This window comes from Puniceibacterium confluentis (assembly GCF_007923445.1).
Taxonomy (GTDB): domain Bacteria; phylum Pseudomonadota; class Alphaproteobacteria; order Rhodobacterales; family Rhodobacteraceae; genus Puniceibacterium; species Puniceibacterium confluentis.
The window spans coordinates 112,248-157,065 of the sequence record NZ_VOJI01000012.1 but is presented as its reverse complement, the minus strand read 5'-3'; the positions used below and the strand labels follow the sequence as shown (position 1 = coordinate 157,065).

Annotated in this window: 47 protein-coding genes and 2 pseudogenes (1 of these 49 running past the window's edge); 20 read left to right on the top strand and 29 right to left on the bottom strand. The window is 64.1% G+C overall.

Translation table 11 applies throughout. The annotated features are described in order from the left end of the window. Positions 1 to 172 precede the first annotated feature (172 nt). The 7 genes from infC to cysG all read right to left on the bottom strand — a co-directional run bounded on the left by infC (position 173) and on the right by cysG (position 6,535). Entirely contained in the window at positions 173 to 667 is a 495-nt protein-coding gene (gene infC, locus FOY53_RS15000) for a translation initiation factor IF-3 (RefSeq protein ID WP_439332546.1), read from the bottom strand. A 237-nt stretch (positions 668 to 904) separates the two neighbouring features. Further along, entirely contained in the window at positions 905 to 1,765 is an 861-nt protein-coding gene (locus FOY53_RS14995) for a ferredoxin--NADP reductase (RefSeq protein ID WP_146590261.1), read from the bottom strand. 103 nt (positions 1,766 to 1,868) lie between these two features. Beyond that, positions 1,869 to 2,276: a DUF934 domain-containing protein gene (locus FOY53_RS14990; protein WP_146590240.1), complete on the bottom strand. Its 408-nt coding sequence runs from the start codon at positions 2,274 to 2,276 to the stop codon at positions 1,869 to 1,871. Further along, a complete protein-coding gene (locus FOY53_RS14985; protein ID WP_146590238.1) occupies positions 2,273 to 3,100 on the bottom strand; it encodes a phosphoadenylyl-sulfate reductase in 828 nt (275 codons plus the stop codon). Before FOY53_RS14985 ends, FOY53_RS14990 begins: the two co-directional genes overlap by 4 nt. Further along, positions 3,090 to 4,763 (bottom strand): nitrite/sulfite reductase, encoded by a 1,674-nt coding sequence (locus tag FOY53_RS14980; protein WP_146590236.1) that lies wholly within the window; start codon positions 4,761 to 4,763, stop codon positions 3,090 to 3,092. Before FOY53_RS14980 ends, FOY53_RS14985 begins: the two co-directional genes overlap by 11 nt. Positions 4,764 to 4,838: 75 nt before the next feature. Continuing rightward, a complete protein-coding gene (locus tag FOY53_RS14975; protein ID WP_146590234.1) occupies positions 4,839 to 5,141 on the bottom strand; it encodes a DUF2849 domain-containing protein in 303 nt (100 codons plus the stop codon). Further along, positions 5,141 to 6,535: a siroheme synthase CysG gene (gene cysG / locus FOY53_RS14970; RefSeq protein WP_146590232.1), complete on the bottom strand. Its 1,395-nt coding sequence runs from the start codon at positions 6,533 to 6,535 to the stop codon at positions 5,141 to 5,143. Before cysG ends, FOY53_RS14975 begins: the two co-directional genes overlap by 1 nt. Positions 6,536 to 6,687: 152 nt before the next feature. On the opposite strand from cysG, the gene FOY53_RS14965 reads away from it, so the two are divergent. Continuing rightward, positions 6,688 to 7,146, top strand: a complete 459-nt coding sequence (locus tag FOY53_RS14965; protein WP_146590230.1) for an Lrp/AsnC family transcriptional regulator — start codon at positions 6,688 to 6,690, stop codon at positions 7,144 to 7,146. A gap of 44 nt (positions 7,147 to 7,190) precedes the next feature. Continuing rightward, the gene (locus tag FOY53_RS14960; protein WP_246107418.1) at positions 7,191 to 7,745 is read left to right on the top strand and encodes a GFA family protein; all 555 of its coding nucleotides are present in this window, start codon (positions 7,191 to 7,193) and stop codon (positions 7,743 to 7,745) included. A gap of 80 nt (positions 7,746 to 7,825) precedes the next feature. Here the strand turns inward: FOY53_RS14960 and FOY53_RS14955 are convergent, their stop codons facing one another. The 10 genes from FOY53_RS14955 to uxaC form a co-directional block, all read right to left on the bottom strand. Further along, on the bottom strand, positions 7,826 to 9,343 hold the full coding sequence (locus FOY53_RS14955; RefSeq protein ID WP_146590229.1) for a UxaA family hydrolase: 1,518 nt from the start codon (positions 9,341 to 9,343) through the stop codon (positions 7,826 to 7,828). Next, positions 9,336 to 10,520, bottom strand: coding sequence for a mannonate dehydratase (gene uxuA / locus FOY53_RS14950; RefSeq protein WP_146590227.1), 1,185 nt, complete (start codon positions 10,518 to 10,520; stop codon positions 9,336 to 9,338). Before uxuA ends, FOY53_RS14955 begins: the two co-directional genes overlap by 8 nt. Beyond that, positions 10,517 to 11,956, bottom strand: coding sequence for a mannitol dehydrogenase family protein (locus tag FOY53_RS14945; protein ID WP_146590225.1), 1,440 nt, complete (start codon positions 11,954 to 11,956; stop codon positions 10,517 to 10,519). The genes uxuA and FOY53_RS14945 overlap by 4 nt, the downstream gene beginning before the upstream one ends. Continuing rightward, a complete protein-coding gene (gene kduD / locus FOY53_RS14940; RefSeq protein WP_146590223.1) occupies positions 11,934 to 12,659 on the bottom strand; it encodes a 2-dehydro-3-deoxy-D-gluconate 5-dehydrogenase KduD in 726 nt (241 codons plus the stop codon). Before kduD ends, FOY53_RS14945 begins: the two co-directional genes overlap by 23 nt. Continuing rightward, the gene (gene kduI, locus FOY53_RS14935) at positions 12,656 to 13,480 is read right to left on the bottom strand and encodes a 5-dehydro-4-deoxy-D-glucuronate isomerase (RefSeq protein WP_146590221.1); all 825 of its coding nucleotides are present in this window, start codon (positions 13,478 to 13,480) and stop codon (positions 12,656 to 12,658) included. Before kduI ends, kduD begins: the two co-directional genes overlap by 4 nt. 38 nt (positions 13,481 to 13,518) lie before the next feature. Next, positions 13,519 to 13,830: a cupin domain-containing protein gene (locus FOY53_RS14930; RefSeq protein WP_146590219.1), complete on the bottom strand. Its 312-nt coding sequence runs from the start codon at positions 13,828 to 13,830 to the stop codon at positions 13,519 to 13,521. Between the two features lie 11 nt (positions 13,831 to 13,841). Then, complete coding sequence (locus FOY53_RS14925; RefSeq protein WP_146590217.1) at positions 13,842 to 15,122, bottom strand: TRAP transporter large permease; 1,281 nt, start codon at positions 15,120 to 15,122, stop codon at positions 13,842 to 13,844. A 3-nt stretch (positions 15,123 to 15,125) separates the two neighbouring features. Then, complete coding sequence (locus tag FOY53_RS14920; RefSeq protein ID WP_146590215.1) at positions 15,126 to 15,638, bottom strand: TRAP transporter small permease; 513 nt, start codon at positions 15,636 to 15,638, stop codon at positions 15,126 to 15,128. Between the two features lie 75 nt (positions 15,639 to 15,713). Further along, a complete protein-coding gene (locus tag FOY53_RS14915) occupies positions 15,714 to 16,697 on the bottom strand; it encodes a TRAP transporter substrate-binding protein (RefSeq protein WP_146590213.1) in 984 nt (327 codons plus the stop codon). Between the two features lie 28 nt (positions 16,698 to 16,725). Beyond that, the gene (uxaC, locus tag FOY53_RS14910) at positions 16,726 to 18,135 is read right to left on the bottom strand and encodes a glucuronate isomerase (protein ID WP_146590211.1); all 1,410 of its coding nucleotides are present in this window, start codon (positions 18,133 to 18,135) and stop codon (positions 16,726 to 16,728) included. Positions 18,136 to 18,246: 111 nt separating this feature from the next. Between uxaC and FOY53_RS14905 the strand changes: the two genes are divergently transcribed. Both FOY53_RS14905 and FOY53_RS14900 read left to right on the top strand, forming a co-directional pair. Then, positions 18,247 to 18,945 (top strand): GntR family transcriptional regulator, encoded by a 699-nt coding sequence (locus tag FOY53_RS14905; RefSeq protein WP_146590209.1) that lies wholly within the window; start codon positions 18,247 to 18,249, stop codon positions 18,943 to 18,945. A 5-nt stretch (positions 18,946 to 18,950) separates the two neighbouring features. Further along, positions 18,951 to 19,862 (top strand): sugar kinase, encoded by a 912-nt coding sequence (locus tag FOY53_RS14900; RefSeq protein WP_222435265.1) that lies wholly within the window; start codon positions 18,951 to 18,953, stop codon positions 19,860 to 19,862. A 245-nt stretch (positions 19,863 to 20,107) separates the two neighbouring features. On the opposite strand, the gene FOY53_RS14890 is transcribed toward FOY53_RS14900, so the two are convergent. Genes FOY53_RS14890 through FOY53_RS14880 form a run of 3 tightly spaced genes read right to left on the bottom strand, consistent with a single transcriptional unit; the run spans position 20,108 to position 20,855 of the window. Further along, entirely contained in the window at positions 20,108 to 20,326 is a 219-nt protein-coding gene (locus FOY53_RS14890) for an ABC transporter substrate-binding protein (RefSeq protein ID WP_146590206.1), read from the bottom strand. Positions 20,327 to 20,343: 17 nt separating this feature from the next. After that, the gene (locus FOY53_RS14885; protein WP_146590204.1) at positions 20,344 to 20,508 is read right to left on the bottom strand and encodes a hypothetical protein; all 165 of its coding nucleotides are present in this window, start codon (positions 20,506 to 20,508) and stop codon (positions 20,344 to 20,346) included. Next, positions 20,505 to 20,855, bottom strand: a complete 351-nt coding sequence (locus FOY53_RS14880; protein WP_146590202.1) for a hypothetical protein — start codon at positions 20,853 to 20,855, stop codon at positions 20,505 to 20,507. Before FOY53_RS14880 ends, FOY53_RS14885 begins: the two co-directional genes overlap by 4 nt. A gap of 171 nt (positions 20,856 to 21,026) precedes the next feature. Here FOY53_RS14880 and FOY53_RS14875 point away from each other — a divergent pair, with 171 nt between their 5' ends. Beyond that, complete coding sequence (locus FOY53_RS14875; RefSeq protein ID WP_281289575.1) at positions 21,027 to 21,518, top strand: UTRA domain-containing protein; 492 nt, start codon at positions 21,027 to 21,029, stop codon at positions 21,516 to 21,518. 106 nt (positions 21,519 to 21,624) lie between these two features. Then, positions 21,625 to 22,386 (top strand): phosphatase PAP2 family protein, encoded by a 762-nt coding sequence (locus tag FOY53_RS14870; protein ID WP_146590198.1) that lies wholly within the window; start codon positions 21,625 to 21,627, stop codon positions 22,384 to 22,386. Positions 22,387 to 22,422: 36 nt separating this feature from the next. On the opposite strand, the gene FOY53_RS14865 is transcribed toward FOY53_RS14870, so the two are convergent. Further along, positions 22,423 to 23,358, bottom strand: a complete 936-nt coding sequence (locus FOY53_RS14865) for a LysR family transcriptional regulator (RefSeq protein WP_246107417.1) — start codon at positions 23,356 to 23,358, stop codon at positions 22,423 to 22,425. 199 nt (positions 23,359 to 23,557) lie between these two features. Between FOY53_RS14865 and FOY53_RS14860 the strand changes: the two genes are divergently transcribed. The 11 genes from FOY53_RS14860 (at position 23,558) to FOY53_RS23445 (ending at position 33,594) form a co-directional block, all read left to right on the top strand. Continuing rightward, positions 23,558 to 24,622, top strand: coding sequence for an ABC transporter substrate-binding protein (locus FOY53_RS14860; RefSeq protein WP_146590194.1), 1,065 nt, complete (start codon positions 23,558 to 23,560; stop codon positions 24,620 to 24,622). A 58-nt stretch (positions 24,623 to 24,680) separates the two neighbouring features. Further along, positions 24,681 to 25,490, top strand: a complete 810-nt coding sequence (locus FOY53_RS14855) for an ATP-binding cassette domain-containing protein (protein WP_146590192.1) — start codon at positions 24,681 to 24,683, stop codon at positions 25,488 to 25,490. Between the two features lie 32 nt (positions 25,491 to 25,522). Further along, complete coding sequence (locus FOY53_RS14850; RefSeq protein ID WP_146590190.1) at positions 25,523 to 26,725, top strand: sugar ABC transporter permease; 1,203 nt, start codon at positions 25,523 to 25,525, stop codon at positions 26,723 to 26,725. A 96-nt stretch (positions 26,726 to 26,821) separates the two neighbouring features. Further along, the gene (locus tag FOY53_RS14845) at positions 26,822 to 27,700 is read left to right on the top strand and encodes a sugar phosphate isomerase/epimerase family protein (protein ID WP_146590188.1); all 879 of its coding nucleotides are present in this window, start codon (positions 26,822 to 26,824) and stop codon (positions 27,698 to 27,700) included. A gap of 53 nt (positions 27,701 to 27,753) precedes the next feature. Next, positions 27,754 to 28,746 (top strand): inositol 2-dehydrogenase, encoded by a 993-nt coding sequence (gene iolG / locus FOY53_RS14840; RefSeq protein ID WP_146590186.1) that lies wholly within the window; start codon positions 27,754 to 27,756, stop codon positions 28,744 to 28,746. A gap of 29 nt (positions 28,747 to 28,775) precedes the next feature. Continuing rightward, positions 28,776 to 29,861, top strand: a complete 1,086-nt coding sequence (locus FOY53_RS14835; RefSeq protein ID WP_146590184.1) for a Gfo/Idh/MocA family protein — start codon at positions 28,776 to 28,778, stop codon at positions 29,859 to 29,861. A 169-nt stretch (positions 29,862 to 30,030) separates the two neighbouring features. Beyond that, the gene (locus tag FOY53_RS14830; protein WP_146590182.1) at positions 30,031 to 30,330 is read left to right on the top strand and encodes a Dabb family protein; all 300 of its coding nucleotides are present in this window, start codon (positions 30,031 to 30,033) and stop codon (positions 30,328 to 30,330) included. A 39-nt stretch (positions 30,331 to 30,369) separates the two neighbouring features. Next, complete coding sequence (locus FOY53_RS14825) at positions 30,370 to 31,431, top strand: maleylacetate reductase (protein WP_146590180.1); 1,062 nt, start codon at positions 30,370 to 30,372, stop codon at positions 31,429 to 31,431. A 158-nt stretch (positions 31,432 to 31,589) separates the two neighbouring features. Then, a complete protein-coding gene (locus tag FOY53_RS14820; RefSeq protein WP_146590178.1) occupies positions 31,590 to 32,450 on the top strand; it encodes a dioxygenase family protein in 861 nt (286 codons plus the stop codon). Continuing rightward, the gene (locus FOY53_RS14815; RefSeq protein ID WP_146590176.1) at positions 32,447 to 33,280 is read left to right on the top strand and encodes a 3-oxoadipate:acetyl-CoA acetyltransferase; all 834 of its coding nucleotides are present in this window, start codon (positions 32,447 to 32,449) and stop codon (positions 33,278 to 33,280) included. The genes FOY53_RS14820 and FOY53_RS14815 overlap by 4 nt, the downstream gene beginning before the upstream one ends. Before the next feature lie 161 nt (positions 33,281 to 33,441). Then, on the top strand, positions 33,442 to 33,594 hold the full coding sequence (locus tag FOY53_RS23445; RefSeq protein WP_222435263.1) for a hypothetical protein: 153 nt from the start codon (positions 33,442 to 33,444) through the stop codon (positions 33,592 to 33,594). A 215-nt stretch (positions 33,595 to 33,809) separates the two neighbouring features. On the opposite strand, the pseudogene FOY53_RS23750 reads toward FOY53_RS23445, so the two are convergent. Continuing rightward, a pseudogene (locus FOY53_RS23750) lies at positions 33,810 to 33,982 on the bottom strand (transposase); the annotation flags it as partial. Positions 33,983 to 34,761: 779 nt separating this feature from the next. Here FOY53_RS23750 and FOY53_RS14800 point away from each other — a divergent pair. Then, the gene (locus FOY53_RS14800) at positions 34,762 to 35,373 is read left to right on the top strand and encodes a L,D-transpeptidase (protein WP_439332545.1); all 612 of its coding nucleotides are present in this window, start codon (positions 34,762 to 34,764) and stop codon (positions 35,371 to 35,373) included. Positions 35,374 to 35,855: 482 nt separating this feature from the next. Here FOY53_RS14800 and FOY53_RS14795 read toward each other — a convergent pair whose 3' ends face one another. The 6 genes from FOY53_RS14795 to FOY53_RS14770 form a co-directional block, all read right to left on the bottom strand. Next, positions 35,856 to 36,209, bottom strand: coding sequence for a RidA family protein (locus tag FOY53_RS14795; protein WP_146590174.1), 354 nt, complete (start codon positions 36,207 to 36,209; stop codon positions 35,856 to 35,858). Between the two features lie 18 nt (positions 36,210 to 36,227). Continuing rightward, complete coding sequence (locus FOY53_RS14790) at positions 36,228 to 36,962, bottom strand: DUF3726 domain-containing protein (protein ID WP_186766622.1); 735 nt, start codon at positions 36,960 to 36,962, stop codon at positions 36,228 to 36,230. Next, positions 36,959 to 38,614: a hypothetical protein gene (locus FOY53_RS14785; protein WP_246107415.1), complete on the bottom strand. Its 1,656-nt coding sequence runs from the start codon at positions 38,612 to 38,614 to the stop codon at positions 36,959 to 36,961. Before FOY53_RS14785 ends, FOY53_RS14790 begins: the two co-directional genes overlap by 4 nt. 91 nt (positions 38,615 to 38,705) lie before the next feature. Then, positions 38,706 to 40,256 (bottom strand): BCCT family transporter, encoded by a 1,551-nt coding sequence (locus FOY53_RS14780; RefSeq protein ID WP_146590168.1) that lies wholly within the window; start codon positions 40,254 to 40,256, stop codon positions 38,706 to 38,708. Positions 40,257 to 40,301: 45 nt separating this feature from the next. Next, the gene (locus FOY53_RS14775) at positions 40,302 to 41,315 is read right to left on the bottom strand and encodes a membrane dipeptidase (RefSeq protein WP_146590167.1); all 1,014 of its coding nucleotides are present in this window, start codon (positions 41,313 to 41,315) and stop codon (positions 40,302 to 40,304) included. Continuing rightward, positions 41,312 to 42,757, bottom strand: coding sequence for an aldehyde dehydrogenase family protein (locus FOY53_RS14770; protein ID WP_146590165.1), 1,446 nt, complete (start codon positions 42,755 to 42,757; stop codon positions 41,312 to 41,314). The genes FOY53_RS14775 and FOY53_RS14770 overlap by 4 nt, the downstream gene beginning before the upstream one ends. Before the next feature lie 93 nt (positions 42,758 to 42,850). On the opposite strand from FOY53_RS14770, the gene FOY53_RS14765 reads away from it, so the two are divergent. After that, a complete protein-coding gene (locus FOY53_RS14765; protein ID WP_146590163.1) occupies positions 42,851 to 43,711 on the top strand; it encodes a LysR family transcriptional regulator in 861 nt (286 codons plus the stop codon). 7 nt (positions 43,712 to 43,718) lie between these two features. On the opposite strand, the pseudogene FOY53_RS24210 reads toward FOY53_RS14765, so the two are convergent. Beyond that, positions 43,719 to 43,925: pseudogene (locus tag FOY53_RS24210) on the bottom strand (D-Ala-D-Ala carboxypeptidase family metallohydrolase); the annotation flags it as partial. A gap of 430 nt (positions 43,926 to 44,355) precedes the next feature. Here FOY53_RS24210 and FOY53_RS14755 point away from each other — a divergent pair. Continuing rightward, positions 44,356 to 44,818 carry the beginning of a polyheme membrane-associated cytochrome C gene (locus FOY53_RS14755; protein WP_146590161.1) on the top strand. 620 nt of this gene lie beyond the right edge of the window, so only the first 463 of its 1,083 coding nucleotides appear in the window; the start codon lies at positions 44,356 to 44,358; its stop codon lies beyond the right edge, outside the window.

The following is a 44,818-nucleotide window of genomic DNA, read 5'->3' as shown; positions in this document are numbered from 1 at the left end:
GATCTGGACTTCAGAACCGGAAAGATTCATCGTCAACCCGATCCACCAGATGCCGGGACTGAACAGCTAGGCGCAGATCCCGACACCGGGGGCGCGTCCGACGCGTCCCTGAACAGACAAAAGGGGCGCGCCGACGCGCACCCCTGAAGCCGAACTGAAATACAGGGCCAGCTTACTTGGACACCGGTCCGATCATCATGATCATCTGGCGACCTTCCATCTTGGGCATGTTTTCGATCTTGCCCACTTCCTTGACATCCTCGGCCACCCGCTCGAGCAGTTCACGCCCGAGGTTCTGGTGGGCCATCTCGCGGCCCCGGAAGCGCAGGGTGATCTTTACCTTGTCGCCATTTTCAAGAAACTTGAAGACCGACCGCATCTTGACTTCATAGTCATGGATGTCGGTGTTGGGCCGGAACTTGATTTCCTTGACCTCGATGATCTTCTGCTTCTTGCGCGCTTCGGCTTCGCGTTTCTGCGTCTCGTACTTGTACTTGCCGAAATCCATGATCTTGCAGACCGGCGGGGCCGCATTGGGAGAAATCTCGACCAGATCAAGGCCGGCCTCTTCGGCCATTTCCATGGCACGGGCAGGCGTCACAACGCCGACATTTTCGCCGTCCGCGCCAATCAGGCGGACTTCGGGTGAACGGATGCGGTCATTGATGCGGGGGCCGGTTTCGCGCTGTGGGGGCGCGTTGTGGGGTCTGCGGGCTATGGTAAAATTCCTTTTGTGTCCTTCGCGTCAGGGGCGCAAGGTAATGGCCGGACGCGAGCGGTTCAAGCGGCAAATAGCGATGTTTCCAAGGATTCCGCGCCACTGTGCAACAGATCCGCATGTCGGCGCGCTCTGCCCCCGGGACGCCGAGCACAGCATCCCTGTGTCGGGAGCCCCGAGCGGACCTCAGTCGAGAAAGGCCTTTTCCACCACATAGTGCTTGGGGTCGGAGTTCGCGCCTTCTTCAAGCCCGTAGCCTTCGAGCATCTCCTTGATTTCAAGGTTGAAGGCGAGGTTGCCGCAGACCATGGCCCGGTCGGTTCCGGGGGTCGGCTGCGGCACGCCGAGGTCGCGGAACACCGTGCCGTCGCGCATGAGGTCGGTGATGCGACCCATTTTCGGGCTCTGTTCGCGGGTGGTCGTCGGGTAATAGCGCAGCTTGCCCAGGTTTTCGGCGCCGATCAGCTCGACCATCAGTTCGTCGGATTTCAGCGACTCGATCAGCCGGGCGCCATAGGTCAGCTCGCCCACCTCGCGGCAGGTGTGGGTCATGATGACCTCGTCGTAGTCCTCATAGGTCTGCGGGTCGCGCAGAAGCGAGGCGAAGGGCGCGAATCCGGTGCCGGTGGCGAACAGCCACAACCGCTTGCCCGGCAGCAACGCGTCGTGCACCAGGGTGCCGACCGGTTTCGGACGCAGGATCAGCTCGTCCCCCGGCTGGATGTGTTGCAGCCGCGAGGTCAACGGACCGTCCTGCACCTTGATCGAATAGAACTCCAGCTCTTCGTCCCAGGAGGGCGAGGCGATGGAATAGGCGCGCAGCAGCGGTTTCTGCTTGCCGGTCTTCGGATCCGGTTCCCCCATCAGGCCGATCATCACGAATTCGCCCGACCGGAACCGCAGCGACGCGGGGCGCGTGACCCGGAACGAGAACAGCCGGTCGGTCCAGTGAGTCACCTCGGTGATCTTCTGGGCGTCCGGCAGGGTCGGAACCTTTACGGCTTTGGCGTCTGTCACTGTCTGGCTCACGGGGCGTTGCTCGGTCATCTGTTGCATCTGCCGGACGTCTGGGTCCGGCACCTCTGTACATGGGGTCTGGAAGGGGCGGAACGCGGCACTTGGTCCCAAGCGCCGCGGCGTGCCGCGGCTGTCAGCCGCGCAGGCGGGCCTGATAGTTGTGCTCTTGCCAGTCGGCACGGAACAGCCACTGATCCTCGGGCTGGCGGGCGGCGAGGTCTTCGCTGATCTCGACCTCGTCGAACCCCGAGCGGCGGGCCATGGCATACTGATCGGCGATCACATGGCCAAAGGCGCGCAGCCGTCCGCTGTAGCCGCGCAGCCGCAGCAGGCGTGCCAGGGTGAACCCCCGCCCGTCCGCCGCGCTGGGAAACGCGATGCGCAGCATCGGCGCCGTCATCAGCTTCGCGTCCAGCTGGTCCTCGGGGGTGTCGGACGGCAGGTCCAGCGCGACACCGGGCGTGGTCTCTGCGTCGCAGCCGGAAAATCCGCCGGTCCAGTCATCCGGGCCAAAGCCGGTATCGGTCACGATCACGCTCATGCGCTCTCTCCCTCTTGGGTCTGTCTGGCGGCCTTGCCGTCAATGAAATGGATGCCGCATTCATCCTTGTCCTGGCCACGCCAGCGTCCGGCACGCGGGTCTTCACCCGGGGCCACTTTCGAGGTGCAGGGCGCACAACCGATCGACGGATAGCCCTGCGCCACCAGCGGATGCCGCGGCAGGCGGTTTTCGTCCATGTAGGCGCGGATGTCCTCGGGCGCCCAATGCGCCATCGGATTGACCTTGATCCGGCCTGTCGCCTCTTCGAGTTCAAAGAAATCGAGACTGGCCCGGGTGCCCGACTGATACCGCTTGCGACCGGTGATCCAGCCGTCAAAGTCCTGCAGCGCGTTTTCCAGCGGCAGATTCTTGCGCAGGGCGCAGCAGGCGTCGGGATCGGAGAACCGCAGCGCGCCATAGGGATCGCGCTGTTGCAGGCTCGCCGCGTCGGTGGTCAGGATGCGCACGTCCCGCAGGCCCAGCCGTTCGGCCATTTCCGCCTGATAGACCAGCGTTTCGGCAAACAGCAGCCGGGTGTCGATGAACAGCACCGGCGTGGTGCGGTCCACCATCGCCACAAGGTGCAGCAACGCCACCGATTCGGCGCCAAAGCTTGACACCATGGCAATGCGGCCCGCTTCAGGATCCTTCAGCGCACCACGCAGCACATCCGTCGCGCCATGGTGGCGATACCGGGCGTTCAGCGCGGCGACGCGGCTGCGCAGGGCGGCGAGATCGGGCAGCGTCCGGGGCGCGCCCGCGTCGGGCAAGGGCCCGGCGGGGCTGTCTTCGCTCCGCAACAGCGGAGAGATGTCACGCGGCATCGGCCTGTCTTTCTTCTTTCGCCGGATACAGCGCCGCCTTGAACGGGTCCATGCCGGTGCGCCGGAACGTCTCGATAAAGGTCTCGTCGCGGCCGAGCCGGATGTCGAGATAGGTGTTCACGATGGTTTCCACCGCGCCGACGATTTCCTCGGCCGGAAAGCCGGGGCCGGTGCGGGCCCCGAGTGCGGCGGTTTCGGTGTGGTCTCCGCCCAGGGTGATCTGGTAGTTTTCCACCCCCGCGCGGTCCAGACCCAGGATGCCGATATGGCCGACGTGGTGATGGCCGCAGGCGTTGATGCAGCCCGAGATCTTGATCTTGAGATCGCCGATCTCGTGTTCCAGCTTGAGGTCGTCAAACCGCGTGGCGATCTCCTGCGCGATCGGAATCGAGCGGGCGGTGGCCAGGGCGCAGTAATCCATGCCGGGGCAGGCGATGATGTCGGAGATAAGCCCGATGTTGGCGGTGGCCAGACCGTGCTGCCTGAGGATCGCATGGATCTGCGGCAGGTCCGACTTGTGCACATGCGGCAGGACGATGTTCTGCTCGTGGCTGACGCGCAACTCGTTGTGGCCAAAGCGTTCGGCAAGGTCCGCCATCACGCGCATCTGCTCGGCGCTGGCATCCCCCGGGGTCGCGCCATGGGCCTTGAGGCTGATTTCCACGATCACATGCTGCGGGTCGCGGTGCGCGGTCAGGTTGGTGTCGGCCCAGGAGCGGAACACCGGATCGCTGTCATAAGCGGTCTGATACGGGGCAACCGAGGCATCGCGCAATGCGGGCGGGGCAAACTGCGCCTCGATGTCAGCCAGCATCTGCTGGTCGACGCCGCTGAACGCCGGACGCAGTTCGGCGAACCGGGCATCGACCAGGCGACGGATTTCGTCGATGCCATGCTCATGCACGGTGATCTTGATGCGGGCCTTGTACTTGTTGTCGCGACGTCCGATCAGGTTCCAGACCGACACGATCGCCTCGAGATACGGCAGCAGATCAGCTCCCGGCAGGAAATCCGTGATCACCTTGCCGATCATCGGCGTCCGCCCCAGACCGCCGCCGACCAGAACCTCGAAGCCCCGTGCGCCGCCGCGCTCGACGATACGCAACCCGATGTCATGGGCGCGGATCACCGCACGGTCATGGGCGCTGCCGGTGACGGCAATCTTGAACTTGCGCGGCATGGACTGGAATTCCGGGTGATCGGTGGACCACTGGCGGATCAGTTCCGCCACCGGGCGCGGATCGGCAATTTCGTCCGCCGCGGCGCCGGCAAAATGGTCCGCGGTGACATTGCGGATCGTGTTGCCCGAAGTCTGGATGGCGTGCATCTGCACCTCGCCCAGCGCGTCGAGCATGTCCGGGATGTCGCGCAGTTCGGGCCAGTTGTACTGGATGTTCTGGCGGGTGGTGAAGTGGCCGTAGCCCTTGTCCCACTTTTCCGCCAGGTAGGCCAGCTGGCGCATCTGCGGTGCGGAGAGGGTGCCATAAGGCACGGCCACGCGCAGCATGTAGGCGTGCAGTTGCAGATAGAGGCCGTTCATCAGCCGCAGGGGTTTGAATTCATCTTCGGTCAGAGACCCGTCGATGCGGCGTTCGACCTGCTGACGGAACTGGCGGTTGCGCTCGGCCACAAACGCGGCATCAAAGTCGGAATAGCGGTACATGGCTGTCTCCTGTCGGCGGGGCTGGGACAATTTTCTTCGCAAGAAAATTGGCAAAAATCTTTCTCAAGATTTTTCTCAGAGCCCGGATGCCTGTTTTCCGTGGAAATGATTCGATGGACCCTTGCGGCGGAAATCCTCGCGAAAGTGCTTGGGCTGCGGGCCGTCGGATGTCGGGGTGACATCTGCCAGGTAAACGCCCACCGCTTCGGACACCCGCGATGACGCCTCGATCAGACGGATCTGGGCCACGGCCTCATCGGTGAGGACATCGGCATTGCGCAGCTCCCGGGTCCAGCTGTCGTCGGCGGCCAGATAGATCACATCGCCTTCGATCAGGGCATTGGCAGTGACAACCTTGGGTGTGAAGGTGCGGGGCATCAGGCGAACTCCTGGCGGTCTATCTGGGAAAGGACAGTCTGCGCGGCACGCGGCGCCAGACCATAGAGGGTGAGGGCAGGGCCGTTCATATCGGCCGCGGCAAGATCGGCGGGCAGCGTGGACAGGGTGGCGGCGATGATCTTCTGGTCCGGGCGGGATGCATTCTCGATCACCGTGACCGCTGTGGCCGGGTCGGCGCCATGCATCAGCAACCGGCCCTGGATAAAGCGCGCCGCTTTCTTGCCCATGTAAATCGCCGCAACCTCGCCGGAGCGGGCCAGTGCCTTCCAGTCGTGATCGGCAAAGCCCTTCATGTCGTGGCCGGTCAGAAACCGCACGCTGGCGTTGCGCTCGCGACGGGTCAGGCTCTGCCCGATGGCCGCGACCGACGCCGAGGCGGCGGTGATGCCGGGCACGATATGCCAGGTGACCCCGGCTGCGGTGCAGGCGTCGATCTCTTCGTCCAGACGCCCGAAGACAGTCGGATCGCCGGATTTCAGCCGCACGACCTGGGCACCGGCCCGGGCATGTTCCACGATCAGCGCGTCAATGTCCGACTGTGACATCGAGGGGCCAAAGCCTTCCTTGCCGGCGTCGATCATCAGCGCCTCGCGCCGGGCAAGCTCAAGGATTTCGGGGCTGATCAGGCGGTCATGAATCACCACGTCGGCGCTGTCCAGCGCCTTGCGCGCCTTGAGGGTCAGCAGCTCGGGGTCACCCGGGCCCGCGCCGACAAAGGCGACATGTCCGGGGCGGTCCGCAGCGGACATGTAACGGTCCAGCAGGGCATCCAGCGTGTCGCGCACCTGGTCTTCGCCTGCGCTCAGGGCGCGCGGGCCGGCGCCCAGATAGAAGTCGGACCAGAAGTCGCGGCGTCTGCGGCCCATCGGCAGGGCATCGGCCATCTTGCGAAAGCCCTTGCCGATGCGCGCCAGCCTGCCCAGCCCCGAGGGCAGGCGCTCTTCCAGGTCGGCCTTGATCTGGCGGGCCAGGACCGGGGCAGCGCCTTCGGTGCCGATGGCGACGGTGACCGGGTCACGGTCGACGATGGCCGGGGTGATGAACTGGCTGTCGTCCAGATTGTCGACGATGTTCGTCAGCGCGCCGTCCGCCCGCGCAAGCGCCGAGGTGCGCGCATCTTCCGCGGCATCCTCGTCGGCGGCGTAGAAAAGCACGGCGCCGTCGGCATCCCCGGGCTGCATCGCGCGGCGCAGGACGGACAGCCGCCCCGCCGACTCCCATGCCAGGATGTCGGGGGCGGGATTGGCGGATATGACCGTCAGGCGTGCCTCGGTCTTGAGCAGCAGACGCAATTTTGCCAGCGCGGCCTCGCCGCCGCCGGACAGGACCACACGTCGGCCTGCCAGGGCGACGAAGATCGGGAAATGCTGCATCTGCTGGACTCCGTTCGTGTGGTTGCGTCTTGGGCGTAGATATAGAATTTTTTCCCGTATTTTGACTAGGGGATTGCAAAAACAAGGACATGTGTCCTAGGTGTGGGGGCGCTGTAGGCCTTTGGTTTCGCTGCAGCGCAAAAGGAGGGACCATGGTTCGGATCGACGAGACAGACAGGAAAATCCTTATCGAGCTTCAGACCGATGCCAGCAGGTCACTGGACGACATTGCCAAGGCTGTGGGCTCGTCCAAGACCCCGGTGTGGAACCGAATCCGCAAGCTGCGCGAAGCCGGGGTCATCGGCGCACAGACGGTGACTCTGGACGCCGAGGCGCTGGGATTCGAGGCGTGTTTCTTTGTCCTGATCCGCACATCCGAGCATGAGGCGGCCTGGCAGCGGGCCTTTCTCAAGGCGCTGCGCGAACGCCCCGAGGTGCAGGAGGCACACCGGCTGGCGGGGGATATCGACTATATTCTCAAGGTGCGGGTGCGCAACGCCCGCGCCTATGACGCGTTTTATCAGGCGCTGATTTCCGAGGTGAAGGTGCACAATGTGACAGCTCTGCTGTCGATGGAAGAGATCAAATCGACCAGCGCGCTGCCGCTGTAGGGTCGGGACGGCGGATCGGGCATTTGTCCCACCAGCGGAATGGCGTGACAGTAAACGATGCTGTCCGATACCATGGTTGCCAGAACCGGGCATGGCCGGAACAAACGGGAGGGGTGACGATGATCAAAGCGCAGGGAGGATGTCTTTGCGGACAATTGAGGTATGAAGCCGGAAATCAGCCGTCGCGGGTCACCCTGTGCCACTGCCGGTTCTGTCAGCGTGCGACAGGGGGCGCCTATCTGGTCGAACCAATCTTTGATGCACAGGACATCCGCGTCACCCGGGGAACGCCAAAGACTTATGCCCATGTATCAGAAGGCAGCGGCAAGGAGGTCCGGATTCATTTCTGTGACACCTGCGGCACCAAGCTGTTATTGACATTCGAGCGCTTCGAGAACGTCGTCGGGGTGTACGGCGGCACCTTCGATGATCCGAACTGGTTCGATCTCACCCCGGACAAGTCGAAACATATTTTCCTTGGGGTGGCGCGCCGCGGCACCGTCATTCCGCCGCATGTCAACACCTACACCGCACACGCTTTTGACCGTGACGGCACGCCATTGACGCCAGAAGTGTACGAGAAACCGCATGTGATCTGACGTCAGTGGTCGACTTTCGGTCCCGCATTCTCGGGTCTTAAGCGGAATCCGGAGGGCGTCCGGCGACAGACGCCACGCCGCTACATCACCGCACCGATCTGCCAGGGCACGAATTCATTGTCGCCCAGACCCAGTGCTTCGGATTTTGTCACCTGCCCCGAGGCGGTGGCCAGGATCTTCTCGACGATCTCGTCGGCCTTGGTCTCAAGGCTGACGCCCGCGCTCATCACATCGCCGCAGTTGATGTCCATGTCCTCGGGCATGGCCGCAAACAGGGCATCGTTGGTGGCCAGCTTGATCGTCGGCGCCGGTTTCGAGCCAAAGGCGGAACCGCGCCCTGTGGTAAAGCACAGCACCTGCGCGCCGCCCGCAATCTGCCCCGTGGCCGAGACCGGGTCGTAGCCCGGCGTGTCCATGAAGGTAAATCCGGCATGGGTGATCTGTTCGGCGTAGTCATACACCGCCGTCAATGGCGTGTTGCCGCTTTTGGCGACGGCCCCCAGCGACTTTTCCAGGATCGTGGTCAGCCCGCCCTGCTTGTTGCCGGGGCTGGGGTTGTTGTCCATCGACCCGCCGTTCATCGCGGTGTATTCTTCCCACCAGCGGATGCACGCCAGCAGCTTTTCGGCAATTTCCGGCGTGGCCGCGCGGCGCAGCAGCAACTGCTCGGCGCCATAGATCTCTGGGGTTTCCGACAGCACCACGGTGCCGCCCAGCCCGACGATCCGGTCCGAGGCAAGCCCCAGCGCCGGATTTGCGGTCAGGCCGGAATAGCCGTCCGAGCCGCCGCATTGCAGGGCCACCTTCAGTGCCGATGCCGGGCAGGGAGTCCGGGACACGGCATTCACGCGCGGCAGCACCTCGGCCACCTTGGACTTGATGGCGTCGATGGTGGCGCGGGTGCCGCCGGTGTCCTGGATGGTCAGGCCGGTGATCCGCTCGCCGCCGCCGGCGCGCGACTGCATCCGGGCGATCTGCATCACTTCGCAGCCAAGGCCGACAAAGATGGCCGCGCCGACGTTGGGATGGGTCGCATGCCCCCAGAGCACCCGGTCCAATATGTCAAATCCCCGGCCCGAAGCCGCCATGCCGCAGCCGGTGCCATGGGCAAAGGCGGCGATGCCGTCGACATTGGGATAGGCATCCAGCAGGCCGGACAGCTCGATTTCCGCTGCCGCGCGGCGGATCACCGTGGCCGAACAATTGACCGTGGCACAGAGCGCGATCATGTTGCGGGTGCCAACCTGGCCGTTGTCGCGGGCATAGCCCTGAAACGTCCGGGGCGCGAGCACCGGCACGGCGGCGCGGGCCATGGCCAGATCGGCGCCGATGTCATAGGCGCGGGAATGATCCGAGAAGGCGCAGTTGTGACTGTGCACGTGCGCGCCGGCCGCGATGTCGCGGGTGGCATGGCCGATGATCTGGCCGAACTTGTAGATGGCATCCCCCTGCGACATCGCCACACGGGCGATCTTGTGCCCGCCCGACACGGCCCGTTCCAGCGGCGCACCGATGCCCAGCGGGTCGGCCCCGGCAGGCAGACGTTCGGGCAGCAGGACAACGGTGTCGGTCGATTTCAGCAGAATGGGGTCAGCCATGGTTGTGCACCTGCTCCAGCGCGCGGGTCACACCGCGCAGTTCCGCCAGCCCGCGCAGCCGCCCGATCAGCGGATAGCCGACTACCGAGCCGCGCTCGGGATCCGACAGCAGTTCATGGCCGTGATCGGGGCGGATGGGGATCTGGGCGAAGTCCTCTCCGTCGGCACGGCGGCGGGCCTCTTCGGTGACCAGCACGCGGATCAGTGCCACCATGTCGGTGTCCCCGTCCAGATGTGCCGCCTCTTCAAAGGAGCCGTCGGCATCCTTGCGCACATTGCGCAGATGGGCAAACCGGATGCGGTCGGCAAAACGTTCGGCGATGGCCGGAACGTCATTGGCGGGATTCGCGCCCAGCGAGCCTGAACACAGGGTCAACCCGTTCGCCGGACTGTCCACGGCGGACAGGATCCAGCCGATGTCGTCGCCGTTCGAGACGATGCGCGGCAGTCCGAGGATGTCGCGCGGCGGGTCGTCGGGGTGGACGCAGAACACCATGCCCAGGTCTTCGGCCGCCGGAATGACCTCTTGCAGGAAGCGTTTGTAGTTGGCCCGCAGGCTGTCGCGGTCGATGCCGTCATAGGCGGCAAGCGCGCTGCGCAGACCGGCGACGTCATAGCGGTCGAAGGCGCCGGGCAGGCCGGACATGATGGCATGCAGCAGCGCGTCGCGGTCAGCCTCGCTCGAGCGCTGGAACCAGGCGGCGGCCTTGTTGCGGACCTCGGGGGAATAGTCGTCTTCGGCGCCGTCCCGTTCCAGCATGTGGATTTCGAACGCCGCCATGCGGGCCTGTTCGAACCGCAGGCAGGTGCCGCCGCGGGCCACGGGAGCGGCAAGATCTGTGCGGGTCCAGTCGAGCAGCGGCATGAAGTTGTAGCAGACGGTGTTGACGCCATTGGCGGCCAGATTGGCCATCGACTGGCGGTAATTGGCGAACAGCGCCGACAGATCGCCGTCGCCGCGCTTGATCGCTTCGTGGATCGGCAGGCTTTCGGTCACGGTCCAGTCAAACCCCGCACCGGTGATTTCGGCCTTGCGGGCGGCGATCGCCTCTTGGGTCCAGACCGCGCCATACGGGACTTCGTGCAGGGCGTGCACGATGCCTGTCGCCCCGGTCTGGGCGATTTCCGGCAGGGTGATCTTGTCGTAGGGACCGTACCAGCGCCAGCTTTCAATCATGACAGAACCTCACGAACGGCGTCCCGCGCGCCTTTGGCGACAAGAGCGTGATAGGCGGCTGTGACAGGCGCCTGCAACCGTGCCGCGATTGTCTCCGAGAACACGGCGCGCAGGCCCAGCAGCGCGGCGACCTTGTCGGCAGGCGTGTCCGCGCTGTCCGACAGGCGCTTCAGTTCGGCGGACAGCGGGTCGCGCACGTCGATGACCGCGCCGGTTTCGTCGATGCCGCCAACATAGCGCATCCAGCCCGCCACGGCGAGGCACAGGCCCGGGCAGGGGGTGGAGGCGTCGCCCAGCGTGCCCAGCATCCGTTGCGGCAGCTTCTGGCTGCCATCCATGGCGATCTGCCAGGTCAGGTGACGGATCGCGGGGTTCTGGTAACGTTTCAGCAGGGCATCGGCATAGGCACCAAGGTCGGTGCCTTGCGGCGCGTTGAGCGTCGGCATGATCTCCCGGCTCCAGAGATGCCGGGCAAAGTCGGCAAAGACCGGATCCGCAACCGTATCCGAAATCGTCTCGTGGCCCGCAAGATAGCCCAGATAGGCCAGCGACGAATGTGTGCCGTTCAGCATCCGCAGCTTCATCAACTCGAAGGGCGCCACGTCGCGGACAAGCTGGACACCGACCGCGCCCAGATCCGGGCGTGCGCCGTCGACAAAGTCGTCCTCGACCACCCACTGGCGGAACGGTTCGTGGATCACGGGGGCTGCGTCCTGACGACCGGTCAGCGCCGCGACCCGCGCCAGGTCGGCGGGTTTGGTGGCTGGTACGATGCGGTCCACCATCGTTGACGGGAACCGGCCTTCGGCGGCGATCCACGCGGCCAGGTCGGGGTCGATGGCCTGGGCGAGATCAAGCACCGCGCGGCGCACCACGGCGCCATTGTGCGGAAGGTTGTCGCAGGTCAGCACGGTGAAGGGGCGCACCCCCGCGCGGCGGCGTGCCTGCAACGCGCGCACCAGAAAACCGGGGGCGCTGCGCGGCAGCGGGTCGTTCAGATCCCGGGCGATGTCCGGGTGGTCCAGATTCAGATCGCCCGTGGCCGGGTTGTGGCAATAACCCTTTTCCGTCACCGTCAGGGTCACGATCTTCACGCCGGGATCGGCCATCGCGGCGACCAGCGCCGCGGGGTCTTCGGGCGCGACCAGCACGTCTTCGATCACCTCGACCAGCCGTGCGGTGTCGCCCTCGGGACCGGCCTCGAGCGCCGTGTAGGCAAAGCTCTGCGGCGCAAGGGAATCGCGGGTGCCGGGGCTTTTCAGACTGGCGGCAAGAATGCCCCAGTCTCCGCCCGACGCAGCCATCGCCTCGGCCACGTAAACGGCGCCATGGGCCCGGAAAAAGGCGCCAAGTCCAAGGTGCACGATACCGACACCGGGACGCGGCCCGGCGCTGCGGACAAGAGGGGAGAGATCAGCGGGCAAGCCAGCCTCCATCAACGTTGAGCACCGCGCCGTGGATGTAGTCGGCGGCGGGCGAGGACAGGAAAACCGCGGTGCCGGCGATATCTTTGGCGTCACCCCAGCGCCCGGCGGGGATGCGCTCGAGGATGGCCTTGTTCCGCTCGGGATCGGCGCGCAGGGCCTCGGTGTTGTTGGTTTCGATATAGCCCGGGGCGATGGCGTTGACGTTGATCCCCTTTGCGGCCCATTCGTTGGTCAGGATCTTGGTCAGACCTGCCACGCCATGTTTGGCGGCGGTGTAGGACGGCACGCGGATGCCGCCCTGAAACGACAGCAGCGACGCGATGTTGACGATCTTGCCGCTGCCGTTGCGGGCCAGCACGGCGCGGGCAAAGGCCTGACAGGTGAAGAACACGGCCTTGAGGTTGACGTCCATCACGTCGTCCCAGTCGGCTTCGGTGAAATCGACCGAGTCGCCGCGGCGGATGATCCCGGCGTTGTTGACCAGAATGTCGATCGGTTCGTCCGAAAAGGCGTCCCTGGCCGCCATCGGGTCGGCGAAATCCAGCGTCAGTTCCCTTGCGTCGGCGATCAGCTCCACGGTCTGTGCGCAGGACGACCGCCCGGCGCAGATCACCCGGGCCCCGGCGGCGCCCATCGCCACCGCGATGGCCTGACCGATGCCGGTGTTGGCGCCGGTCACCAGCGCGGTCTTGCCGTCCAGCGAAAAGCTCATCGCAGATCCTCCATCGGGATCATGTCCATGTCGGTAAAGTCGATGTTGTCCCCGGCCATCGCCCAGCAGAAGGTATAGCTGCCGGTGCCGGCCCCCGAGTGGATCGACCAGGGCGGGGAGATCACCGCCTCTTCGTTCGCCATGACGATATGGCGTGTCTCCTGCGGCTGGCCCATGAAGTGGAACACCCGTTGGTCCGCGCTCATGTCAAAATAGAGATAAGCCTCCATCCGGCGGTCATGCTGGTGCGCGGGCATGGTGTTCCAGACCGAGCCTTCGGCGAACTGGGTATAGCCGATCAGCAACTGGCAGCTTTCGCAGACGTCCGGGTGCAGCAGCTGGATGATGACCCGCTCGTTGGCCTGCTCCTTCGATCCCAGCTCGACCCGGCGGGCCTCTGCGACCTTGATCAGCCTGGTGGGGCAGGTGCGGTGCGCCGGGGCCGAGAGGATGTAGAACCGGCCCTTGCCGGAAAACGTGACCGCACCGGCGCCCATGCCGACATACAGCACCTCGCCATGCTCGACCGTGTAGGTTTCGCCACCCACCGCAATCTCGCCGGTCTCGCCGATGTTCAGCACGCCCAGTTCGCGGCGCTCGAGAAAGGTCCTGGTGCCGGTCTCGGGCACATGGTCCAGCGTCAGGCTCCCCCCCGCAGGCACCGCAGAGCCAAGCAGCAGGCGGTCGTAGTGCGAATAGACCAGCTTGATCTCGCCGTCCTGAAACAAGCCGCCGACGTGGAAATGGTCGCGCAGGCCCTGAGTGTCGAGTCCCTTGGCCGAAGCGGGGTCTATGGCGTAGCGGGTTTCAGCTTGGGTCATGAAATTTGGTCCTTATCACGGAAGTCGGGGGCGTAAATTTACAGAAAATCGTCGCGACGGGGTGTGAATGTATCAATCAGGGTGCCGGCCTCGAGGCAGGTGCAGCCGTGGCGCGCTTCGGACGGGATCACGAAGCTGTCGCCGGGACCGACCTCAAAGCTGTCGCCGTCGATGGTGAAGCGGAATCGTCCGCTTTCCACAAACGTTGCCTGCACATGCGGGTGGTTGTGCAGCTTGCCTTCGGCACCGTCCTGAAAGCGGAAGGCGACAACCATCAGCGCCTCGTTTTCCGACAGCACCTGGCGGCGCACACCGGTATCGGCTTCGATCTCGGGGTAGGAGTTCAGCATTGCAGGTTTCCTCAGTGGAACAGCGCGGGCAGCCAGAGCGACAGCGCCGGAATGTAGGTGACAGCCATCAGCGTGGCGAAGGCCGCGCCGTAGAACGGCCAGATTGATTTCATCGCTTCAGAGATCGGGATGCGACCCACGGCACAGCCGACGAACAGCACGGCGCCGACGGGCGGGGTGCACAGGCCGATGCCGAGGTTCAGGATCAGGATCACCCCGAAATGCACCGGATCGACGCCAAAGGCCTGGGCCACGGGCAGAAAGATCGGCGTGGTGATCACGATCAGCGGCGACATGTCCATGAAGGTGCCGAGGATCAGCAGCATCACGTTCATCAGCAGCAGGATCACGATGGGGTTGTTGGACACGCCCTGAAGCGCGCTGACCATTGCGGCGGGCACCCGGGTGTAGGCCAGCAGCCAGCCAAAGGCCGCCGCACAACCGATGACCATCAGCACCATCGCGGTGGTGCGTACCGAGGCAAAGGTCGCTTCGACAAAGTCGTGCCAGCTGAGCGTGCGGTAGACAAAGAAGGTCACCAGCATGGCATAGACCACGGCAATGTTCGAGGATTCAGACGCGGTGAAGATGCCCGAACGCACGCCGCCAAAGATGATGGCGACAAGGATCAGACCGGGCGCGGCACTTGCGAACAGCGTGCCGAGCATCCGCCAGCCGGGAAACGCCTGGATGGGGTAGCCACGCTTCTTCGCCACGAGGTAGGCGGCGATCATCAGCGACAGCGCCAGAACAAAGCCCGGGATGATGCCGGCGGTGAACAGGTCGGCGATCGAAATCTTGCCGCCTGCCGAGATCGAATAGATGATCATGTTGTGGCTGGGCGGCAGCAGCAGCGCGATGATCGAGCTTACGACCGTGACACTGACAGCATAATCAACATCGTAGCCGCGTTCCTTCATCTGCGGCACCATCAGGCCGCCAACGGCGCTCGCATCGGCGGCGGCAGAGCCGGACACGCCGCCGAACATCACCGAGGCCAGGACGTTGACCTGCCCCAGTCCGCCACGCAGGTGGCCGACAAAGCCGCCTGCAAGCGCGACAAGGCGCCTTGCGATATCTCCGCGTACCATCAGGTCGCCGGCAAAGATGAAGAAGGGAATGGCCATCAGCGCGAACACCGACACCCCGGAATTGAGCCGCTGGAACACCACCACCGGCGGCAGTCCCAGATAGAGCACGGTCGCAAAGGACGACACGCCCAAGCAGAACGCGACCGGTGTACCGATCAGCAACAGCACCACGAAGGTGCCAAACAGAACCCAAAGTTCCATCACTCAGTTCTCCACGTCGGAAGCATCGCCAAAGCGGGCGGTTTGCAGGCCGGCGGCGCGGCGCGCCACCCGTTCCAGCGAAAAGAGCAGCACCAGGACGCCGCCCCCCACGATGGGAATGAAATCGAATGCGCCCGATATGCCGAGCGAGGGCAGCTTGTTTCCGGCCGTCTTGGCCGCCAGTTCCCAGCCGAACCAGATCATGCCGCCGCCAAAGGCCGCGACGACCAGATCGGAAACCGAGAACAGGAACAGCTTGGCCTTGTCCGGCAGGACATAGAGCAGCACGTCAAAGGACAGGTGATAGCCTTCGCGGATGCCCACGGCGGCGCCGAGAAAGATGAACCAGCCCATGATCATCACCGAGGCGGGCTCGCTCCAGATCAGGGAAGAATTGAGAAGATAGCGGAACACCACCTGCGCCGCGATGATCACTGTCATCAGGACGAGGCCAATTCCGGCGATCCAGAGGGCGATCCGTGCCAGAAGGCCGGTCGCCAGCGCGACTTTTTGCATGATGTCCGCTCAATCAAAGGGAAAAGGGTGCGGCCCGTGCGGGAGAGGGCACGGGCCGCGGGAAGCGAGCGGTCGTTATTCAGTTGCCTGAATGCGCTCGACCATGCTCTTGAGCGTGTCGTCAGTGACGTATTTTTCGTAAACCGGGACCATCGCCTCGATGAACGGAGTCTTGTCGATGTCGATCACGATCTCGACGCCGGCGGCGCGAACCTTGTCTTCCGATACCTTTTCCTGTGCGGCCCAGAGTTCCCGCATGACGGGAGTCGAATCCTTGGCAGCCTGACGCACAAGCGCCTGGTCCTCGGGGCTGAGCTTGTCCCAGGAAATCTTGGACATCACCAGAACTTCGGGAACGATCAGGTGCTGATCGAGGGTGTAGTACTTGGCGACTTCGAAGTGGCCCGAGGTGTCGTAGGACGGCCAGTTGTTTTCGGCCCCGTCGATGACACCGGTCTGGATGCTGGAATACACCTCGCCGTAAGGCATCGGGGTTGCGTTTGCGCCCAGGGCCGACACCATGTCGACGAACATGTCCGACTGCATGACGCGGAACTTCATTCCCGCCATGTCGGCCATCGAGGTGATCGGCTTTTCCGAGTTGTAAAAGCTGCGCGAACCGCCATCGTAGAACGTCAGGCCAACCAGATCGGCACCGGCAAACGCGTCAAGGATTTCCTGACCGATGGGGCCGTCCATCACCTTGTGCATGTGCTCGACCGAGCGGAAGATGTAGGGCAGGGACGGAACCTGGGTTTCCGGCACGATGTTGTTGAACGGCCCGAGCGAGACGCGGTTGAGGTCGATCACCCCGAACTGGGTCTGTTCGATGGTGTCCTTTTCTTCGCCCAGCTGGGCCGAGGCGAAGATTTCGACGCAGATGCGTCCGTCGGACTTGGCCTTGAGGTCCTCGCCCATCGACTTGACCGCAGCGACGGTGGGATAGCCGTCCGGGTGGGTGTCGGACGACTTCAGCGTCACTTCGCATTCCGCCCAGGCGGCGCCGCTCAGGGCTACGCTGGCCAGCAGTGCGCCTGCAAGAGTTCTGGTGATTTTCATTTAGGGTCTCCTCCCTGAAATGGCCCGATCAGAGCCGGTAGGCCTGTTTGACAAGCCGGTACGTGAGGTCCTGTGCGACCTCGTAGGCCTCGTCCTCGTGCAGCCGCCCTGTGGCGACCAACGTGGCGAGGTATGCACAATCCACGCGCCGGGCGACGTCATGCCGGGCGGGAATGGAACAGAAGGCGCGGGTGTCATCGTTGAACCCGGCGGTGTTGTAGAAGCCTGCGGTTTCGGTCACGTTTTCGCGGAACCGTTTCATGCCTTCGGCGGAATCGAAGAACCACCACGGCGGTCCGAGCTTCAGCGCCGGATAGACGCCTGCCAGCGGCGCCAGTTCGCGCGACTGGGTGGTTTCATCCAGCATGAACAGGATCACGGACAGCCGCGGGTCGGTGCCAAAGGCATCCAGCAACGGCTTGATGTCGCCGACGAAATCGGTGCGACCCGGAATGTCGAACCCCTTGTCACGCCCGAAGCGGTCAAAGATCGCCGGGCTGTGATTGCGCCGCGAACCGGCATGGATTTGCAGGACCAGACCGTCGTCAATGCTCATCCGGGCCATTTCGGTCAGCATCTGGCCGCGGAATGCGTCGGCGTCCTCGGCGCTGGCGCCGCCGCCCTTGACGCGGTCAAACAGCGCCTCGGCCTGCGCAGAGGACAGGTTTTCGGTGCGGGCAGAGGGGTGGCCATGATCAGAGGCGGTCGCGCCGTGGTCCTTGAAGAATGCGCGGCGGATGCGGTGCGCGTCCAGGTATCCGGCCCAGGTCAGGGTGTCCGCGCCGGTCAGTGCGCCAAAGGTGACGAGGTTGGCGGCAAAATCGGGGAAATCGGGGTCAACCACCGAATCCGGGCGATAGGTGGTCACCACCTTGCCGCCGGTCCAGCCGGAGTCGCCGATCATCCTGTGCCACTTCAGGTCGTCCAGCGCGCTTTCGGTGGTGGCGATCAATTCGATGTTGAAGCGTTCGAACAGCGCCCGCGGCAGGAACTCGGGTCTGGCCAGGCAGTCGCTGATGTGATCGTAGATCCGGTCGGCGCTGGCAGGGGTGAATTCTTCTTCGATGCCAAAGACTTCGGCAAAGGCATGATCCACCCACATCCGCGACGGGGTGGCGCGCAGCAGATAATAGTTCTCGGCGAACAGCTTCCAGATCTTGCGGCCGTCGGTTTCCGTCGGGCCGCCGTCGGCGCGCGGCACACCCAGGGATTCCAGCGGCACCCCCTGCGAGAACAGCATCCGGAACACGTAATGATCCGGCGTCACGAACAGCTGTGCCGGATCCGGAAAGGCCGCGTTTTCGGCGTACCAGCGCGGGTCGGTGTGGCCATGCGGGCTGATGATCGGCAGGTCCTTGATGGAATCGTGCAGGGCGCGCGCCAGTCCGCGGGCACTGTCTTCGATGGGGAACAGTCTGTCAGGATGTAGTCTGGGCAAGGAACCGCTCGCTTTCCGATCTTGATGTGATGATCTAAGTTATCACAGTCTAGTATTCTGGGCTACTGATATGCTAGTTTGGTAGTGCGGTCAATCCACAGGAGTCGCCTCATGTCTGAAAATGCCGGTTTGGGCACACTGGAACCGCTGGCGCGGGCCTCTGTCACCGATCAGGTGTACGAGGCGTTGCACGCGCAGGTCCTGTCGCTGGCCTTGCCGCCGGGCACGAAAATGTCGGAATCCGAGGTGGCCAAACAACTTGGCGTCTCGCGGCAGCCGGTGCGCGATGCCTTTTACCGGCTGTCCAAGCTGGGCTTTCTGGTGATCCAGCCGCAAAAGGCGACTCTGGTCAGCAAGATCCACATTCAGGACGTGCGCCGGGCGCGGTTCATCCGGACCGCAATCGAAGTCGAGGTGATGCGAATCGCTGCCGAGAGTTTTGGTCCGGCGGATTTTGCCGCGCTCCAGCCGAATCTGGACGCACAGAAGATTGCCGTCGCCCAGGAGGACCGTGCTGCCTTTCACAAGCTGGACGATGCGTTCCACCAGATTCTGTGCGCCCGCTCCGGGGTGGAATTCGTCTGGGATGCAGTGCGCGAGAGCAAGGGACACACCGACCGGGTCCGGTTTCTGTCGCTCGCCTCGGGGTCGCAGCGCGCTTATGAGGACCACCTTGTGATCGTCGAAGCCTTGAGGAACGGCAATTCCGAGGAGGCAGTCACCGCCATGCGTGCCCATCTGGGCACCATAGAATCAATCATCAAACAATTGCGGGAAACCAACCACAGTTGGTTCCTGGACGAGGAGTAATTCAAATGCGTCTGGTTTTTATCGGCGAGTGCATGGTCGAAATCGCCCCCGATGGCGCTGCCTTTCGCAAGGGCTTCGCGGGGGACACCTTCAATATGGCCTGGTACGCGCGGCAGCTGGGTCCGCGCGACTGGGATATCGACTATGTCTCGGCCATTGGCCGCGACGCGGTATCGGATGAGCTGGCCGCGTTCATGTCCGCCGCAGGGGTGGGCACAGCCCATGTACAGCGCCGCGACGACCGCACGCTGGGTCTGTACCTGATCAGCCTGCAGGATGGCGAGCGCAGCTTTTCCTACTGGCGCAGCCAGAGCGCGGCGCGGTGCCTGGCCGAGGATCCCGCGGCACTGGCGCAGGCGTTTGACGGCGCCGACATGGTCTGTCTTTCGGGAATCACCATCGCGGTCCTCGAAGGTGCAGGACGCGACAACCTCGCGGCGGCGCTGGCGGCCTTTCGCAAGGCGGGAGGTCAGGTGGCGTTTGATCCCAACATCCGCCCGCGGCTCTGGGCCGATGCCGGTGAGATGCGCGACACGGTGATGCGCTTTGCCGGGCTCAGCGACATCGTGCTGGCCTCGTTCGACGACGAAACCTCGCACTTTGGCGACGCCTCGCCGCAGGATACGCTGGAACGCTACAGGTCGGCAGGGGTGCCGCGGATCATCGTCAAGAACGGCGCCGATCCGGTGCTGGGGGCAGAGGGCGGCGAGACGGTGACAGTTGCCCCGAGGCCGGTTGCCCGGGTGGTCGATTCCACCGCCGCCGGCGACAGCTTCAACGCCGGCTTTCTGGTGAGCGCCCTGTCGGGCGGCACCATGGCCGAAAACATCACCGCCGGGGCCGCGCTGTCGCGCGAGGTGATTCAGCACGCCGGTGCCTTGTCGAAACAGGCGGTGGCCGCGCGCAGCCTGTCCTGAGGCCGGGCGCCAGCGCCGGGCCTGTCGCAAAGCCGACGGGTGTGGCGCCGCGCATCTCTCGACCCGATGTCGGGGTTTGCGGTGGTTCGGCGCGACACCCGGTCCGCTGTCTGGGTGCAGCTTGTGGCTGCTCTGCCCCCTGCAATCTGGACCGCTTCAAGCTGGAGTTCCGGGCTAAGTTCTCCTGGCTGGGAGAGGCGCGGAAACGCACGAAAGCATCGAGGTTCACAGCGGCGCAGAAGGCGTTAATCCTGAAGCAGGGCGGCGGCAGCGCCGACCGCATCCGGGAATGTCTTGACCTCGATGCGATCGAGGCAGGGTTGGCCGACGACGAAATAGTCCGGGTTCCTTTCGGCGATGGCCACATCGTCAGCCAAGTATTCAGCAAGCCGGAACGGGCCAGAGCCAACCGGCGTCTGCATCAGGCTGTCAAAGTCCTGGGTGAAGATCACGGTGGGCAGCACCAGGGCCGCGGGATAGGTCAGTGTGACCGGCGTTCGGCACAGGGCGAGGCGGTGCGGAGGATCACGCCGAAATCGCCGTCGGCAACGACCTCGGTGATCGGACCCAGGTTGCGGCTGCCGGGGGCGGCGGTTGCGGGATCGAGCAGCTTGGTGAACGTGGCCACGACATCGGCTGAGGTCACCGGCGCTCCGTTCGAGAAGACGGCATCTCGCGCAGGCTAAAAAGCCACCCGGTGGCATTAGCATTGGCATTGGCGCTCCAGTCGGTGGCAAGATCGGGCTGCGCCGACATGTCGGCGGCCAGAGTGGTGAGGCCGGAATGCAGCAGTTCGCCCGGCAGGTATTCCGGGTTCAGCCGCGACAGCATGGGATTGAGCACCGACGGGGTGATGTTCAGCGCAAGGCGCAGCGTACCGTCCCTCTGAATGCCCTCGGCATGTGCCTTCTGCAGCGGACCGGGCAGGGTGGCCAGGGTCGCTCCGGCGGCTGTGGCTGTGGGAAAGTCGCGGCGGTTGAGTTTCGAGGTCATCTGAGTATTCTTCTGTCGGGGTTTTGGCCCGTCTTTGCGCGGGGTTGGATTTGGCAAAGTCGGCGAGAAAATAGGCGATGGCGTCGGACAGTTCGCAAGGATCCTGAACGGTGGTGAATTCATCGGCGGCTGGACATTGCGCTCGGGCTGCGACAGGCCGCCAAGCAGCATGTGGCGCAGTCCGGCCTTCCGCACCCAGCCAAAGTCTGGCGAGGTCCCCGAGCCATACCGGGCAAAGAGCGACTCGATCAGATCGACAAAGGCAGCATACCCGTCCCCGAAGCGGAAGCCACGGCTCCCGCGGCGCCGGTGGCCGTCATGCTGTGCCAGCGGATGATCGAAAGTCGTGTCGTCATGGTGGACCGGGTGACGAGGCCACCGGCAAATGTGCCGGATTTTCTGGCACAGGCCGCAGAGGTGCCGGTGCTGGTGTTCAAATGGCTGCTCGAGCACCACGGGTTGCGCATCGCGGCGGTGCGCGAACGTCTCGCCACCCGGCTCGCCACCCCCGGGGATCTGCGGCTGCTGAACCTTCCCGAGGACGATGTAGGCGCCTTGCTGGACATCGACGCGGTGTCCTGCGATTCGATGAACCGGCCTCTGGTCGCCACAAGGCCTGCCGCACTGACCGAAGATCATTGCCATATCAACGAGATCCGCTGATCCTGACGAACGCGCGTCGGCGGCCTTGACGGGTGGCGCGCAGCTCGGGTCGGATCATTCGGGAAAAAATCTGCGGTAACGCCCGGGCCTGACTTGGCGCGGGAGAATGCAGGACCATGTTCAGAAGCTGGATCAATTCGGAGACGTCATGCAATTGCCCGCCCCCCTGACCGCTCTGCTGCGCAGGGCAGAGACCGTAACACTGACCGCGCTGTTGGTGATCATGGCCGCGTTATGGGCGTTCTTTGCCCTGGCGGCCGAAATGGTTGATGGCGACCTGCGCACCTTTGACGAGGCGGTTCTGCTTGCCCTGCGCACCCCCGGTGATCCGGCGAACCCGATTGGCGGACCGCAGATCCAGATCGCGATGCGGGATATCACTGCGCTGGGCGGAGTCACGGTGCTGACACTTGTGTCGCTCCTGGTGATCATCTTTCTCGTCCTGCGCCGCCAGGCGGCCTCGGCGCTGTTCCTGGCAATCACCATCCTGGGCGGGCAGTCGCTGTCGCATCTGGCAAAGTCGGGCTATTCGCGTCCGCGCCCGGATCTTGTGCCACACGGCGTCGAGGTCGCAACCGCGTCGTTTCCCTCCGGGCATTCGCTGATGGCGGCGGTCACCTATCTGACCCTGGCGGTCATGCTGGCCCGTGTCGAAAAGCGCGGTCGGATAAGGGCCTTTTACATGCTTTGCGCCGGGCTGTTGACGGTGCTTGTCGGGGTCAGCCGGGTCTATCTCGGGGTGCACTGGCCATCGGATGTGCTGGCCGGTTGGACACTGGGCGCGGCATGGGCGCTGGGCGTCTGGATCGTGGCGCGCGCACTGGCCCGTCGCGGCCAGATCGAACCGGAGCGGCCGACAGACAGCTGAACCGGCGCCGCAGGGGTGATGGCACTCAGCCCTCCGTCAGTCGCCACGGCCCCAATCAAAGTTCCTCTCGTGCTCGCGGATCAGCGATCGCAACTCGGCGAAAGCCGATATGACGTGCTCTGCAAAGCGGGTAGCGCTGGCCGGTGCCGGGCTTACGCCAGAGCGCAGGATGGCAAGCGAGCGCGGCGGATGCGCCAGATCAAGCGGGAGGGCGGTGATCTCTTCCGACTTTCGCATCGCGAAGACAACGCTGTGGGGCAGAATCGTCAGGCTGTCACTGGCTTTGAGGTGATTGACGAGGCTGGTCAGCGAGCCGCCGGTGTAAACCACCGACACCTGCCTCGCACCGATCGCGAGGAGCGCCGTGCGCAGGTCTGCGATGAGGGGGCTGCCGCGCGGCGGTTCGATCCAGCGGTATTCCAGCAGCGCCTCGGCACGGAGCGGTCGAACATGTGTAAGCGGATGACCGACGCGACAGGCGACGACGTTCCGACCGGGAAGAAGTTCCTCGAAGCTCAGATCTTCGTCACCTTCTCCGAGTAACTCGACCGGACAGATGGCGAGGTCGATCTGCCCGCTCTTCACCAGAGCTTTCAGTTCTGCGGTGTATCCGTAACGCTGATCGACCCTGACGCTGGGATGGGCGCCGTGGAACTCGGCAATCATCCCCGAGATCAGCGCGTCCGTGAAGTAGGGGGTGCCTCCGATCCTGACGGTGCCCCTTTCGCCCAGACGCAAGGCGTCCGCGACGTCCGCACTGCGTCGCGCGGCAAGCCGGATCGCGTCCCCCTGTTCGGCCAGGGCACGCCCCAGCAGCGTCGGTTGCAGCGGTCGGCGGTCGCGCAGTATCAGGGGCTGGCCGAGGCGCGCTTCGAGCGCTGTCAGCATCCGGCTGATTGCGGGCTGACTGGTGCCAAGCAGCGTCGCAGCCTCTGTAAGGCCGCCGGTTTCGACGATGGCGGACAGTTGCATGAGGTGGCGCGGATCAATTTTCATATCAGAATGATATACTGTGCGACCCAGAAGTCATTTCCAATCATCATGTTGCTTAAGTTAATGATTTCGTGTCCGACGCCTCAACAGGCAAAACCGGAACGGAATGGCAGCGCACGCAGAGGGGGCGTAGCTCCAGAACACCAATTTTGCAACTTTCCCAAGGGAGGAAATCTTGATGAGACTGCTACTGACCGCGCTTCTTGCGACGACGGCGATTGCCGGTTCCGCACATGCGCAGGACGCAAAAAAAGTCTTTTTTCTGCTGCCGAACACCACCACTATCCGCTTTGAGAGCCGCGACGCTCCGTTCTTCGTCGAAGCGATGAAAGAGAAGATGCCGGGCGCCGCCGTCACCGTGCAGAACGCGCAGGGCGATCCGCAGCAGCAGCAACGCCAGATCGAGGACGCCATCGCGCAGGGCGCGGACCTGATCATGCTGACTTCGGCTGATGCCAACCTTGTCGCTGGTGGCCTTGCCGCTGCCGAAGTCGATGGCGTGCCGGTCGTTCTCTACGATCACGATGCGATCGGCGGAAAGGCCGAGGCGCATGTCGTGTTTGATTCCCTCTCGGTCGGCCAGGCCCAGGGCAAGCGCGCCGCCGAACTCATCCAGGGCATGGACAAGGCGGTGGTCAAGGTGGCCCGGGTCAAGGGCAACCAGGGCGAATTCGGCACCGGCCAGTACGAAAAGGGCCAGAACGAGTTCCTGACACCGCTGATCGAATCCGGAAAGGTCGAGGTTGTCTGCGAGCAATACACCCGCAACTGGGATCCGACTCTGGCGCAGAGCTTTGCCGAAGATTGCCTGACCCGCACCGGCGGTGACGTCGACATATTCGTCGGCATGAATGACGGCACCACCGGCGGCTCCGTGGCCGCGCTGATCAGCCAGGGCTACCAGCCCGGAGAGAAGCTCGTCACAGGCGGGCAGGACGCCACGGTCGAGGCGCTGCGCTACATTGCACAGGGCTGGCAGGACAACTCGGTCCTGAAAGACCTGAAGGTAGAGGCGAATGCCGCCGCCGATGTCGCCGCTTCGATCCTTGCCGGAAACGGCGTGCCACAGGATCTGGTGAATGGCACGGTGAACAATCAATATCTGGATGTTCCGGCCATCTTCCTCCCGGTGTCGAACATCACGATGGATACCCTGGACGAGGTTGTCGCCAAGGGTGTCTGGACCTGGGCAGAGATCTGCCAGGGTATCGAGAGCACCGAGGTCTGCGCGGCCAATCTCTAGGCCAGGCTGTGGGCGGCGTTGCGCCGCCCACTCACTCATCTAAGGGAGGAAACGACAGATGGCGGCATTGACAGCCGAGCAACAGAGAACGGTGGCGCCTGTCGGCGGGACACCACTGATCTCGATGCGCAACATTCAGAAACATTTTGGATCGCTGCACGCCCTGCGTGGCGCATCGGTGGATGTCCATGCAGGCGAAGTGGTTGCGCTCGTCGGGGACAATGGCGCGGGCAAATCCACCCTCGTCAAGGTGATGGCAGGCGTTCACGCCGCCGATTCAGGCGACTATCTGTTCGAGGGCAAGCCGGTGCGTGTGAACACGCCCACCGATGCGACCAGGCTGGGCATCCAGACGGTCTATCAGGATCTGGCATTGTGCCACAATCTCGACGCGGTGCAGAACCTGTTCCTCGGCAGGGAACTGACCGGTTCGCCCTGGGGCGGACGTCGTATCCGCCGGGCCGAGAGCGAGGTTCGTGCGCGCGAGGTTCTGACCCGGATGCGGCTTGGCGGCATGTCGCTGACCCGGCCGGTGGGCGCAATGTCCGGCGGCCAGAGGCAGAACATCGCCATCGCGCGTTCGATCCTCTGGACACCCAAGGTCGTCATTCTTGACGAACCTACCGCGGCGCTCAGCCATTCGGCCGCGGAAAGTGTCGCGACGCTGATCCGAACGCTGGCCGACCAGGGGCTGGGCATTGTCGTGGTCAGCCATGACATCCATCATTTTGTGGTGAATTCCACCGACCGCATCGAAGTCATGCGCCTGGGCGCCAATGTCGCGAGCTTCAAGTCCAGTGAGGTCACGGGCGAGCAGGTCGTGAACGCCATGGTCGGCGGCAACGAAGGCGTCAATCTCGCGGGATAACCGCAGTCACCCATCACTCGAGGACTTCACACATGGCCCATGTCAGCACAACCACGCTCCCACCCAAGCGCCGAAGTTTTAACGAACTTCTGTCGACCGATCTTCGTGCCCTGCCGATCGTCATCGGACTTGTCGCGCTGTGGATCTTCTTCGCTTCACAAAGCGATGTGTTCCTCACGCCGCGCAACCTCTCGAACCTGCTGGTGCAAAGCACCGTCGTCGGCATCATGGCCCTGGGCCTGATGTTCGTCCTGCTGGTCAAGGAAATCGATCTGTCCGTCGCCGCCATCAACGGCGTCACCTCGGTTCTGATGGCCAAACTCATCGTCGAGTTCGGTTTTTCGCCGTGGATCTCGGTTCCAATCGCCATCCTGCTTGGTGCGGGCATCGGCAGCCTGTCGGCGCGATGGGTCACCTTTGTCGGTGTCCCGTCATTCGTGGTCACCCTCGGACTCGGCCTTGCCCTCAATGGCCTGCAACTGATCCTGCTGCCCGAAACCGCCCGTTACAGCCTGAACGGAACCGGACTCGAGCGTATTGCCCTCACCAACATATCGGGCAGCTGGGCGTGGATCGTTCTCTTCATCGGATTGGCCGCCTTTGCCGCGCTGATCATCTCGGAAGTCGCCGGACGCCGGAAGGCCGGGCTTGAAACGGCCCTCGTGCAGGCCGTGGTACTGCCGATGGCCGCAGCCACCGTCTTTGGCATCATCGTGGTCATGATCCTGACCGCACACCAGGGCATCCCGCTCGTCCTGCTGATCTTTGCGGTCCTGCTCGGGATCGGGGGCTACATCCTGCGTGAGACGCAGTTCGGCCTGTTCCTCTACGCCGTCGGCAACAACGACGAAGCGGCGCGTCGGTCCGGCGTCAATGTGGCGCGGATCAAGATGGCCGCCTTTGCCATCGCCGGCGGTGTCGCGGCTCTGGCGGGCATCATCGCCGCCTCGCGCACTCTCGGGGTCGGGGTCTTCTCCGGAGGCGGCGTCGGTGGCGGCACCCTGTTGCTGGAATCGATTGCTGCGGCGGTGATCGGCGGAGTGAGCCTGTTTGGCGGCCGTGGGTCGATCCATGCGGCACTGCTGGGCGCGCTGGTGATTGGCACCGTGAGCAACGGATTGAATCTCATGGGTGTCGAGAACGAGATCCGCCTCATCGTCACCGGTCTCCTGCTGGTCCTGGCCGTCTCGATCGACAAGCTGATCGAAAAGACAACCGGGCAGCAAAGCTTCTGATACCCGGTCGCGCCCCGGCCCGACAGGGGCGCGACACTCTGCTCTGGCGGCGACCGCCTGATCCGTTTCAACAACAGCATCCCCCGAGGCCCAGAAATGAAAATCGACGACATCGACCTCTGCGCGTCCTACTGGACGGTCAGCGGTGCCACCTATCCAGGCGCGCCGAGCGAGGTCAGCCCCTTTCCACTGAAGGACCGCGCAGAAGTTTCGGGACGTGTCGGCTGGCGTGGCATGGGCTTCGTGATGGCCGATATGGAAGCCTCTCTCGCCCGGTACGGACTGCCGACAATACGCCGCATCTTCTCGGACAACGGCATCCGCCACGTCGAGCTCGAGTTTCTGGTGGACTGGCATCTTGACGGAGAGCCGCGTCTGGCATCGGAAAGGATGTACGACCGGATGCTGGAAATCGGCGCCGAACTGGGTGTCAAAAAGATCAAGCTTGGCGGCGGCGTCTTCGAGACGGGCGCGCCGGATCTTGCCGCGATGCGCGACGCGCTTGCCGGGATCTGCGAACGGGCGGCGCCGCTGGGCATCGACATCGTGATCGAGTTCCTGCCGTTTGCGAGCATCGACAGCATCGACCGCGGGCTGGCCCTGTTCGACGGGCTGGGCACCACCAACGGTGGCCTGCTTGTCGATACCTGGCATGTCCAGCGCGGCGGCATGACGGCCGAAGACATCCGCAAGATGCCTCCCGAACTTCTGCGGGCGGTCGAGCTTGACGACGCCGGGGCCGAGGTTCTGGGCACGCTGTTCAACGACTCGACGCATTACCGACGCCTTTGCGGCGAAGGCGCGATCGACATCCCGGCGCAGATCCAGGCAATCCTTGACGTCGGTTACCGCGGTTACTGGGGGGTCGAGCTGATCTCGGCCGCGCACCGCCACCTGCCGCTGGAGCTTGCCGCGCAGCGGGCATTCGACACCACAATGCAACAGTTCAAGGCCGTCGACCTGCCTGCCGACTGAGCCACCGACATCCGGCGCGATGCGCCCTGCGAAACAAGAACGAGGACACGAACATGGTTGGAATTGCAGTTCTGGGGGCCGGTCGTATCGGCAAGATCCACGCGGCGAGCGTCGCGGCGAACCCCAAGGCGACGCTTGTTGCGGTCGCCGACCCCTTTCCCGACGCGGTCGAGCCGCTGGCGAAATCGCTCGGCGTCGAGGCGATGAACGATTGCATGGCGGCCATTTCCCGGCCGGACGTGGACGCCGTCGTCATCGGGACTCCGACCGATACACATGTCCAGTTCCTGCTGAAGGCGGTCGAACTTGGCAAGGCGGTACTCTGCGAAAAGCCGATCGACCTCGACATGGCACAGAGCCAGAGCGCCGCGGCCGAGATCGAGCGCGTCGGTGGCCGCGTGATGCTGGCCTTCAACCGCCGCTTTGACAGCACCTTTGCCGAGATGCGCCGGGCCATCGACGCCGGGCGGATCGGCGAGGTTCGTCAGGTCGTGATCTCGAGCCGCGATCCCGGGCTGGCGCCGCCGTCCTACATCAAGACCTCTGGCGGCATCTTTCGCGACATGACCATTCACGACCTCGACATGGCGCGCTGGCTGCTGGGCGAGGAACCGGTGCTGGTCAGCGCATTCGGCGCCCGCCTGATCGACCCGTCCCTGAGCCAGTACGACGATTTCGATACGGCCATGGTCCTGCTGCAGACCGCCAGCGGCAAACAGGCCCACATCAACAACTGTCGCGAGGCAGTCTACGGCTATGACCAGCGGGTCGAAGTCCTTGGCGCGACGGGGATGCTGACACAGGACAACCTGCGTCCGACCACCATGCGCATCACGACGGCAGAGATCACCGACGGCCGCGAACCTTTGCTGAACTTCTTCCTGGAACGCTACGCCCAGGCATACCGTTCGGAGATGGACGCTTTCATCGACGCGCTTGCCGACAATTCGCCGATGCCCACCACGGTGAACGATGGCGTCATGGCCCTGCGGCTGGCCGAATGCGCGGTCGAATCCGTCCGCACGGGCCGCGCGGTCCCGGTCTGAACAAACATATCAAGGGAGGATACCACACGATGACATATTCCATTGGCCAGGACACAACGCTGGGGATCGCCTGCCTCGGGATCACCCATCCGCACACCTCTGGCCGGGTGAAGGCATTCCAGCGCATGACGAATGCAAAAGTCCTCGGAGCCTATGACGACACGCCGCTGCTGGATCCCTTTGTCGACGCCATGGGGATCGAGAAGCGCAGCAAGGCAGAGATCCTTGCCGATCCGGACGTCCATGCCGTGATGATCCACCCCAAAAGCTATCTGATGGCCGACTGGTCGATCGAGGCGATGGAGGCAGGCAAGGCGGTGCTTTGCGAAAAGCCCGCCGGACGCGGCTCGGTGGATACCCTGCGGCTCGTCGAAGCGGCGGAGCGGACTGGCCAGTTGTTCCAGGTCGGCTATTGCTGGCGCTATGCGCCCTCGGTGGACAGGATGCAGGAAGTCCTGAGCGCGGGGCAGTTGGGCAAGGTGCTTCAGGTCCGCGCCCATGCCGGATGCTCGCATGGCGAGGCGGATACCGATCACATGCGCCAGCCCGGCGACATAGGCGGCGCCTTTTTCGTGATCGGGTGCCACACGATCGACCGGCTTCTGCTTCACTTCGGCATGCCGCGATCCGTCAACGCCCGGATCACCAAGTTCGACGGGATTATGCCCGCCGCCGCCCGCGAGGACGCCGCCGGGGCGATCCTGAACTATGATGACAAGATGATCACCATCGACTTCATGTCCTGGGATCCCTTGCCCTGGACCGAGAACTGGGACATCACCGCCTACGGCACCGAAGGCGTCATGCATTCGCGTCCGATGCCCGCGTCCTACAAGATCTACAGCACCGGCAAACAGGGCCTGCCCGAAGGCTGGACCCACTGGAACGAAACCAGCTTTCCCGAGATCTGGGCGGTTCGCAAGACGGTCTATTCGCCGGAAATCGCCGAGATCGGCAACCCGGTCTACTTTGACCGCGAAGCCTCGGCCTTTGCGAACGCCCTGCGCAGCGGCGCGCCGTCCAATGTACCGGCCCAGCAGGCGCACAACATAAACCTTGTCCTCGAGGCGCTGTTCGCCTCCTCGTCGAAAGGCGGTGCGGAGGTCGTTCTCTGACCCTCCAACCCAGGACACTTCACCGTCGGCGGTCACGGCTGCGTTTGCCCATCCCTGGTCTGACGCATGCAGGAGTGGCCGATTGGCCGGATCCGTTCGCGGCCGTCCCCGATGTCTTTCACTCAGGTCAACAGGTCTGACTTTTCAGTCCGGTGCTTCGGAGCAGAACATGATCAAGCATATCGTAATGTGGAATATGGCGGGCGACGCAGAAGAGGATCGCCGCAAGGCGGCCGAATTCCTGCGATCGCGCTTTGAGGCCCTGCGCGGCAATGTGCCGGGGCTCATCCATCTCGAGGTGGGGTTTGACCACAGCCGCGTCGACTATGCCTGCGACGTTGTGCTTTATACAGAGTTCGAGAGCCAGGCGGCGCTGGACGCCTATGCAACCCATCCCGCCCATCTCCGGGTAAAGGACGAGTTGGGGCAGAGCCGCATCGCGCGATTTCAGGTCGATTACGCGCTATGACCGGCGGAAACGTTGGATGGACCAGCTAGGAATGCACGCATGAAAGACTTCATTTACACGGCGCTGCCTGCACGGGTCATGTTTGGTGCGGGGAAACTTGCTTCGGTCCGCGAAGAGGTCGAGGCGATCGGTGCAACCCGGGCTCTGGTGCTCTGCACCCCGCAGCAACGGGCGCAGGCCGAGCAGGTTGCCGACCTTCTGGGGGCCCGCTTTGCCGGACTCCATGACGGCGCCGAAATGCATGTGCCCATCGAGAGCGCCCGCAAGGCCCGCGAAATCGCGGCGGAACTGAAGGCGGATTGCGCGGTGGCCATTGGCGGCGGCTCGACCATCGGCCTTGGCAAGGCCATTGCCCTGGAAGCGCCTGTTCCGATCATCGCAATTCCCACCACCTACGCCGGGTCCGAGATGACTCCCGTCTACGGCATTACCGAAAACGGTCTGAAGAAGACCGGCAAGGACGCGCGCGTCCTGCCACGCTCGGTGATTTACGACCCGGATCTGACCATGACCCTGCCGCTGGGGATGTCACTCGTCAGCGGCATGAACGCCATCGCCCACGCCGCGGAAGGTCTATATGCCAAGGATGGCAATCCCGTGATGTCGCTGATGGCCGAGGAGGGGATCCGCGCCCTGGCGAAAGGCATGTCGGTGCTGGCCGGTGCGCCCGACAACAGGAATGCCCGTTCAAGCTGCCTCTACGGGGCCTGGCTTTGCGGAACGGTGCTGGGTCATGTGGGGATGTCGCTGCATCACAAGCTTTGCCACACGCTCGGCGGCAGTTTCAACCTGCCCCATGCCGAAACGCACACCATCGTGCTGCCGCATGCGTTGGCCTACAACAGCATTGCCGCCCCCGAAGCCATGGCGCGGATCGCGGCGGCAATCGACGCGGAGGACGCGCCGGTCGGCCTGTACAGGATGGCGCAAAAGCTCGGCGTCCCGACGGCGCTGTGCGACCTTGGCGTAAAGCAGACCGACCTGGACCGCGCCTGCGAGATCGCGCTTGCCAACCCATACTGGAACCCGCGCCCGATCGAGGCCGCGCCGTTGCGCGCCCTGCTGCAGCGCGCTTGGGAAGGCGCCGAACCGCAGCCCTGACAATGCGTGATGCGGAAGATCTGCCCGGGACGGCAAAGGTTTCAACACCGACTGCATTCGATCCCGCGCCACCAAAGATGTATTCTGCCGATCCTGACCCGACACGCCGGGTAGCGCGCGTGACCTTGCCTGCCAATAACGCTGAGGATGTCCTAGACATGAATGACAAAAGCTATTTTTCCGAGGAACATTCCGATGAAATCGTGAATGCCCGAATGGGCGATGACACGAATCCGCGCCTCAGGACGGTCATGGCGAGTCTGGTCAGGCACCTGCATGCCTTTGCCAAGGATGTCGAATTGCGCCAGGACGAATGGGATGTCGCCATCGATTTCCTCACCAGAACCGGCCAGATCTGCACCGATGAGCGACAGGAATTCATCCTGCTGTCCGACGTGCTGGGGCTTTCGATGCTGACTGACGCGATCAACAACCGCCGACCGGATGGCGCGACGGAAAATACGGTGTTCGGCCCTTTCCACGTCGCCAACGCGCCGATCCGCGAAATGGGCGCCTCGATCAATCTCGACGGCAAGGGCGAAAGCTGCCTGTTCGAAGGGCGCGTGATCGACACGCAGGGAATGCCGATCACGGGCGCATGTGTCGACGTCTGGTCCGACGATGCCGACGGCTTTTATGACGTCCAGAAGCCGGGCAAGATACCGAAGTGGAACAATCGTGGCCGCTTCATCACCGGCCCTGACGGCACCTACAGCTTTGTCGGCATCAAGCCGGTCAGCTACCCGATCCCGGACGACGGTCCGGTCGGCCGTATGCTGGGCAAGCTCGGACGACATCCGTTTCGTCCGGCCCACCTGCACTTCATGGTGACGGCACCCGGCCACGATACGATCGTGACCCATACCTTCGTGGCCGAAGATTCGTACCTGTCGGATGACACGGTCTTTGGAGTGAAAGAGACGCTGATTGCACCGTTCGAGCATGTTCGGGGCGATACCGAATGGCGCTCACCCTTCGATTTCGTGATGGTCCCGGCGGGCGGAGCGACACGCAAATGACAGACCCTGCAATCATCTGCGTCGCGATCACGGGCTCATTGCCGCAGAAATCCAACAATCCGGCAGTTCCGATCACGATCCCGGAACAGATCGAGTCGACCCAGGAGGCATTCGAGGCAGGAGCGACCATTGCGCACTGCCACGTCCGCAACGCCGACGGCTCGCCGACATCGGACCCTGAGAAGTTCTCCGGACTGCTGGAAGGGCTGCGCCAGCATTGCCCCGGCATGATCGTGCAGCTTTCGACCGGCGGGCGCTCGGGGGCGGGCCGCGAACGCGGCGGCATGTTGTCGCTGCGCCCCGACATGGCCTCGCTTGCGGTCGGATCGAACAATTTCCCGACCCGCGTCTATGAGAACAGCCCTGATCTCGTCGACTGGCTGGCCGAGGAGATGGTCGCGCAGGGTGTAAAGCCGGAGATCGAAGCCTTCGATCTCAGCCACATCTTCCAGGCGGCGCGGATGGTGGCCGACGGACGCCTTCCGGCCGCGCCGCACGTTCAGTTCGTGATGGGGGTGCAGAACGCCATGCCCGTCGACCGCGAGGCGTTCGAGTTCATGGTGCGGACCACAACGCGACTGATGCCGAAGGCGACCTGGTGCGCCGCCGGAATCGGTCGCCACCAGGCGACGCTGAACGAATGGTGCGCCGAATTGGGCGGGCATTGCCGCACCGGCCTGGAAGACAACATGCGTCTCGACAAGGATACGCTTGCGCCGTCGAATGCGGCGCTGGTCCGGCAATGTGTCGGCATCATCGAAAGATACGGGCGCCGCGCTGCGACCATCGCCGAGGCCCGGGCGCTGCTGGACCTGCCGACGCCCGGCTGAAACGGGAACCCGCGACGTCGCCAAGACGGATTTCCATCAGGGCCCGGCGCGGTGTTGCAACAACGCCGGATGCCCGCCTGCCGCGTGCGCTTGGTCGCCCGCGGGACAGGCGCCGCAGGCTGGAGCGTGGCGACATCACCACCACCGCCGATCTCGCCAAAGTGGAAGGCATCTCCGACCGCCATGTCAGCCGCGTGTTGCGGCTGGTGTTGCGGCACGAGACCATGATGCGGTCGATCCTCGACCTCTGCGGCGTCGCGGTGCTGCCGTGGGCCGGGCGGGCGGGGCAGGGGGGAGCAATTGACGCTCGGTGAAAGCTGGCCTGAAAGCGCGTGGCGGTCAGCGACACGTGGGCGTCCAGCGGCGGGGCAGTTCGCACGCCTTCGGTTCGCGTGAAAAGTGATTGAGCCGCATGAGGTACCAACCGGGCCGCCGTTCGTCGGCACCAGCCAGTTCGTTGCGCGAGATATCGAAGGGTGTGCGTTCCCAGCCAGCCCTGCTTTCCCATGCGCCAACGCGCGTTCCTCCCGTCCGGCGGGGCACGCCATGGCGCGCCGGTCCCGACGATCCAGAAAATCCCGTCGCGGACAAGGCGGAGGTTGGTCGGTCTGCGCCCGTTCGGTGCGCGGACAGCCGGGATGAAGTGTTCAAGATCACCCACTCCACGTCCGGCATCAGGTCTCGTGCCAGGTCGGGCTCCATCACAGGTATCAGCCTGAATCACGGTCAGAGGTCAGCAGGAACCGCCTTTTGTCCGCAAGACCCAGCCTGGCCGAATGTCGAGCGGGCCGTGGACAGATGCAGAGAATGGCGTGATCATCGCGGATTGCTTCGCGATGCGGTCTGCGGACTTTGTGAACCAGTTCCCTGACACGGTCGCGCACAATCGCGTTCTTCAGATCCAGATCGACCGCAACAGCAGTTCGATTGAGTTCAAGCTCTGGAACATCCGCGCGGTTCTCGGGGCCCTGGGAGAGGACTGGCCTCCGGCTACAATCTCGGGCCAGACTACCTGCGCACACTGGAAGATGCGGTGGCGCGTTGGCTGGAACTCAACACTTACAGGGCATCATACGCCGCGCTGCCTGTCGCAATCATGCGGTCCGCCGTGTCCCGAGAGGCCTTTGAAGGCGCACCTAAACATTGTATTGTAAGCCGGGACAAGGAACCATTTCCCGGCCCACGTGGTTGCACTGGTAACGAGCGGTGTCCGCGTGCCTGAAAGGCGTATCGCGCTTGGGCCGGGTCACGTCACGAGCAGACCAACCCGTAGTCGAAGTTGCGGACATCACAACCTGTTTGACCGACCTTCCGTTCGACGGAACCGCAAAGAGCTTGTCAAGGCTCACTCAAGGCACTTGGGACTGTGTCCCATACATCCATCACGAACGGAGCATTTGATGTCCAGACCGACCCCCCGAGCCACCGCCGCCACATCGAGCGCACTGCCCTTGCGGCGCATCCCGGGCATGGCTTCGCCGATGCTGACACGCCGCCACGCCCTGACCCTTGGTGCGGCGGCGCTGTCCCTGGGCATGGTGGGAGAGGGGGCGGCCCATGAGCAGGGCGTCGCACCGCCAGAGGCCGGGCTTCTGCCGATGGAGCCCAGACTCGTGACGTTGGATGCCGGGGTGCCGGCTGGCGAGATCCATGTCGTTCCCGACCGTTTCGAGCTTTACTGGACGATGCCGGATGCGCAGGCCTGGCTGTACAAGATCCGTGTCGGAAGAGAAGGTCTGTATGAATCCGGCAGGTTTTACGTCGGAGCGAAAAAGGAATGGCCGTCCTGGACCCCGACCCCGGACATGATCGCGCGCGAGCCGGAAAAATACGAACAGCACAAGGACGGGATGGAGGGCGGCCCGAACAATCCGCTGGGCGCGCGGGCCCTGTATCTGTTCCAGGAGGGACGGGGCGACACCTTCCTGAGGATCCACGGCACCAACGATCCCTCGACAATCGGACGCGCAGTGTCGAACGGATGCGCCGGTCTGACCAACGACCATATCCGCCACCTGTATGACCGCGTCCCGCTGGAATCGACGGTATTTCTTTACCCCAAGACGAACGCCGACACCGTTACCGAAAGCTGAGGGCAGCGCGAAGGCGCCTGTCGCGTTTCGGAAACACCCGGCATCGGGTGTCGCAGCCTTTCGGACGTCTTCAAGTGCTTTGCAGGGTTGGATCGTCGCGGCCATGCGCAGAAGGCGGGCTTTGAATAGTCGCGCAGTTCATCTTGGCTGCAATGAGCGACCGGCCCATACCTGCCGTTCGCATCGAGCTCGGCTGACGTCCGCGGCTGCCGGCACTTGGTGGGCTGCGGAAGTGGAATTTTCTCGGCAGGTATTGCAAGGTTTTCGCTCGTGACCGTCCGGCTTGCGTAAATGTATCCGGCCTCTGATCAGTCAGCCGCTTTTGGCGACAAGGCCTTGATGACACCCGCCCAGAAAGTCCCGCCCGGAAACTGAAGATGGCCGCGTAAATTCTACGACCGGGCCCCCGCAAAAATGGGGGGATTCCCATTCCTGCCGTCAGGGCGCCGATTCCATCTGCGGCCGCTCCGGCCGGTGCTGCCCTAATACGGAGCGCGAGCGACCGCGATCATTTCAACGCGCATCCCCGGGCGCGCAAGAGCCACGCCGCAGGTGGCGCGAGCCGGTGGGTTGGCCGGATCGACCCATGCATCCCAGACAGCGTTCATGCCTTGAAAATCAGCCATATCGCTGAGCCAGACCTGAATCGAAGCGATATCGGCCTTGCTGCCACCCAGTTCGGCCATCACCGCATCGACGTTGTCCAACACCTCGCGGGTCTGTGCGGCGATATCGCCCGCCAGATCGTCAGGTATCTGCCCTGCCAGGAATACAATGTCGCCAATGCGGACCGCCTCGCTCATGCGGGCTCCCGGATTCAATCTTTGGAGGGTCATACGAGTTCGTTCCTTCTTTCAGTCGTTGTCACCAACCGCAGCGCCGGCACCGGCGCGCGAGGCTTCGGACGCCGGCACCGTGGTGCGCAGCGCGAAGGCATTAAGGCCGCTCAGGGTTGCCGAAGGCACAAAAAGCGGTGCGCCCGGCTGCATCGAGTCATCCGGAGCGGCGCCATGGACGGACAACTCGGCGTCCAGCCGGGTCTCTGTCGCGAGCATCCCGGCTGCGCTGGAAACCCCGCCTTCCGCGGTCAGCAGCACGGTGCCGCGAGGCCAGTCGAGTTGCACGCAGCCGCCCTGCACGCTGGCAAGGTTAGCCAGGAACGGCAGCAGCAGGACGGGATGACTGACCGGACCGATCCGCAGGGCGGTTTCATCCATCGCCGTTTCCGGCAGGCCCGCATGGTCGCACAGAGCCGAGCCAAGGGCGATGGGGCAGAGACAGCCGCCGTCCGCCGCCTGAAAGCGCCCCGGCGCAACGACGGGACATATCTCGTGCCAGTCGCGGTCCATCGCATCCCTGAGTTGCGCCAACAGGACGCCGGGTCCATCCAGCCCGCGCATCGCCAGCCAGGCCGCGGCATAGCCGGCCTCCTCGGCAAGCCCCCAGCTCATGCCGGCACCTCGGGCGGCCTTGAGACACAGCTGCTCGATCTCGTTCTGCGACAGGCGCGCGCTGTTGCCCGAGGGCACCGGCGAGCCCGACCGGGTCGGGTCGTTGGGTTCCAAGTCCTGATGATGCGCAGTGGTCATGTCCAGCCTCCTGGGGTCACGTCGGAAGGATAGGGCAGCCCCTGAAACAGGCTGATGCGCACCCATTTGTCGGACCGGGGATCGAAGCGGCTGGCGCCGAAGAACGCCAGCTTGCAGCGCATCAGGTCGATGGGCAGCATCGTTTCAGAGATCAGGTTGTCGTGCACCTCGGCATAGGGGTGCCCGCGCACGATCTGCGCTCGCCGCGCCATGAAGCGATGCTCGGGGCGGGCGAGCAGGAACGCGGCCAGCGGTGCATCATCCGGCCAGTCGGCCAGCGCCGAATGCAGTTCTCGCGCCAGCCGCGCGATGCACAGCGGCTGCTCCAGCGTGGCGCCGTCCTCCTCGAACCGGTTGCCCAGCCGCGGTTCCAGCTTTTCCTCGGAAACATACCAGAACCGCGCGGAGTTTTCCGGCCGGTCGAAGTCTGTGGCCAGCGCCCAGTCGTAGTGCTCTGCAAGGCTGGCGGAAAGCGCCGCCACCTTCATCGCACCATCGAGCCGGAACGAGGCCCTTTCGTCCGCCGTCATGCAGTCGGCCAGCCCGTCGACAAGATCGCCATGGGGCTCGAGCATCAGTGCCAGCAGCGCTTCCTGTCCTTCCAGCGACAGCTCGGACTCCCCCCAGTGCCAGAGCGCGTCCCAGGGCCTGTTCGCACCGGTCTCGGGCCAGTCCGCGATCCGGTTGGCAAGACGGGAAAGATCATGGCGCAGCGCGTCGAGCTTCTCGATCTGAATCGGGTGGGTCGAATGCCAAAGCTCGGCGTTCTCCCGGGCTTCCACGAGGGCCGCGCGGAACCCCGCTACGGTCTGGGGATCCGCAGTGTCCTGCGATCGGACGCGTGCAATGGCTTCTTCGCGCGCCATCATCCAGTTGTTCAGCAACACCGGGTGACGCACCAGGAACGGCGCCATGCCGAGCCCGGTGGAATTGCCGACACCCAGTCCCTGCCTGATGGCGGGATCAAGGCGCACCGCCTTTGCGCCACCGCGAACGGCGGCCAGATGTTCGGCGATGTCCACGGTGAATTGCCGCGTCAGCCAAACCGAGAGCATCTCTGCCTGGAAGGGTGCGCTGAGTTCCGGCCGGTCGGCGATGGCCGCGCGGTCGGCCGCACCGAACTTGCCCGAGCCGTAGACGGCCGTGGTCCGCATCAGGTATCCGACGGCCTCGACCTCGGCGACGTCGGGCTGCAGGCCCTCGGCCAGCCGCTCGATGACATGCGCGAAGAGTCGTACCGAGCGGTTGGCGCGGCTGAGCGACAGTTCGCGCGGGCTGATACGGCCGGCCTCCTGCAACGGCACATTGGCCTGAAGGCGGTCAAGGTCAGCGGTCGTGGGTTCACCGTCAAAAAGCGTAAAGGTCGCATCCCAGGCCGTGGCGATCACGCGGTCCGAGCGCATCTCGTCAGGCAGGTCATGGGCGAAAGCCACCAGGCAGTAGGTGCGATCGGGCCCTGCGGCGCGATAGACGGCGCGTCCGACGCCCTTGTCGTCAATCTCCCAGACCGGGCGGTCGAACGTCCAGCCTTCGCGGGTCACCCGGCGCAGCAGATTTCGCAGAAAGGACAGACGTGTCGGATGCGCGCTTCCCATCCGCGCCAGGCGCATCACCTGCGATGGCGGACGGCGGAAGGCGGCGGCCTCGGGCATTGGGGTCAGGGAAGCGCAATTCATGGTATCCTCGCGGTCTTGGTGTCATGGCGCGGGCGGTGTCGTTCCGCCCGCGCCATTTGACATGCGATCAGGCCTTCTTGCCCAGCATCAAGGTGATGCGCAGAGCGTCCCAAAGCGAGGGCAGCAATACCAGAGAAACCGGCACGGCAGTGACCACAATGAAGCTTTGGAGCTTGCCGATCCCTCCCGATCCGGTCGAGATCAGGATCAGCGCCATGACGCCCATTGCCAGCCCCCAGAAGGCGCGCAGCGCGGGCGAGGGGTTGTCGTCGGACATGGAGGTCGCGATGACATAGCTCATCGAGTCGCTGGTGGTGGCCACGAAGATCATCGTCAGCACCAGGAACAGCAGTGACAGCAGGAAGCCCATCGGCAGCGCCTGAGTGGTAGCCAGCAATCCGGCCGGCAGGTTGAAGCCTTCGAAGGGACCCGAGATCACGCCGGGGGTCATCTGTTCCAGCGCGATGCCGGTGCCGCCGATGATGGTGAACCAGAAGTTGGTCACGATGGGCGCCACGATCGACAGCATCAGGATGATCGAGCGGATCGAACGGCCCCGGCTGACGCGTGCGATGAAGATCGCCATCAGCGGCCCGTAGCCCATGAACCAGCCCCAGAAGAACACGGTCCACCAGCCCAGCCAGCCCGGCTCGCCGAAGAGGCCCGACTCGCCACGGTAAAGCGCCATGTCGAAGAAGTTCGACAGGTAGAGGCCCATGCCACCGGCAAAGCCGTCGAAGATGAAGAAGGTCGGACCGGCGACGAGCATGAAGGCCAGCAGCACGAAGGCCAGGATCACGTTGATCTTGGACAGCATCTGGATGCCCTTGGACAGACCGGAAATGGCCGAGACGGTGTAGAGGCTCGCCAGCGCGAGGATCACCACGGTCTGTGTGGCGAAGGTGTCGGGGATGCCGAAGAGCGCGTTGAGGCCATAGGACATCTGCAGGCCCAGGAAGCCGATCGGGCCAACGGTGCCCGCGACCACCGCGATGATGCACGAGGCATCCGCGATCAGCCCGATGGGGCCATGGATCGCCCGGTCGCCGAACACCGGATAGAGCAGCGTGCGTGGTGCCAGCGGCAGGCCCTTGTCATAGTGGTAATGCATCAGCATCACCGTGGTCAGCGAGCCGAGGATGGCCCAGGCCAGAAAGCCCCAGTGCAGGAAGCTCTGCGCCAGCGCGGCATGGGCCTGCGCCTGCGGGTCGGCGCTCAGATCGCCAAACAGCGGCGGGGTCGAGAGGTAATGCGCGATCGGCTCGCCGGCGGCCCAGAAGACGCCGCCGCCCGCCAGAAGCGTGCACATGATCATCGAGCCCCACTGGAACATCGTGAATTCCGGTGTGGCGAGGTTGCCCATGCGGGTCCCGGCGCCGGGCAGGACGCAAAGCACCAGCCCGATCACGAAGGTGGCCAGCAGCAGCACCTGCCAGTAGAGGCCGAAGTACTTGGCCGAGATGTTGAAGCCCCAGTCGACCATACGTGACAGCAGGTCGATGTCGAAGAGCGCCAGCGCGCAGAACAGCGCGATGAAGCCTCCCGTGATGGCGAACAGGGGCTTGTCCACCCGCCCAAGGCCGGCAGATAACCTGCCGGTTTCAGTTGTGTCAGTCATTGATTTTCCTCCCAGAAACGAAATCCCCGCCCACCGCGGGGCAGGTCATTCGGCAGCGCGTGCGCCGATCTCGTCGGTCCCGCGAACCGCGCCGAAACTTGTCTCGAAAAACCGCAGCCAGTTTCCTCCCATGACTGCGTCCGTGTTCGCATCGCTCATCCCGGCGGCGCGCAGGCCGGCCCGGATGGTCCCGAAATCGCGGTTGTCGGCGAACCATCCAGGCATGTCCGGAAACCCGGGCGCCGCGGCGCTGCCCTCGCCAAAATCGATCCGCTTGGTCCAGCGGCCGACGCGCATCCATTCCACGATGCTGTCGGGCTGGTCCTGGCAGAGGTCGGTGCCGATCCCGACATGGGACGGCCCCATCAGGTCAGCGGTCCGCACGATCATGTCGCAGAAGTCCTGCAGCCTGCAGGCGCTGCCGCCCTTCAGGTGATGCGGATAGACCGAAAAGCCCAGCATCCCGCCGCTCTCGCCCAAAGCCTTCAGCACGGTGTCGGACTTGTTGCGCCGTGCCGCGTGCCAGCTGGCCGGGTTGGCGTGGGTGATCGCGATGGGGCGGGTCGAATGCTCGATCGCCTCCAGCGTCGAACGCTCGCCGGAATGGCTCATGTCGACCACCAGGCCCACCCGGTTCATCTCGGTCACCACCTCGCGACCCATGCGTGTCAGGCCGGTGTCTTTGTCCTCGTAGCAGCCCGAGGCCAGAAGCGACTGGTTGTTGTAGGTCAGCTGCATGAAGCGCAGGCCCAGCGTGTGCAGGATCTCGACCAGGCCGATGTCGTCCTCCATGCAGGACGGGTTCTGCGAGCCGAAAAAGATCGCGGTGCGACCCGTCTCTTGCGCCAGCGTCACGTCCGCGGCGGTGCGGCCCTGGAAGATCAGGTCGGAATACTGCTCGAACCAACGGTTCCAGCGTTCGATCTGCAGCACGGTTTCGCGGAAGGTCTCGTGATAGGTGATGGTGACATGCACCGCGTCCACGCCGCCCGCGCGCATCTGGCGGAAGATCTTCTCCGACCAGTTGGCGTATTGCAGCCCGTCGATCAGCGCGCTCATGCCGGCTCGCCTGCCGCGACATAGGCGGTCTTCACGGTGGTGTAGAACTCGGCGGCATAGGTGCCCTGTTCGCGCGGACCGTAGGACGACGCTCCGCGTCCGCCGAAGGGGACATGATAATCGGTACCCGCCGTCGGCAGGTTCACCATCACGCACCCGGCGCGCATGTTGGCACGAAAATGGCTGGCACGGGCGAGGCTGCGGGTCATGATCCCGGCTGTCAGGCCGAAATCGGTATCATTGGCGATGGCCAGCGCCTCGTCGTAGCCGCCGGCCTTGATCACGCAGGTGATCGGGGCGAACATCTCTTCGCGATTGACGCGCATGTCGTTGCGCGTGCCCGCAAAGACCGCCGGGGCCATATAGTAGCCCTCGGTCGCGCGCTCCAGCCGCGTGCCGCCGGTCAGCAGTTCGGCACCGTCACGCTTGCCGATCTCGATGTATTCAAGGTTCTGCGTCAGCTGCGCCTGGCTGACGACGGGGCCGAGTTGGGTGCCCGCGTCCAGCGCGTGACCGACCTTCAGCGCCTCGGCCGCCTTCACCAGCTTTTCGACAAAGGCATCGTGGATCGCTTCGTGCACGATCAGCCGCGAGGCCGCGGTGCATTTCTGGCCCGTCGCCCCGAAGGCGGCACCCGAGGCGCAGGCAACCGCCAGATCGAGATCGGCGTCGTCCATGATGACCATGGGGTTTTTCGACCCCATCTCCATCTGCAGCTTGGTCATGTTCTGAATCGCCGAGGCGGCAATGCCGCGGCCCACGGGGACGGAGCCGGTAAAGCTGATCGCCGCCACGTCGCGGCTCTCCACCAGACGCTGGCCGACATCGCGGCCCGGACCGGCGACGAGGTTGAAGAGGCCCGCCGGAATATCCTGCCTGGCGATGATCTCGGTCAGGGCAACCGCGCTGGCCGGGGTCAGGTTGGCGGGTTTCCAGACCACCGCATTGCCGAAGGCGAGTGCGGGCGCGATCTTCCATGCAGGAGTCGCCACGGGAAAGTTCCAGGGGCTGATGATCGCCACCACGCCCACCGGCTCGCGGCGCACGTCGATCTCCACTCCGGGACGGACGCTTTCGGCCAGTTCGCCCTGATTGCGCAGGCATTCAGCGGCGTAATAGGTAAAGAACTGCCCGGCGCGGTAAACCTCGCCTTTGCCTTCGGCCAGCGGCTTGCCTTCCTCGCGCGCCACGATCCGTCCGATTTCCTCGGCCCGTGCCATCAACTCGGTGCCGATAGCCATCAGCACATCGTGGCGCTTCTGAATGCCTGCGGCCCACCATGCCTTTTGCGCCTTGCGCGCGGCGGCGAGCGCGGCGTCCAGCTGGTCCGCGCCGGCCTGAGCATAGGTGCCGATCAGATCCGACAGATCCGAAGGGTTACGGTTTTCGATCTCGCCTGCGCCGGTTTCCCAGCGGCCATCGATATAGAGTCCGGTCTGCATAGCTCATCCTCGTCTTGCTTGACATCCGTCCTAGACGAGGCGAGGCATTTCAGGCAATCTTGAATATCTGAAGGTAATTTCAGGAAAATTGAAATGGCGATCAAACTGGAGATGTTGCGCACCTTTCGGATCGTCGCCGAGCAAGGATCGCTCACGGCGGCGGCGTCCCTCCTTGCCCGCACGCCTTCGGCCGTGTCGATGACGCTCGCGCAACTGGAGGACCACATCGGTGCACCCTTGTTCGAAACCGATCGAAAGAACCGGCTCACGGCGCTGGGCCAGCTCGTGCTGGAGGAAAGCAGCCGCGTCACGGACGCTTTCACGCGCAGCGTCGAGGCAATCGGACGGCACGCGATCTCGACAGCGGGCACCGTCCGCATCGCCGCGGTGCCGTCGGCGACCGTCACGGTCTTGCCGGGGGTCATCGCCGCGTTCCGCCGCATCCGACCGGACGTAAGGCTTGAAATCAGCGACGTGGACAGTGCGGCCGTACGCCGACGGGTCAAGCTCGACGCCGCCGACATCGGCATCCTGTCCGCAGCGACCGGCGACCCTGCAGACGGCAATGTCATCCTGCAGGACGACCTCGGCATTGTCTGTCGGAAGGATGGCCCGATCTCGCTTGCAGCGGCAGCAAAAAGAACGGTTTCGTGGACCTTGCTCGAGCGGGAACCGATCATTGCAAACCCACTCTGCCATCTGGTGGACCATTCCAGCGTGCAACGACTGCTGGAGGCGTGCAATCTCGAGGCCCGCAACACGACCGCGCTGCTGTCCTTCGTGCGCGCCGGTCTCGGAGCCACGATCCTGCCGCGCAGCGCCATTCAACACCAGCCCGACGAATTGGCCTTTGTCATGCCGCAGGATCCAACGAGCCAACGCCAATTGCGCAAGATCCGGTCAGAAGATCGCCACTTGGGTCCGGCAGCCGAGGCATTCTGGGCCTCCCTTTAGTCAGGACAAAGCCAAGCATGCCCACTGCTCGTGCCGCCGCCTCGACGGCCACCGGGCCGTGGTTCGTCATGGCGATGTCGAAGGCGGTGCCGTCGAGGTGCTTGGACCGCGTCGCTCCACCGACGGCTCGGTCATGCTCGGGTCTGCGACAGGCGGAGCGGACGATCAGCGGTTTGCCCAACCGGTCGCGCAGCGCCTGAAGCTTGTCGAGGGCGGCCAGGGACCGAATATTTTGAACGTCCGATATGGGTTCCCTCTACTGAATGCCACTCGCATCGCAGTGTTGACTAAGGGTCCACGGGAAACCGCGACTTTAAAACCCTGGCAAGCTATTCACCAAATCGGCGCAGTCAGGAGGTCCGGAGATTATCAGCCCTGAGCGACGGCTTCCTGGTCTCAAAGCGTCCGGGCCGGTGCCCAGCCACACCCGTATGACCTTCGAAAGCGATGCAAGATCCGGCCGCAGCCAGATCGCGAGAATGCTTTTCCTGGAGATAATGGCGGAGGGGATGGACCTGCGGTCGACCCTTCTCTTGTTGATGCCGCGCCATGGGCTGGTCACGAGTTGACCTGGATCAACACCAACATCACTCCGAGGCGCATATTGATAATGAGAAACTTGTGTTCGCGCGGAGGTTGGTCTGATGCAACGAAGCATCCATGTCTGGGTTGGCTCTGCCGTGTCGCTGCTGGTTATCGGAGCAGCGCTGGCACAGACAAAGCCAACCCCCGATGAAATCACGGAGGCGTGGAATTCCTCGCCGCACGCAAATTCTGAGGCAGAGGCGTTCCGACATTGGGATGCCGAGGGTGAGATCCCGGGGGAGTGCGCAGTTTGCCATTCGACGACCGGCATCCTGGACTATTTGGCAAGCTCTCCGGCCTCGGCGGGGGTGATTGATCACCCGGAACCAATCGGCACCACGGTGGAATGCGCAGCCTGCCATAATCCGGGGGCCGAAAGCCTGCGGGACGTGATCTTTCCCAGCGGCCAGGTCGTCAACATGTCTGACGGATCGGCGATCTGCACCGTCTGCCATCAGGGTCGAACCTCTGCCGAGACTGTCGGAGCGGCGCTCGGGGGGCTCGCCGATGATCAGGTTTCCG

Bases quoted from the DNA above. Each gene is read 5' to 3' on its own strand.
- FOY53_RS14995 (WP_146590261.1), bottom strand. From the start codon at position 1,765: ATGACCGAGCAACGCCCCGTGAGCCAGACAGTGACAGACGCCAAAGCC.
- FOY53_RS14990 (WP_146590240.1), bottom strand. From the start codon at position 2,276: ATGAGCGTGATCGTGACCGATACCGGCTTTGGCCCGGATGACTGGACC.
- FOY53_RS14985 (WP_146590238.1), bottom strand. From the start codon at position 3,100: ATGCCGCGTGACATCTCTCCGCTGTTGCGGAGCGAAGACAGCCCCGCC.
- FOY53_RS14980 (WP_146590236.1), bottom strand. From the start codon at position 4,763: ATGTACCGCTATTCCGACTTTGATGCCGCGTTTGTGGCCGAGCGCAAC.
- FOY53_RS14975 (WP_146590234.1), bottom strand. From the start codon at position 5,141: ATGCCCCGCACCTTCACACCCAAGGTTGTCACTGCCAATGCCCTGATC.
- cysG (WP_146590232.1), bottom strand. From the start codon at position 6,535: ATGCAGCATTTCCCGATCTTCGTCGCCCTGGCAGGCCGACGTGTGGTC.
- FOY53_RS14965 (WP_146590230.1), top strand. From the start codon at position 6,688: ATGGTTCGGATCGACGAGACAGACAGGAAAATCCTTATCGAGCTTCAG.
- FOY53_RS14955 (WP_146590229.1), bottom strand. From the start codon at position 9,343: ATGGCTGACCCCATTCTGCTGAAATCGACCGACACCGTTGTCCTGCTG.
- uxuA (WP_146590227.1), bottom strand. From the start codon at position 10,520: ATGATTGAAAGCTGGCGCTGGTACGGTCCCTACGACAAGATCACCCTG.
- FOY53_RS14945 (WP_146590225.1), bottom strand. From the start codon at position 11,956: ATGGAGGCTGGCTTGCCCGCTGATCTCTCCCCTCTTGTCCGCAGCGCC.
- kduD (WP_146590223.1), bottom strand. From the start codon at position 12,659: ATGAGCTTTTCGCTGGACGGCAAGACCGCGCTGGTGACCGGCGCCAAC.
- kduI (WP_146590221.1), bottom strand. From the start codon at position 13,480: ATGACCCAAGCTGAAACCCGCTACGCCATAGACCCCGCTTCGGCCAAG.
- FOY53_RS14930 (WP_146590219.1), bottom strand. From the start codon at position 13,830: ATGCTGAACTCCTACCCCGAGATCGAAGCCGATACCGGTGTGCGCCGC.
- FOY53_RS14925 (WP_146590217.1), bottom strand. From the start codon at position 15,122: ATGGAACTTTGGGTTCTGTTTGGCACCTTCGTGGTGCTGTTGCTGATC.
- FOY53_RS14920 (WP_146590215.1), bottom strand. From the start codon at position 15,638: ATGCAAAAAGTCGCGCTGGCGACCGGCCTTCTGGCACGGATCGCCCTC.
- FOY53_RS14915 (WP_146590213.1), bottom strand. From the start codon at position 16,697: ATGAAAATCACCAGAACTCTTGCAGGCGCACTGCTGGCCAGCGTAGCC.
- FOY53_RS14905 (WP_146590209.1), top strand. From the start codon at position 18,247: ATGTCTGAAAATGCCGGTTTGGGCACACTGGAACCGCTGGCGCGGGCC.
- FOY53_RS14900 (WP_222435265.1), top strand. From the start codon at position 18,951: ATGCGTCTGGTTTTTATCGGCGAGTGCATGGTCGAAATCGCCCCCGAT.
- FOY53_RS14880 (WP_146590202.1), bottom strand. From the start codon at position 20,855: ATGACCTCGAAACTCAACCGCCGCGACTTTCCCACAGCCACAGCCGCC.
- FOY53_RS14870 (WP_146590198.1), top strand. From the start codon at position 21,625: ATGCAGGACCATGTTCAGAAGCTGGATCAATTCGGAGACGTCATGCAA.
- FOY53_RS14865 (WP_246107417.1), bottom strand. From the start codon at position 23,358: ATGCAACTGTCCGCCATCGTCGAAACCGGCGGCCTTACAGAGGCTGCG.
- FOY53_RS14860 (WP_146590194.1), top strand. From the start codon at position 23,558: ATGAGACTGCTACTGACCGCGCTTCTTGCGACGACGGCGATTGCCGGT.
- FOY53_RS14855 (WP_146590192.1), top strand. From the start codon at position 24,681: ATGGCGGCATTGACAGCCGAGCAACAGAGAACGGTGGCGCCTGTCGGC.
- FOY53_RS14850 (WP_146590190.1), top strand. From the start codon at position 25,523: ATGGCCCATGTCAGCACAACCACGCTCCCACCCAAGCGCCGAAGTTTT.
- FOY53_RS14845 (WP_146590188.1), top strand. From the start codon at position 26,822: ATGAAAATCGACGACATCGACCTCTGCGCGTCCTACTGGACGGTCAGC.
- iolG (WP_146590186.1), top strand. From the start codon at position 27,754: ATGGTTGGAATTGCAGTTCTGGGGGCCGGTCGTATCGGCAAGATCCAC.
- FOY53_RS14835 (WP_146590184.1), top strand. From the start codon at position 28,776: ATGACATATTCCATTGGCCAGGACACAACGCTGGGGATCGCCTGCCTC.
- FOY53_RS14830 (WP_146590182.1), top strand. From the start codon at position 30,031: ATGATCAAGCATATCGTAATGTGGAATATGGCGGGCGACGCAGAAGAG.
- FOY53_RS14825 (WP_146590180.1), top strand. From the start codon at position 30,370: ATGAAAGACTTCATTTACACGGCGCTGCCTGCACGGGTCATGTTTGGT.
- FOY53_RS14820 (WP_146590178.1), top strand. From the start codon at position 31,590: ATGAATGACAAAAGCTATTTTTCCGAGGAACATTCCGATGAAATCGTG.
- FOY53_RS14815 (WP_146590176.1), top strand. From the start codon at position 32,447: ATGACAGACCCTGCAATCATCTGCGTCGCGATCACGGGCTCATTGCCG.
- FOY53_RS14800 (WP_439332545.1), top strand. From the start codon at position 34,762: ATGCTGACACGCCGCCACGCCCTGACCCTTGGTGCGGCGGCGCTGTCC.
- FOY53_RS14795 (WP_146590174.1), bottom strand. From the start codon at position 36,209: ATGACCCTCCAAAGATTGAATCCGGGAGCCCGCATGAGCGAGGCGGTC.
- FOY53_RS14790 (WP_186766622.1), bottom strand. From the start codon at position 36,962: ATGACCACTGCGCATCATCAGGACTTGGAACCCAACGACCCGACCCGG.
- FOY53_RS14785 (WP_246107415.1), bottom strand. From the start codon at position 38,614: ATGCCCGAGGCCGCCGCCTTCCGCCGTCCGCCATCGCAGGTGATGCGC.
- FOY53_RS14780 (WP_146590168.1), bottom strand. From the start codon at position 40,256: ATGACTGACACAACTGAAACCGGCAGGTTATCTGCCGGCCTTGGGCGG.
- FOY53_RS14775 (WP_146590167.1), bottom strand. From the start codon at position 41,315: ATGAGCGCGCTGATCGACGGGCTGCAATACGCCAACTGGTCGGAGAAG.
- FOY53_RS14770 (WP_146590165.1), bottom strand. From the start codon at position 42,757: ATGCAGACCGGACTCTATATCGATGGCCGCTGGGAAACCGGCGCAGGC.
- FOY53_RS14765 (WP_146590163.1), top strand. From the start codon at position 42,851: ATGGCGATCAAACTGGAGATGTTGCGCACCTTTCGGATCGTCGCCGAG.